The sequence below is a fragment of the Nocardioides sp. genome, from assembly GCF_036503465.1.
GTDB lineage: Bacteria > Actinomycetota > Actinomycetes > Propionibacteriales > Nocardioidaceae > Nocardioides.
Genome location: NZ_DASXWU010000060.1, coordinates 1 through 54,571, shown reverse-complemented (window position 1 = coordinate 54,571; position 54,571 = coordinate 1). Strand labels below are relative to the sequence as shown.

57 protein-coding genes and 2 tRNA genes (1 of these 59 cut by a window edge) are annotated in these 54,571 nt (G+C 71.2%); 31 read left to right on the top strand and 28 right to left on the bottom strand.

Features of this window, described 5'->3' with window-relative positions:
* Positions 1-1,077, bottom strand: the 5' portion of a protein-coding gene (locus VGK78_RS12195) for an MFS transporter (protein ID WP_331527913.1). The gene continues 228 nt to the left of window position 1, outside the view; the window shows 1,077 of its 1,305 coding nt (coding positions 1-1,077); it begins with the start codon at positions 1,075-1,077; its stop codon lies off the left edge, out of view.
* Positions 1,074-1,832 carry a helix-turn-helix domain-containing protein gene (locus tag VGK78_RS12190; protein ID WP_331527912.1) on the bottom strand — a complete coding sequence of 253 codons (759 nt, stop codon included), beginning with the start codon at positions 1,830-1,832 and terminating at the stop codon, positions 1,074-1,076. The genes VGK78_RS12195 and VGK78_RS12190 overlap by 4 nt, the downstream gene beginning before the upstream one ends.
* Positions 1,833-2,008: 176 nt before the next feature.
* Here VGK78_RS12190 and VGK78_RS12185 point away from each other — a divergent pair, with 176 nt between their 5' ends.
* The gene (locus VGK78_RS12185) at positions 2,009-4,714 is read left to right on the top strand and encodes a DEAD/DEAH box helicase (protein ID WP_331527911.1); all 2,706 of its coding nucleotides are present in this window, start codon (positions 2,009-2,011) and stop codon (positions 4,712-4,714) included.
* Positions 4,711-5,418 (top strand): hypothetical protein, encoded by a 708-nt coding sequence (locus VGK78_RS12180; RefSeq protein WP_331527910.1) that lies wholly within the window; start codon positions 4,711-4,713, stop codon positions 5,416-5,418. The genes VGK78_RS12185 and VGK78_RS12180 overlap by 4 nt, the downstream gene beginning before the upstream one ends.
* A 4-nt stretch (positions 5,419-5,422) precedes the next feature.
* On the opposite strand, the gene VGK78_RS12175 is transcribed toward VGK78_RS12180, so the two are convergent.
* From VGK78_RS12175 to VGK78_RS12165, 3 genes are all read right to left on the bottom strand, one after another.
* Positions 5,423-6,988 (bottom strand): hypothetical protein, encoded by a 1,566-nt coding sequence (locus VGK78_RS12175; RefSeq protein WP_331527909.1) that lies wholly within the window; start codon positions 6,986-6,988, stop codon positions 5,423-5,425.
* 56 nt (positions 6,989-7,044) lie between these two features.
* Positions 7,045-7,587, bottom strand: a complete 543-nt coding sequence (locus VGK78_RS12170) for a TetR/AcrR family transcriptional regulator (RefSeq protein WP_331527908.1) — start codon at positions 7,585-7,587, stop codon at positions 7,045-7,047.
* Between the two features lie 114 nt (positions 7,588-7,701).
* The gene (locus tag VGK78_RS12165; RefSeq protein WP_331527907.1) at positions 7,702-8,361 is read right to left on the bottom strand and encodes a cysteine hydrolase family protein; all 660 of its coding nucleotides are present in this window, start codon (positions 8,359-8,361) and stop codon (positions 7,702-7,704) included.
* Positions 8,362-8,456: 95 nt separating this feature from the next.
* Here VGK78_RS12165 and VGK78_RS12160 point away from each other — a divergent pair, with 95 nt between their 5' ends.
* The 3 genes from VGK78_RS12160 (at position 8,457) to VGK78_RS12150 (ending at position 11,073) form a co-directional block, all read left to right on the top strand.
* On the top strand, positions 8,457-8,966 hold the full coding sequence (locus VGK78_RS12160; protein WP_331527905.1) for a SigE family RNA polymerase sigma factor: 510 nt from the start codon (positions 8,457-8,459) through the stop codon (positions 8,964-8,966).
* A gap of 1 nt (position 8,967) precedes the next feature.
* On the top strand, positions 8,968-9,717 hold the full coding sequence (locus VGK78_RS12155; RefSeq protein ID WP_331527903.1) for a hypothetical protein: 750 nt from the start codon (positions 8,968-8,970) through the stop codon (positions 9,715-9,717).
* 351 nt (positions 9,718-10,068) lie between these two features.
* Positions 10,069-11,073 (top strand): endonuclease/exonuclease/phosphatase family protein, encoded by a 1,005-nt coding sequence (locus VGK78_RS12150; RefSeq protein WP_331527902.1) that lies wholly within the window; start codon positions 10,069-10,071, stop codon positions 11,071-11,073.
* 116 nt (positions 11,074-11,189) lie between these two features.
* On the opposite strand, the gene VGK78_RS12145 is transcribed toward VGK78_RS12150, so the two are convergent.
* Both VGK78_RS12145 and VGK78_RS12140 read right to left on the bottom strand, forming a co-directional pair.
* Positions 11,190-11,627 carry a VOC family protein gene (locus VGK78_RS12145; protein ID WP_331527901.1) on the bottom strand — a complete coding sequence of 146 codons (438 nt, stop codon included), beginning with the start codon at positions 11,625-11,627 and terminating at the stop codon, positions 11,190-11,192.
* A gap of 384 nt (positions 11,628-12,011) precedes the next feature.
* Positions 12,012-13,196 carry a hypothetical protein gene (locus VGK78_RS12140; protein WP_331527900.1) on the bottom strand — a complete coding sequence of 395 codons (1,185 nt, stop codon included), beginning with the start codon at positions 13,194-13,196 and terminating at the stop codon, positions 12,012-12,014.
* Between the two features lie 259 nt (positions 13,197-13,455).
* Between VGK78_RS12140 and VGK78_RS12135 the strand changes: the two genes are divergently transcribed.
* From VGK78_RS12135 to VGK78_RS12110, 6 genes are all read left to right on the top strand, one after another.
* Complete coding sequence (locus tag VGK78_RS12135) at positions 13,456-15,048, top strand: carboxyl transferase domain-containing protein (protein ID WP_331527899.1); 1,593 nt, start codon at positions 13,456-13,458, stop codon at positions 15,046-15,048.
* 157 nt (positions 15,049-15,205) lie between these two features.
* Positions 15,206-17,095, top strand: coding sequence for an acetyl/propionyl/methylcrotonyl-CoA carboxylase subunit alpha (locus tag VGK78_RS12130; RefSeq protein WP_331527898.1), 1,890 nt, complete (start codon positions 15,206-15,208; stop codon positions 17,093-17,095).
* Positions 17,088-18,014: a hydroxymethylglutaryl-CoA lyase gene (locus tag VGK78_RS12125; protein ID WP_331527897.1), complete on the top strand. Its 927-nt coding sequence runs from the start codon at positions 17,088-17,090 to the stop codon at positions 18,012-18,014. The genes VGK78_RS12130 and VGK78_RS12125 overlap by 8 nt, the downstream gene beginning before the upstream one ends.
* Positions 18,015-18,113: 99 nt before the next feature.
* The gene (locus VGK78_RS12120; protein ID WP_331527896.1) at positions 18,114-19,214 is read left to right on the top strand and encodes a hypothetical protein; all 1,101 of its coding nucleotides are present in this window, start codon (positions 18,114-18,116) and stop codon (positions 19,212-19,214) included.
* Positions 19,211-20,404, top strand: coding sequence for a hypothetical protein (locus VGK78_RS12115; RefSeq protein WP_331527895.1), 1,194 nt, complete (start codon positions 19,211-19,213; stop codon positions 20,402-20,404). Before VGK78_RS12120 ends, VGK78_RS12115 begins: the two co-directional genes overlap by 4 nt.
* Positions 20,405-20,406: 2 nt before the next feature.
* Positions 20,407-21,624 carry a hypothetical protein gene (locus tag VGK78_RS12110; protein WP_331527942.1) on the top strand — a complete coding sequence of 406 codons (1,218 nt, stop codon included), beginning with the start codon at positions 20,407-20,409 and terminating at the stop codon, positions 21,622-21,624.
* Here VGK78_RS12110 and VGK78_RS12105 read toward each other — a convergent pair.
* Positions 21,585-22,274 carry an EcsC family protein gene (locus VGK78_RS12105; RefSeq protein ID WP_331527894.1) on the bottom strand — a complete coding sequence of 230 codons (690 nt, stop codon included), beginning with the start codon at positions 22,272-22,274 and terminating at the stop codon, positions 21,585-21,587. The two genes, VGK78_RS12110 and VGK78_RS12105, sit on opposite strands and share 40 nt — an antisense overlap.
* Before the next feature lie 36 nt (positions 22,275-22,310).
* On the opposite strand from VGK78_RS12105, the gene aat reads away from it, so the two are divergent.
* Entirely contained in the window at positions 22,311-23,024 is a 714-nt protein-coding gene (aat, locus tag VGK78_RS12100; protein ID WP_331527893.1) for a leucyl/phenylalanyl-tRNA--protein transferase, read from the top strand.
* Here the strand turns inward: aat and VGK78_RS12095 are convergent.
* The 3 genes from VGK78_RS12095 to VGK78_RS12085 are packed head-to-tail and all read right to left on the bottom strand — an operon-like array spanning position 23,021 to position 24,476.
* On the bottom strand, positions 23,021-23,365 hold the full coding sequence (locus VGK78_RS12095; RefSeq protein ID WP_331527892.1) for a rhodanese-like domain-containing protein: 345 nt from the start codon (positions 23,363-23,365) through the stop codon (positions 23,021-23,023). The two genes, aat and VGK78_RS12095, sit on opposite strands and share 4 nt — an antisense overlap.
* A 52-nt stretch (positions 23,366-23,417) precedes the next feature.
* Positions 23,418-23,594: a hypothetical protein gene (locus tag VGK78_RS12090; RefSeq protein ID WP_331527891.1), complete on the bottom strand. Its 177-nt coding sequence runs from the start codon at positions 23,592-23,594 to the stop codon at positions 23,418-23,420.
* Between the two features lie 15 nt (positions 23,595-23,609).
* On the bottom strand, positions 23,610-24,476 hold the full coding sequence (locus VGK78_RS12085; RefSeq protein WP_331527890.1) for an Fpg/Nei family DNA glycosylase: 867 nt from the start codon (positions 24,474-24,476) through the stop codon (positions 23,610-23,612).
* Between the two features lie 74 nt (positions 24,477-24,550).
* Between VGK78_RS12085 and VGK78_RS12080 the strand changes: the two genes are divergently transcribed.
* A complete protein-coding gene (locus VGK78_RS12080; RefSeq protein ID WP_331527889.1) occupies positions 24,551-24,799 on the top strand; it encodes a hypothetical protein in 249 nt (82 codons plus the stop codon).
* On the opposite strand, the gene VGK78_RS12075 is transcribed toward VGK78_RS12080, so the two are convergent.
* Together VGK78_RS12075 and VGK78_RS12070 are read right to left on the bottom strand one after the other, a co-directional pair.
* Positions 24,796-25,254 (bottom strand): MarR family winged helix-turn-helix transcriptional regulator, encoded by a 459-nt coding sequence (locus tag VGK78_RS12075; protein ID WP_331527888.1) that lies wholly within the window; start codon positions 25,252-25,254, stop codon positions 24,796-24,798. The genes VGK78_RS12080 and VGK78_RS12075 overlap by 4 nt on opposite strands.
* Entirely contained in the window at positions 25,251-27,071 is a 1,821-nt protein-coding gene (locus VGK78_RS12070; RefSeq protein ID WP_331527887.1) for an MFS transporter, read from the bottom strand. The genes VGK78_RS12075 and VGK78_RS12070 overlap by 4 nt, the downstream gene beginning before the upstream one ends.
* 151 nt (positions 27,072-27,222) lie before the next feature.
* Between VGK78_RS12070 and VGK78_RS12065 the strand changes: the two genes are divergently transcribed.
* Together VGK78_RS12065 and VGK78_RS12060 are read left to right on the top strand one after the other, a co-directional pair.
* The gene (locus tag VGK78_RS12065) at positions 27,223-28,431 is read left to right on the top strand and encodes an ATP-binding protein (RefSeq protein WP_331527886.1); all 1,209 of its coding nucleotides are present in this window, start codon (positions 27,223-27,225) and stop codon (positions 28,429-28,431) included.
* 129 nt (positions 28,432-28,560) lie between these two features.
* Positions 28,561-29,571 carry a serine/threonine-protein kinase gene (locus VGK78_RS12060; RefSeq protein WP_331527885.1) on the top strand — a complete coding sequence of 337 codons (1,011 nt, stop codon included), beginning with the start codon at positions 28,561-28,563 and terminating at the stop codon, positions 29,569-29,571.
* A 107-nt stretch (positions 29,572-29,678) separates the two neighbouring features.
* On the opposite strand, the gene VGK78_RS12055 is transcribed toward VGK78_RS12060, so the two are convergent.
* Positions 29,679-30,266, bottom strand: coding sequence for a DinB family protein (locus VGK78_RS12055; RefSeq protein WP_331527884.1), 588 nt, complete (start codon positions 30,264-30,266; stop codon positions 29,679-29,681).
* Positions 30,263-30,559: a GNAT family N-acetyltransferase gene (locus VGK78_RS12050; RefSeq protein WP_331527883.1), complete on the bottom strand. Its 297-nt coding sequence runs from the start codon at positions 30,557-30,559 to the stop codon at positions 30,263-30,265. The genes VGK78_RS12055 and VGK78_RS12050 overlap by 4 nt, the downstream gene beginning before the upstream one ends.
* A gap of 138 nt (positions 30,560-30,697) precedes the next feature.
* On the opposite strand from VGK78_RS12050, the gene VGK78_RS12045 reads away from it, so the two are divergent.
* Entirely contained in the window at positions 30,698-31,489 is a 792-nt protein-coding gene (locus VGK78_RS12045) for a glycerophosphodiester phosphodiesterase family protein (protein ID WP_331527882.1), read from the top strand.
* 34 nt (positions 31,490-31,523) lie between these two features.
* Complete coding sequence (locus tag VGK78_RS12040; protein WP_331527881.1) at positions 31,524-32,441, top strand: DUF5926 family protein; 918 nt, start codon at positions 31,524-31,526, stop codon at positions 32,439-32,441.
* A 372-nt stretch (positions 32,442-32,813) separates the two neighbouring features.
* Here the strand turns inward: VGK78_RS12040 and VGK78_RS12035 are convergent, their stop codons facing one another.
* Positions 32,814-34,055, bottom strand: coding sequence for an arginine deiminase (locus VGK78_RS12035; protein ID WP_331527880.1), 1,242 nt, complete (start codon positions 34,053-34,055; stop codon positions 32,814-32,816).
* A gap of 34 nt (positions 34,056-34,089) precedes the next feature.
* Complete coding sequence (locus VGK78_RS12030; protein ID WP_331527879.1) at positions 34,090-34,695, bottom strand: TMEM165/GDT1 family protein; 606 nt, start codon at positions 34,693-34,695, stop codon at positions 34,090-34,092.
* 116 nt (positions 34,696-34,811) lie between these two features.
* Here VGK78_RS12030 and VGK78_RS12025 point away from each other — a divergent pair, with 116 nt between their 5' ends.
* Positions 34,812-35,600, top strand: coding sequence for a VOC family protein (locus VGK78_RS12025; protein ID WP_331527878.1), 789 nt, complete (start codon positions 34,812-34,814; stop codon positions 35,598-35,600).
* 49 nt (positions 35,601-35,649) lie between these two features.
* Positions 35,650-36,555 carry a hypothetical protein gene (locus VGK78_RS12020; protein WP_331527877.1) on the top strand — a complete coding sequence of 302 codons (906 nt, stop codon included), beginning with the start codon at positions 35,650-35,652 and terminating at the stop codon, positions 36,553-36,555.
* On the opposite strand, the gene VGK78_RS12015 is transcribed toward VGK78_RS12020, so the two are convergent.
* Positions 36,525-37,397 carry a prephenate dehydratase gene (locus tag VGK78_RS12015; protein WP_331527876.1) on the bottom strand — a complete coding sequence of 291 codons (873 nt, stop codon included), beginning with the start codon at positions 37,395-37,397 and terminating at the stop codon, positions 36,525-36,527. The two genes, VGK78_RS12020 and VGK78_RS12015, sit on opposite strands and share 31 nt — an antisense overlap.
* A 49-nt stretch (positions 37,398-37,446) precedes the next feature.
* Between VGK78_RS12015 and VGK78_RS12010 the strand changes: the two genes are divergently transcribed.
* Positions 37,447-37,842 carry a DUF4446 family protein gene (locus VGK78_RS12010; RefSeq protein WP_331527875.1) on the top strand — a complete coding sequence of 132 codons (396 nt, stop codon included), beginning with the start codon at positions 37,447-37,449 and terminating at the stop codon, positions 37,840-37,842.
* Between the two features lie 138 nt (positions 37,843-37,980).
* On the top strand, positions 37,981-38,613 hold the full coding sequence (locus tag VGK78_RS12005) for a hypothetical protein (RefSeq protein WP_331527874.1): 633 nt from the start codon (positions 37,981-37,983) through the stop codon (positions 38,611-38,613).
* 4 nt (positions 38,614-38,617) lie between these two features.
* On the opposite strand, the gene VGK78_RS12000 is transcribed toward VGK78_RS12005, so the two are convergent.
* Complete coding sequence (locus VGK78_RS12000) at positions 38,618-40,192, bottom strand: YegS/Rv2252/BmrU family lipid kinase (RefSeq protein WP_331527873.1); 1,575 nt, start codon at positions 40,190-40,192, stop codon at positions 38,618-38,620.
* Positions 40,193-40,312: 120 nt separating this feature from the next.
* Between VGK78_RS12000 and serS the strand changes: the two genes are divergently transcribed.
* The 4 genes from serS to VGK78_RS11980 are packed head-to-tail and all read left to right on the top strand — an operon-like array spanning position 40,313 to position 43,963.
* A complete protein-coding gene (gene serS, locus VGK78_RS11995; RefSeq protein ID WP_331527872.1) occupies positions 40,313-41,596 on the top strand; it encodes a serine--tRNA ligase in 1,284 nt (427 codons plus the stop codon).
* A gap of 4 nt (positions 41,597-41,600) precedes the next feature.
* Positions 41,601-42,554, top strand: coding sequence for an HAD family hydrolase (locus VGK78_RS11990; protein WP_331527871.1), 954 nt, complete (start codon positions 41,601-41,603; stop codon positions 42,552-42,554).
* The gene (locus VGK78_RS11985; RefSeq protein ID WP_331527870.1) at positions 42,551-43,345 is read left to right on the top strand and encodes an HAD-IIB family hydrolase; all 795 of its coding nucleotides are present in this window, start codon (positions 42,551-42,553) and stop codon (positions 43,343-43,345) included. Before VGK78_RS11990 ends, VGK78_RS11985 begins: the two co-directional genes overlap by 4 nt.
* Positions 43,346-43,357: 12 nt before the next feature.
* Positions 43,358-43,963, top strand: coding sequence for a hypothetical protein (locus tag VGK78_RS11980; protein ID WP_331527869.1), 606 nt, complete (start codon positions 43,358-43,360; stop codon positions 43,961-43,963).
* Between the two features lie 293 nt (positions 43,964-44,256).
* On the opposite strand, the gene VGK78_RS11975 is transcribed toward VGK78_RS11980, so the two are convergent.
* The 4 genes from VGK78_RS11975 to mobA are packed head-to-tail and all read right to left on the bottom strand — an operon-like array spanning position 44,257 to position 46,817.
* Complete coding sequence (locus VGK78_RS11975) at positions 44,257-44,856, bottom strand: bacterial proteasome activator family protein (RefSeq protein WP_331527867.1); 600 nt, start codon at positions 44,854-44,856, stop codon at positions 44,257-44,259.
* Positions 44,857-44,885: 29 nt separating this feature from the next.
* A complete protein-coding gene (locus VGK78_RS11970) occupies positions 44,886-45,872 on the bottom strand; it encodes an NAD(P)H-quinone oxidoreductase (protein ID WP_331527866.1) in 987 nt (328 codons plus the stop codon).
* The gene (locus tag VGK78_RS11965) at positions 45,869-46,192 is read right to left on the bottom strand and encodes a DUF6457 domain-containing protein (RefSeq protein ID WP_331527865.1); all 324 of its coding nucleotides are present in this window, start codon (positions 46,190-46,192) and stop codon (positions 45,869-45,871) included. The genes VGK78_RS11970 and VGK78_RS11965 overlap by 4 nt, the downstream gene beginning before the upstream one ends.
* A 31-nt stretch (positions 46,193-46,223) precedes the next feature.
* A complete protein-coding gene (mobA, locus tag VGK78_RS11960) occupies positions 46,224-46,817 on the bottom strand; it encodes a molybdenum cofactor guanylyltransferase (RefSeq protein ID WP_331527864.1) in 594 nt (197 codons plus the stop codon).
* Between the two features lie 26 nt (positions 46,818-46,843).
* Here mobA and VGK78_RS11955 point away from each other — a divergent pair, with 26 nt between their 5' ends.
* Genes VGK78_RS11955 through VGK78_RS11945 form a run of 3 tightly spaced genes read left to right on the top strand, consistent with a single transcriptional unit; the run spans position 46,844 to position 48,962 of the window.
* A complete protein-coding gene (locus VGK78_RS11955; RefSeq protein WP_331527863.1) occupies positions 46,844-47,593 on the top strand; it encodes a carbon-nitrogen hydrolase family protein in 750 nt (249 codons plus the stop codon).
* 10 nt (positions 47,594-47,603) lie between these two features.
* Positions 47,604-48,680: a hypothetical protein gene (locus VGK78_RS11950; protein ID WP_331527862.1), complete on the top strand. Its 1,077-nt coding sequence runs from the start codon at positions 47,604-47,606 to the stop codon at positions 48,678-48,680.
* Between the two features lie 45 nt (positions 48,681-48,725).
* Complete coding sequence (locus VGK78_RS11945) at positions 48,726-48,962, top strand: biotin/lipoyl-binding carrier protein (protein WP_331527861.1); 237 nt, start codon at positions 48,726-48,728, stop codon at positions 48,960-48,962.
* A gap of 27 nt (positions 48,963-48,989) precedes the next feature.
* Here VGK78_RS11945 and VGK78_RS11940 read toward each other — a convergent pair.
* Both VGK78_RS11940 and VGK78_RS11935 read right to left on the bottom strand, forming a co-directional pair.
* A tRNA-Ser gene (locus tag VGK78_RS11940) sits at positions 48,990-49,078 on the bottom strand.
* A gap of 55 nt (positions 49,079-49,133) precedes the next feature.
* Positions 49,134-49,493, bottom strand: coding sequence for a hypothetical protein (locus VGK78_RS11935; RefSeq protein ID WP_331527860.1), 360 nt, complete (start codon positions 49,491-49,493; stop codon positions 49,134-49,136).
* A 152-nt stretch (positions 49,494-49,645) separates the two neighbouring features.
* Between VGK78_RS11935 and VGK78_RS11930 the strand changes: the two genes are divergently transcribed.
* From VGK78_RS11930 to VGK78_RS11920, 3 genes are all read left to right on the top strand, one after another.
* Positions 49,646-50,128, top strand: a complete 483-nt coding sequence (locus VGK78_RS11930) for a hypothetical protein (RefSeq protein WP_331527859.1) — start codon at positions 49,646-49,648, stop codon at positions 50,126-50,128.
* Between the two features lie 44 nt (positions 50,129-50,172).
* Positions 50,173-50,262 (top strand) — tRNA-Ser (locus VGK78_RS11925).
* Between the two features lie 266 nt (positions 50,263-50,528).
* Positions 50,529-50,657 carry a hypothetical protein gene (locus tag VGK78_RS11920; protein ID WP_331527858.1) on the top strand — a complete coding sequence of 43 codons (129 nt, stop codon included), beginning with the start codon at positions 50,529-50,531 and terminating at the stop codon, positions 50,655-50,657.
* A 113-nt stretch (positions 50,658-50,770) separates the two neighbouring features.
* On the opposite strand, the gene VGK78_RS11915 is transcribed toward VGK78_RS11920, so the two are convergent.
* From VGK78_RS11915 to VGK78_RS11905, 3 genes are all read right to left on the bottom strand, one after another.
* Positions 50,771-51,763 (bottom strand): LuxR family transcriptional regulator, encoded by a 993-nt coding sequence (locus VGK78_RS11915; protein ID WP_331527857.1) that lies wholly within the window; start codon positions 51,761-51,763, stop codon positions 50,771-50,773.
* Between the two features lie 124 nt (positions 51,764-51,887).
* Positions 51,888-53,735 (bottom strand): phosphoenolpyruvate carboxykinase (GTP), encoded by a 1,848-nt coding sequence (locus VGK78_RS11910; protein ID WP_331527856.1) that lies wholly within the window; start codon positions 53,733-53,735, stop codon positions 51,888-51,890.
* A 254-nt stretch (positions 53,736-53,989) separates the two neighbouring features.
* On the bottom strand, positions 53,990-54,400 hold the full coding sequence (locus VGK78_RS11905; protein ID WP_331527855.1) for a VOC family protein: 411 nt from the start codon (positions 54,398-54,400) through the stop codon (positions 53,990-53,992).
* Positions 54,401-54,571 lie beyond the last annotated feature (171 nt).

The window sequence follows — 54,571 nt, the reverse complement described above, 5'->3', positions numbered from 1 at the left end:
CAGCGACCCGACCGCCAGCGAGATCGCCTGCGGGGCCGCCATCACGACCTCGACGGCGGCCGAGACCCGGCCCATGATCGCCTGCGGTGTGCGGCGCTGGATCAGGGTCATGAACGCCACCATCATCAGCGGCATCGCCGCCCCCATCACGACGGCCATCGCCAGCACCACCCAGAACTGCTGGGCGGCCGCCATCGCCAGGATCGAGACGGCCGCCACGAACAGTCCCACCACACAGCCGGCGACCTCGCCGATCCGGCGCACCACCGCGCTCGAGGACAGGCCGCCGCCGATCGCGCCGATGCCCTGGGCGGTCACGATCGCGGACACCCAGGTGACCGGCTTGTCGAACCCGTCGAGCAGGGCGTACACGGCCGACTCGGCGAAGCCGAACACCAGGATGCAGATCCCGAACCCGACCAGCGTGTGCTCGAGGACCCGGTCGGCGGCCAGGTGGCGCAGGCCTGCGGTCATCTGCTGCCAGAAGTGCGAGTCCTCCCGCTCCGGTGCCTGCTCCTGCACGGCGATGGTCGCGATCACGATCGCGGCCAGGAAGAACGACGCCGCGTCCAGCACGGCGACCGCCCATCCGCCCAGCCAGGTGAACAGCAGCGCTCCGATCAGCGGACCGAACAGGCGGAAGGACTCCTTCGTGGTCTGCAGCGAGGAGTTGGCGTCGACCAGCATGTCCTCGGGCATCAGCTCTTTGAGCAGGCCGTTGAGGGCGGCGGGGAGGATGACGAACGACGCGCCGTACATCATCGCGACCGCCCAGATGATCCAGACCTGTCCCTCACCGCGCACGAGGACGAGCGGGAGCACGCCGACGCCGGAGGCGACGTGGCCCCAGACCAGCAGTGGCCGACGCTTGAGCCGGTCGATCCAGATGCCGAGCAGGGGGGCGAAGAGTGCCGGGATGACCATGAAGAAGAAGGTCAGGCCGGCCATGCCGTTGGACCCGGTCACCGACTTCACCCACATCGAGAGCACCAGCAGCATCACCGAGTCGCCGAACATCGAGGTGGTGAGGCCGGCGTACAGGCGCGAGAAGCCGGGCTGGCGGAAGGCCTGCTTCATGAGGCGTCCGCCGCGTCGTCATCCGTCCGGTCCTCCGTGCCCGTCGCGTCGGCGGGAACCGCCTCGACGCCGGGCAGGAGGAGCGGTGCCCCCCACGCGACCAGCTCGCAGAGCCGTGAGCCGCCGGGGCGTTTCGACGCGTCGGTGAGTCGGTCGGCGTACCGCTCGAGCACGGCGCGGATCTCGAGGTTGAGCTCGTCGAGCTCGTCGACCGTGAGCCAGCTGGCGTACTGGGTGCTGGTGGCGGCCTCCGCCCAGTCGCGATCCCCGTCGTCGAGTAGCTGCGCACGTGCCTGCTGGAAGCGGGTGACCTGGCGCTGCAGGAGCATCTCCTCCAGCGCACGTCCCGCCCGGAGCTCCCCCGGGGTGGCGGCCACGTCGTCCCACGCCAGCCCGACGGAGCGGACCTGCCACGGGCGCTGCCGGCCGATCCCGCCTCCGGCCTCCTCGACGAACTCGTGCTCGGCGAGCTTGCGCAGGTGCCACGAGCAGTTCGCCGGGGTCTCGTCGAGCCGGTCGGCGAGCTCGGTGGCGGTGAGCGGTCCGTCCACGGTGAGCAGCTCCATGATTCCGAGCCGCACCGGGTGGGCCAGCGCGGCGAGCTCGCGCGGGTCGCTCAGTCGTCGGTACGACGTTCCCGGCGCTGCCGCGTCCCCTTCTCGTGCGGGTCCTGCGGACGGGCGCGTCGCTTCGCCCGTCGCTTCGCCTGTCCCTTGCGTCGTGTCGTCACGGCGCTCCCCCTTCGTGCTCGGCATGCCGTCGAAAGTACTCTTTCGAAAGGACTCTTGCAACCGCTTCGGCGGTGGAAGACGTGGATGAGGACCGGCAACTCCTGCGAGGCCCTTCCCATTCCCGAGCGCTCCTCGGGCACCCGTCGTCGGTGGCGCTGGCTAGGTTCATGGCGGGGCCGGCGTGACGTGAGGAGGTGCCGGTGAGCTTCGTGCCGCTGACCGGGCCGGCGACCCTGCACGCCGCCGAGTCGCCGCGGGACGCGACGGTGGAGTTCACCGACGACCGGCGGACCATCACACTCCCGATCCGGGCCGCGCTCCCGGTCCTGGCCAAGTCGCGCACCGCCGACGACGCGCATCCGTCCGTCGCCCTGCTCGCGGCCGCCTCGCTGCTCGGCATGCGCTTCGTGGCGGCCGGCAAGTTCGAGCCGGGGGACGGGGTCTGGCGGCTCGGTGCCCTCGACCCGGCCGACACCGACCGGCTGCGGCGGCTGGCCGAGTCGCGGGCCTACGACGGGGTGCCCGCCGACGCTGCCGAGATCGTCGTACGCCGCGTGGTCGACGCCGTAGTCGACGCCATGCCGCGAGGCTCACCCGAAGCCGCCGCGCGGGCGACGACTCCCGTGCCGGCCCCGCGTCCCGCGGATGGCACGTTCTCCCGGCGGCTCCAGGTGCTCGTGGCCCGTCATCGTGGCGAGCGGTCAGACCTGCCCCACCTGGTGACCCTGTCGCTCCGCGTCGAGGCGGACGAGGAGGAGCTGGTCGCGGGCGCGTGCCGGCTGGTGCTCCAGGTGCACGACGAGCGCGATCCGCTCCACGTGTGCGACGCTGCGAGCCTGTGGCAGGACCCGTCGTCGGTGCACGGGTTCGGCGACCGCGCCCGCACGCACACGAGCCTGGCGCTGCGCGACGCGGCCCGCGCCTGGCCTCCCCTCGAGCGGCTTCTCGAGCAGCGGGTGCCCGACGAGCTGACCCTCGACACCGACGATCTCGTCAGCCTGCTCGACGTCGGTGTCGCCGCCCTCCGGACGATCGGCGTCGACGTCCTGTGGCCCCGCAGCCTGGGCCGCGACCTGAGCGCCACCGCCACGCTCGACCGAGCCCCCGGCACGCGTGAGGGGCAGCTGGTCGAAGGCGTGCTGAGCGGCGACGCGCTGTTCGCCTTCAACTGGGAGGTCGCGCTGCGGGGCGACCCGCTGACCGAGCAGGAGATGGACCAGCTGGCCCGGGCGTCCTCGCCGATGCTGAAGCTCCGCGGCGGCTGGACCGTCGTCGACCCGGCGATCGCGCGCAAGGCGCGCAAGCGTCTGATCCGCACCGTGCCACCCGCGCAGGCCGTGGCGGCCGCGCTCACCGGCACGGTCGAGATCGAGGACGCCCCGGCCGAGGTCGTCGTCGGCGCCAGCCTGCTCGCGGTGCGTGAGCAGCTCCTCGGCGCCGCGACTGCTCCGCCGCTGCCGACCCCGCCCGGGCTGGCCGCAGTCCTCCGCGACTACCAGCGCCAGGGCTTCACCTGGCTCGAACACCTGACCTCCCTCGGGCTCGGGGCCTGCCTGGCCGACGACATGGGGCTCGGCAAGACGGTCACCCTGATCGCCCTCCACCTGCAGCGAGCGGCGAGCCGGCCCGGCCCGACCCTGGTGACCTGCCCTGCCTCCCTGCTGGGCAACTGGGAGGCCGAGGTGCGGAGGTTCGCGCCCGGGGTGGAGGTACGCCGCTTCCACGGCGGGCAGCGGTCGCTCGACGACCTCACCCCGACCGACGGCAGGCCCGACCCCGGCTTCGTCCTGACGACGTACGGCACCCTGCGCCGGGACCATCAGGCTCAAGGGCTCCTCGCGACCGTGCCCTGGGGGCTGGTCGTCGCAGACGAGGCTCAGCACGTGAAGAACGCCCGCTCGGCCACCGCCCGGGCGCTGCGAGCGGTCCCGTCGTCGGCCCGCGTCGCCCTGACCGGCACGCCGGTCGAGAACAACCTGACCGAGCTCTGGGCGATCCTCGACTGGGCGACCCCGGGGCTGCTCGGCAGCCGGCAGGCGTTCCGCAAGGTGTGGGCAGGTCCGATCGAGTCCGGGCGCGAGCCGACCAAGGCGCGTCAGTTCGCCGGGCTGATCGGGCCGTTCCTGCTGCGTCGTCGCAAGGCCGACCCGGGCATCGCGCCCGAGCTGCCGGAGAAGACCGAGACCGACCACCTCCTCGGTCTGACCCGCGAGCAGGTCGTGCTCTACGAGGCATTCGTCCGCGACACCATGGCACGCATCGAGCGGGCCGACGAGGAGACCCGGCGCGGCCTCGTGCTCAAGCTGCTGACCGGGCTGAAGCAGATCTGCAACCATCCGGCCCACTTCCTCAAGCAGTCCGGCGGCCGGCTCGGCGGACGCTCCGAGAAGCTCGACCTGCTCGACGAGCTGGTCGGCACCGTGCTCGCCGAGGAGACCTCGGTGCTGGTCTTCACCCAGTACGTCGCGATGGCCAGGCTGCTGGAGGACCACCTGACCCGCGGCGGCGTCCCCCACCAGTTCCTGCACGGCGGTACGCCGGTGCGGCAGCGCGACGCGATGGTCACGGCGTTCCAGGCCGGGGAGGTGCCGGTGTTCCTGCTGTCGCTCAAGGCCGGCGGCACCGGCCTCAACCTGACCCGCGCCGACCACGTCGTCCACCTCGACCGCTGGTGGAACCCCGCCGTCGAGGACCAGGCGACCGACCGCGCCCACCGGATCGGCCAGACCAGGCCGGTGCAGGTCCACCGGATGATCACCCAGGGCACGGTCGAGGAGCGGGTGGCCGAGCTGCTGCGCCGCAAGCGCTCGCTGGCCGACTCCGTGCTGGCGCGCGGCGAGACCGCGCTGACCGAGCTCTCCAACGAGGAGCTGCTCGACCTGGTCTCCCTGCGGAGGCTGCCGTGAGCACACGCGCGACCTCGGCGGTCACCTTCTCGCGCATCCCGCCTCGCCGCTCGACGTCACGAGCCGCCACCTGGTGGGGCCGGGCCTGGGTGCGCGCGGTCGAGGAGGCGTCGTACGGCGAGAGCGACCTGCACGCCGCCCGTGCGCTCTCGCGCAGCGGCGCCATCGGGGGCATCACGGTCGACCACGGCTCGGTGGTCGCGGCGTGCTCCGACCGGAGCGGGATGTGGTCGGTCCGCGCGACCGTCCCCGAGCTCGACCCGATGAGCCGACGTGCCTTCGTCGACGTGGTCGCCGGGGAGTCCGGTCACCTGGGGGCCCTGATGGCCGGCGAGCTGCCGCACCGACTCGTCGAGCAGGCCGAGGAGGCCGGCGTCGAGCTCCTGCCCTACGGCGGTGAGCTGGGCTCCGCCTGCCCCTGCGACTCGTGGATCGACCCCTGCGTGCATGCGCTGGCGGTGATGCTGCAGGTCGCCTGGCTGGTCGACGGCGACCCCTGGGTGCTGCTCCGGCTGCGCGGCCTGTCGCCCGACGGCCTCCAGTCGGAGCTCGCGACCCGGTCCGACCCGACCGACACCGAGCACGACGACGAGCCCGACGTGCCCTCCGACGACCTCGCGGTCGCCATGGACGCTGCGGTCCGCGCCGCCCGGGTCGTCGCGCTGGCCGACGACCCCGCCGCGGAGATCGCCCACCTGCTCTGACCGGTCAGCTCCCCACGGCGTACAGGACGGCGTTCTCGATGGCGTACGACGTCCCGTCGGGGCCGATCACGGTCATCGTGTAGGCCTGTCCGCGCGGCTGACCGAGCTGGATCGACTCGGTGAGCTGTCCGCTGTCGAGGTCCCACCGGTAGAGGTGCCCGTCCTCGTTGTTCGCGATCGCCGAGCCCGTGGCGGGATCGACCGCGATGGAGTTGATGCACCACTCGTAGCGGTAGTCGTCCGGCGTGTCCGGCGGATGAAGCGGCGAGAGGACGGTCCGCACCTCGCGCATCACCCGGACGGTCGAGAACCGGTCCAGCTGCGTGGCGTGCGGGTCGAGCAGCGCGATCTCGTTGCGGCCGTCGCCGTACTCGCCCACACCGCCGTAGTTGTTGTACTTGCTCACCAGGAGGTACGACGAGGTCCCGGCGTAGCTCGGGACCGACGCCGCCGGCACCACCGAAACGGTCGAGTCCCACCCGAAGGACCCCGGCCGTTCGAGGGTGGTCAGATGGCGGTCGAAGTGGAGCAGCCAACCACGGTCGTCGTGCTCGAGGAGCGGGTATCCCAGCACGCCGAAGTACACGTCCCCGTCGGGGCCGACGGTGGGGGCTGCCGTCGACGAGCCGGAGAGCACCGCCCACTCCTGGGTCTGCGGGTCCCGCAGGCGATGCTGGTACCTCGGGTGCAGCGTGGCGGCGTTGAAGGCGACCAGGCGGCCGCGCGTGCCGGTGACCACCGCGACGTACCCGGTACGGCCGCTGTTCGAGAGCGCCGGCGCGCAGTTCAGGGCCACCGCGGTGGCTCCGTGGACGCCGGCGAGCCTCCGGGCCGAGACCCAGCTGCCCTCGCCGGACGGCGAGATGCGGGCGAAGCCGCTACGGAGGCGGCCGGGTGCGTCCGCCGTCGCGGAGAACCCGAAGTAGACGGACCCGTCCGGACCCGTCGTCAGCGGCGTCGTGATCTGCACGGCTTTGCGGTAGGCGGCACGGTGCGCGCGCCACTGCTGCATGCCGTAGAAGGCGAGGCGCCGGATGCGTCCGGTGTCGTGGTCGGCCCGGGCCCGGACGAGCAGGGTCCCGCCGGCCGCCGCGACGGCCACGTGCCGGTCGTCCAGGAGACCGGCGGGGATCGGTGGCGGCCACTGGTCCTGGGCGCCGACCGGCACCGTGTAGTCGGTGGGCAGGCTCCACTTCTTCGTGCCGTCGGACCCGGCGTACGCGATCACCTCGGAGCCCTGGCTTGCACCGATCCGGGTGGGCACGACCACGGTGTTGCCGCTGGTGACCATCGGCGAGGCGTAGTGCGCGATCGGGCCACCTTCGTCCCCATACGTCGGGGGGTCGCGGTCCACCCGCACGTGCCAGCGGACGTGGGCCAGCGGTTGGGGCGAGGCCGGCGCGACGCCGGTGTGCCGGGCGTCGTTCGCGAATCCCGCCCAGGGCGGTGCCGGCGGCACCGCCGCCGGAGCGTCCACGGAGGTGGTGGCAGTCAGGGTCGCCGCGACGATCACGGAGGCCGCGCTCACCGCCGCCAGCCGTCGCAGACCCGGCGCTCGGTGTCGTGCCATGCCCCCGCCCCCTCGGGTCGTCACGGTAGGACGCGACCGGGTCTCCTGGCGAGGGGTCAGGCGAGGGCGCCCATCGCCATCCGCTCGAGCACCCCGCGCATCGCCTCGTCGGCGATCACGCCGCTGTGGGGCGTGGAGTTGATCAGCCCGAACGCCGCGTGGGCCATCGCCCGGGCGCGGTCGGTGTGGAGTCCGCGGTGCAGCCGGCGCAGCTCGCCGGCCCAGACGTCGACGTACTCCCGCTGGAGGTGGCGCACCCGCTCACGCGCGGCCGGCGGCAGCGACTGCCAGTCACGGTCCTGCACGACGATCAGCGAGCGATGCCGCAGGGCGAAGTCGGTGTGGTAGGCGACGAGCAGCTCGAGGGCGTGCCGCGGGGAGGTCGCCCTGGCGACCCTGGTGCGTCCCTCGTCGAGCAGGGTCTCGCTGATCCCGACAAGCATCGCGGCCAGCACGGCGTCCTTGGAGTCGAAGTGCTTGTACAGCGCCGGCCCGGAGATGCCGCATGCCCTGCCGATGTCGCCGACGGAGACCCCGTGGAACCCCCGCGCGGCGAACAGGTCCGCGGCCGTCTCGAGGATCTGCTCGCGCCGGTTCACAGGGTGAGGTTAGCGCTCGTTAACGTCGGGACGGCGTGACACCAGCGCGGCTACCGGTCCGGTGTCCACGCACCGCGGTGCACGTCGCGGCCTGACCGGCCGGAAGAGCGCATCTCAGAACAGCGACTCGTAGGAGGCCGTCAGGCTCTCGGCCGTGAACTGCTTCTGGTCGGGCGCGGTTGCTCTCCAAGACCGATACGGCTCACCCGAGACCTTCTTCGTCAACTCAGCAGCCGTGAGGATCTCGATGCCGTAGACCCAGTTCGCCATGATCAGGATCGCGGCCTGGTGCGACCCCAGGTTGGTGGCCGCGCACATGTCCACAACGAGGCTGACCCGATAGTCGCGGGCGTAGGCGTCGTACACGCTGGTCAGGACGCAGCAGTCGGTGGTGAAGCCACCGATGAAGAGCTCGCGTACCCCCAGGCTACGGAGGGCCATGTCGAGTGACGTGTCGTGGAACCCGCTCCATCGGTGCTTGTCGATCACCACATCCTCGGGCTGTGGCTTGATCGGACCGAGAATCGTGATCGCGTCGGTCCCGGCCCGGTAGTACACCGGAAGGCCCTCACCATCGAAGACTTCTCCGACGGATACGCCGATGCCATCGCGCCGATTCACGTGCCGGGTGTACGCCACCGGAACGCCCGCGGTCCGGCACGCCGCGATGACCATCTGTGCGTTCGCGACGGCCTCCTCGACTCCTTCGATCCCGTACCGGCTCTCCTGCTGCATGTCGATGAGAAGGAGCGCCGCCTGTGAGCTCGTGGGCATGCCTTATTAGAGCCGAAGTGGTGACGGGAGCTCGGCGTGAGGGCAACCGTTGACGTGGTCGTGGGGCTCATGCGGGGGGACACGGAAGGAGGCGGATGCGCGCCCTGGAGCGGGATGAGGAGTTCGTCCAGTACGTCGCGGCGTACCGGGGAGGTTTCATGCGGGCCGCCAGGCTGTTGACCGCCGGGGACGACGCAGGGGCAGAAGATCTGGTGCAGTCGACCCTGACGAGCTTGTACATGGCCTGGCCGCGCGTCGCGCGCGCCGACAACCCGGCCGCCTACGGCTACGCCTCTCTGACCAACACGTTCCTCAAGGAGCAACGTCGGGCTCACCGCCGTCGGGAGGTGGTCACGGACCGGGCGCTCGAGACCGTCGTGGACCGCGTCGACGTCGAGACGAATTCGCTGATCCTCGAGGCGCTCAGGCAGCTGGCTCCCCGACAGCGGGCCGTGATCGTCCTTCGCCACTTCCTCGAGTACGACGTCGCCGGGACCGCACAGCTGCTCGGGTGTTCTCAGGGCACCGTCAAGTCCCAGAACTCCAAGGCGCTGACCAGGCTCCGTGAGCTGCTCGGTGCCTACACCATCACGGAAGGAAACTGACATGCAGAGCCTGCACGACCTCCTCGACGAGGCCGCCGGACAACCGCGGCCCTTCGACGCCCACGCCGACCTGCGCCGCAGTCACCGCGCCGTGGCGCGCAAGCGCACCCGCTGGGCCGTGGGAGTCACCGGCTGCCTGGTCACGGCCGGCGCCGTCACGCTCGCATCGATGCCGCACGGGAGCGGGCGCGTCGACACGCTCGAGCCGGGCGACGGTGGATCGAGTGGTCCCGACAGGCCCGGTGGCGACTCGGGCGAGGTCCACCTGCAGTACTACGACGTCCCCCAGCCGCCGGCAGGCTGGCACATCGTAGGTGAGCGGCCTCAGTACGTGATGCTCACGCGCGACGGAAGCAGTGTCACGACGGTCAACTCCGGCTTCGTCGGGCAGCTCGTGGTCATGCTGTCGCCGGGCGACACGGCGTACGACCTCACTCTGAAACAGCAGTCCATGGAGTACGACGGACGCACCTTCTACACCAACGGACACGACGGCCCGGGAATGACCACGGCGTCGGTGCGCACCGCGGACGGCCACTGGCTCCAGGTCCAGTACCCCGCGTCCGACTTCAGCTTCGGCGAGATGGTCACTTATCTGGACGGTGTCGTCGTCAAGGCCGGCGCCGTGCCGGGAGATCCTTCGACCGGGCACGTGGACTTCCGCGTCGTTCACATCAACGGCGGCACCTACATCGTGGGAGAGGACTGGCTACGGCGCCACCCTGCCTGGCTCCGCCAGCATCCCCGGTGAGGTCCGCGGACCCGAGACTCCGAGCGAGTCGTACGCACCGACTCCCGCGTCGCGCAGACCGGCTCGGTCTACAAGACATGCTCTACGACGAGAGCGTCGGCTCTCATGTCGCCTGGGGGATGGGCTTGCCATCCGAGGATCGCGTTGCAGATCCGCGAGCTTGCACGAGGCTGTCAGCGACCCGAAGGTCACCTGCTCACCGATCTTGTGCTTGCGACCCTGGAACAGTTCGCGCACCCGCGCGGCGAACTGCGGCGCGTCGACGCCCTGCTTGCGGAAGTGACTTAGGTTTTCCAGGGGAGTCGTTTCGGCGGGGCTCGAGGCTCACCGCTCGAAGGGCACAGTGGAGCCGTGCCCGAGGACCCAGGATCGCACCACCCGTTCCGATGGCACGCTTTCTGGTTCGCAGTGGCCATCGTCGTGGTCGCCGCCGGCGTGGTTGCGGTCGCGATCCGGCTGCCTGGTGCATCACGGGGCTCGTCGGCGGTCTCGCCCTCCGCCTCGGTGATCACCGCACCGATGTCCACGGCCGCAACGCCGTCTGGCCCGTCGGTGGCACCGCGTCGCTTGACTCCCGAGCCGACGACGACCGCGATGACGCCCCGCGCAGGATGCCAGGGCGGCCGGCTGCCGGTTCTTCGGGTGCTCCAGTTCAACATCCGTGCGGGAATCAGCGACACCGGCGATCTCGACCTCCCCGAGGTCGCCGCGGAGATCGAGGCGGTCCGTCCCGACCTGGTCAGCCTCAACGAGGTCGACAGTGACACGTTGCGCACGCGCATCGACGAGCCGGCGTATCTCGCCGCGACCACCGGACTGCACGTGGTCTATGGACCCAACCTGCTCTACGACGGCGGTCGTTTCGGAAATGCCATCCTCACGCGCTACCCCGTGGGCGAGAGCCACAACCTTCGGCTGCCAGGGACCTTCGGGCTGGAGCCGCGAGGGCTTTTGACAGCGATCGTGAGGGTCGACGGGCGAAGGCTGTCGTTCTCCTCGACGCACCTCAGTGACGGGAGCGAGGGCCTGCAGAGCCGAATTCTGCAGGCGCTGTCCGTGGCACGGGCGCTGCAAGGGATGGCCGCTCCGCACATCGTGGCCGGTGACCTGAACTCGGTTCCCACCGACCTCCCCGCGCGGATCCTTCGACAGCATCTCCTCGACGCCCAGGAGCAAGGGGGCACCGGGGTCGGCAACACCATCCCCGAGGCGCACCCCAGCCACCGCTTCGACTACATCCTGTACGACCACAACTTCGCGGTGATGCCAGGGAGCACACGGGTTCGAGCCTCGGAGTCCAGCGACCATCGCGCGGTTTTCACACAACTGACCCTGCTTCCGAGGCGCAACTGCTGACCGGCCTCACATGGACATTGCGTCCACCCCGTGCGGCCGAGGCACCGTGGTGACCCGCCATGTGGTCCGTGGCCACGTTCGGCGCCGACAGGCAGCGGAGTGACGCTGCCGGCCGGTCAGGCAGTTTCGAACATGGCGGCGAGCTGCGCCTCGATCTCGTCCACCGGGACCTCTCGAAGGCGCTGGTCGAATGCCCATCGGTGGCCCGACGGGTCCAGAACCTCCCCTGTCCGCACTCCCCAGAAGGCATCCTGCACCGGTGCATGCACCGTCGCGCCCGCCGAGACCGCCCGCTCCATCGCCGCGTCAGCGTCCGGGACGGTGAGCCGATAGGCGGCTACCGATGTCCCTGTCGAGCGCGGCGTAGCCAGCAGCGTCCCCGGCATCGGCGCGGCCAGCGCCACAGGCACGCCGTCCAGCAGCAGATCAGCGGTCGCAATCGATCCGTCCGGCAGGTGCAGCTCGCGCGTCAACCGCGCGCCAAACGCCCGCTGATAGAAGTCGACAGAAGCCGAGATGTCCTCGACCACAAGGTGGAGTGCGAAGTCAGTCACGACCGAAAACCTTGAAGAGTGACCTCCACCGAGATCGAGCCATCCAACGCACTACTAGTACTCACGAAACCCACCGTCCTTCGAGTTGTGCCCGCAGCCTGACATCTCAAGCGAACTTGAAGTCAAGGCCTCAAGTGCCAGATCGAAATCACTGCGAGGGCATCGCAGACCCGTCTCCGTGCGCCCGACAGCCGGCGGATCGACGCACCCTGTCAGCGGCATGAGGGCGTATCTGCGGGGCGTGCCCGCCGCGCTCGGGCCCACGGGCATGAGCGTGTCTCACCCGAAGGGGAGACTCGACGAGCACGCCAGTGGGTTAGTACCCGTCGGCACCGGAAGGACGCACCTGTCAGCGGCATGAGCGTCGGAAGGCAGCGGGGTCGATCAGGCCGGGTCGTAGGTGAGGTCGGCGAAGTAGAGGTCCACGCCCGGAGGGGCGTCGAACATCATGGCGCCCTGCTCGGGGTCGAGGCGATGAGTGCCTCGGTGGTCCACCAGGTAGTAGCGGCCGTGGGGTGTGCGCCAGACGTAGCGGTTGCCACCGCATTGCCGACTCGTGAAGCCCGCGTGGGTCTTCCAGCGGTGATGTCGTCGGCCCAGTGGCCCGGAGTTGTGGGTGCCGGTCTGGCCGGGTGGCCCGTCGGCGTCGTAGACGTAGGGGCGGGTGCCGTGACCCTGGGCGCGCCGGTCGTTGAGATCGATCACCGGCGTCGCGCGCACGCGGCAACCGGTGAAGAGCTGCGAGTCGACGAGCAGTGGGCCGACACCTTCGACCCGGGCCACGGGCGGGGTGAGCCCGGTGAGGGTCAGGGCGGACAGGTGCACGTAGAGGTCGACCCGCGGACGGAAGCGCTCGGGTTCGGCTGTTGCCAGCGCATCCAGTAGGTCGGCGGGGAACGCGGTGGCGCGGGAGATCTCCACGTCGTTGCCCCGATCCTTGGCTTGCCCCTCGAGGGAGCAGCTGGAGAACCTCGGTGGGGCGGGCCAGCCAGCCCAGCGCGATCGAGCGCAGCTCGTCCCGGCGGGCTTCAGGTGCTGGTCGGCGATCAGGCCGGCCACGCGCTCGACCATCGCGTCGATCCAGACCGCGTCGCCGGCGTTCATCCGAGCGATCAGGTGCCGCAGGCCGTACTCGTCGGTGCGCGAGAGCCCGACATATCGCCGGCGTCGCTGCGCCTCCACTCGGCTCGCGTGTGCGGCCGGGTCGGCCTCGATCACCTTGGCCTCACAGATCTCCAGGACCCGCCCGGGCGCCTCGGCGGCGATCGCCTCCGCCACGGCGGCGTCGACGATCTCCGCCTGCTCGGCGGACAGCTTCCGTGACAGGCGCGCGACCTTGCGGGACAACCACACCGGGCACGCGAGCTCGCGGGTGAGCGCCCAGACCTTCGGGAGTCGATGGATGAGGTCCAGCACGTCGGCGAGATCTCGCTCGCACGCCGTCGCGCTCACCTCTCGAGCGACGGCCAGCTCCGGGATCGAGAACTCCCGCACCCGGGCGTGTGCCGTCGCCGCCGAGGCGCACCAGGCGATCTTCTGCCCACACCCGACGGCGGGTCTCCGGATCACGTCTCGGGTCCGACGAGTGCACACGGGCCCATGCGTCCACGATCAGGAGGTCCTCGATCTCCGCGGCGCGGCGGGCCACGACCGAGCGCTCGGCCAGCCCGAGCAGGGCATCGGGCGACAGCTCGGCCAGGTCCTGGCCGATGGTGTCGATCCGAGAGTGCCCATACTCAGATGGGATCGAACACGTGTTCGGTCTGCAAGCCTCTGTTCACAGTCCCGATTTCTGGCACGCCAGGTTAATGATCGCTAACCTGAGGTCATGGCGACGACGACCGCGAGCGACACCGGCCTGCGTGAGCTCGTGGAGGAGCTCCGCGAGCACCTGGCCGTCGTACGTCGTGGCGGAAGCGACTCGGCGCGCAAGAAGCACACCGACCGGGGCAAGCTCCTGGTGCGCGACCGCGTCGACCGACTGCTCGACCCCGGCAGCCCTTTCCTCGAGCTGAGCCCCCTGGCGGCGTTCGGGATGTACGGGGAGGGGAGCTACGCCGTGCCCAGCGCCTCGATCGTCACCGGCATCGGCCGTATCCACGGTCGCGAGTGTGTGGTCGTCGCCAACGACGCGACCGTCAAGGGCGGCACGTACTACCCGCTGACCGTGAAGAAGCACCTGCGTGCGCAGACGATCGCCCTGGAGAACAGGCTGCCGTGCATCTACCTGGTCGACTCGGGCGGCGCGTTCCTGCCGATGCAGGACGAGGTGTTCCCCGACCGCGAGCACTTCGGCCGGATCTTCTTCAACCAGGCCAACCTCTCGGCGAAGGGCATCCCGCAGATCGCGAGCGTGATGGGGTCGTGCACAGCCGGTGGCGCGTACGTCCCGGCGATGAGCGACGAAAGTGTGATCGTGCGCAACCAGGGCACGATCTTCCTGGGCGGGCCGCCGCTGGTGAAGGCCGCGACCGGCGAGGTCGTCACCGCCGAGGAGCTGGGCGGCGGCGACGTGCACGCCCGGACCTCCGGCGTGGTCGACCACCTGGCCGACGACGACGCGCACGCGCTGGCGATCGTGCGGTCGATCGTGGACACGCTGCCGCCTCCCGGTGGTCGAGCCGCGAGCGAGGCGGGCGTGTCGAGAACGGAGGACCCGCTGGAGTCGCCGGAGTCGCTGTACGACGTCGTGCCCGCCGACACCCGCACGCCGTACGACGTGCGGGAGGTGATCCGGCGGGTCGTCGACGGCAGTCGGTTCCACGAGTTCAAGAAGCTGTACGGCGACACCCTGGTCTGCGCGTTCGCACGCATCTGGGGTCACGAGGTCGGGATCGTCGCGAACAACGGGATCCTGTTCAGCGAGTCGGCGCTCAAGGGCGCGCACTTCATCGAGCTGTGCAACCAGCGCGGCATCCCGCTGGTGTTCCTGCAGAACATCACCGGCTTCATGGTCGGCCGCGAGTACGAGAACGGCGGGATCGCCAAGGACGGCGCCAAGCTGGTCACGGCCGTGGCGTGCAGCGTCGTCCCGAAGTTCACCGTCGTCATCGGCGGCTCGTTCGGCGCCGGCAACTACGGCATGTGCGGTCGCGCCTACGACCCGCGCTTCCTCTGGATGTGGCCGAACGCGCGGATCTCGGTGATGGGTGGCGACCAGGCGGCGTCGGTACTCGCGACGGTGCGGCGCGACGGGTACGAGGCACGCGGAGAGGAGTGGAGCGCCGAGGACGAGGAGGCCTTCAAGAAGCCGATCCGCGACCAGTACGAGGTGCAGGGCTCGCCGTACTACTCCACTGCCCGGCTCTGGGACGACGGCATCATCGACCCCGCCGACACCAGGCGCGTGCTCGGGATGGGGCTGGCGGCCGCCGCCCACGCCCAGGTGCCCGCGCCCTCCTACGGCGTCTTCAGGATGTGAGACTCGCAGTGACGCGCGAGGAACGAACGCGGAGCGTGGGCGAGGCCAGGTTGCCCTTCGAGACGCCTCGTCCCTCGGCCCTCAGGAACCGCAAGCCCTGCGACCGAGGGACGAGGTCGCAACGGGCGCGTCGAAACCCAGGGAGACGAGAAGGCACATGATCCACACCCTTCTGGTAGCCAACCGCGGCGAGATCGCGCTGCGCGTCTTTCGCACCTGCCAGCGGCTGGAGATCCGCACGGTGGCGATCTACACCGACGTCGACGCCCGCGCGCCGCACGTGAAAGGCGCCGAGGACGCCGTGCGCGTGCCGAGCTACCTCGACATCGACGCGGTCGTCGCGGCCGCCGTCGAGAGTGGGGCCGACGCGATCCACCCGGGCTACGGGTTCCTCTCCGAGCGAGCCGAGTTCGCCCGGGCCGTCGAGGCCGCCGGGCTCCGGCTGGTCGGTCCGAGCGCCGACGTGATGGAGGCGATGGGTCGCAAGGACCACGCCCGCGAGATCGCCACGAAGGCAGGGGTGCCGGTCGTCCCGTCGTACGACCTCGACGACGACCCGGCAACGTTCGCCTACCCCGTCCTGGTCAAGGCGGCGGCCGGTGGTGGCGGCAAGGGGATGCGCGTCGTGCGCTCCGCTGGTGAGTACGCCGACGCGCTCGCCTCCGCGAGGCGCGAGGCGGCGTCGGCGTTCGGCGACGACACGATGCTGGTCGAGAAGTTCGTGGAGTCGGGCCGCCACATCGAGGTGCAGGTGCTCGGTGACACGCACGGTGACGTGGTTCATCTCTTCGAGCGCGACTGCTCGACCCAGCGCCGGCACCAGAAGGTGCTGGAGGAAGCACCCGGCCCGACCGTGGACGCCGATCTGCGGGACCGGCTGACGTCCGCAGCCGTCGCGCTCGCGAAGGAGGTCGGCTACACCAACGCCGGCACGGTCGAGTTCCTGCTCGACAACGCCACTCGCGACTTCTACTTCCTGGAGATGAACACCCGGCTCCAGGTCGAGCACCCGGTCACCGAGGCGACCGTCCGGGTCGAGGGGCGGGAGCTCGACCTGGTCGAGGAGCAGCTGCGGGTCGCGGCCGGCGAGCCGCTCGGGTTCACCCAGGAGGCCGTGACCTCGGAAGGTTGCGCGATCGAGGCGAGGGTGTACGCCGAGGACTCGTTCGGCGGCTTCCTGCCACAGGCGGGGACGACGTCTCTGGTGCGATGGCCGACCGATGTCCGCGTGGACCATGCACTGGAGAGCAACCAGGTGGTCAGCACGTCGTACGACCCGATGCTCGGCAAGATCGTGGCCCACGGACCCGATCGCGAGACCGCGCGCCGGGCGCTCGTCGCGGCCCTCGACGAGACGGCCATCCTGGGCCTGACCACGAACGCCGGCTTCCTGCGGGCACTGGCCGCGAGCGACGAGTTCCGCGACGCCACCATCGACACCACCTGGCTGGACGACCACGAGGTTCCGGCCCCGGACGCCCGGGTCCCTCGCGCGATGGCGGCCTGGGTGTCGGCGATGCTGGCCGCGCTCGACACCGGGCATCCCTTCCAGGCCGACGGCTTCCGGCTCGGCGGCCCGCCCGCGCCGACGCTCGTCGAGCTCGACCGCGACGTGGTCGTCGACCGCGCGAGGGGGACGGTCGACGGCGTACCGGTGCGTGAGCTCTACGCCGAGAACCACACGCTCGAGCTCGAGATCGACGGTCACCGCGAGCGCGCGGTCATCAACGTCCAGCCCGACATCGTCGAGGTGAGCCACCGGGGGCAGCGGTTCGTGCTGACCGGTCCCGACCGGCTCGCCGACCACGTCGCCGCGTCCGACGGCACGATCACCGCACCGATGCCCGGCACCGTCCTCGAGGTCCGGGTCGCCGTCGGCGACCGGGTCGAGGACGGTCAGGTGCTGGGCATGATGGAGGCGATGAAGATGGAGCTGTCGCTGAGGGCGCCTTTCGCCGGGACCGTGACCCGGGTCGAGGCCGGCGCGGGCCGGCAGGTGCCACTGGGCGAGACCCTCTTCGTGGTCGAGGTGGCCGCCGATGACTGACCTGCCGATGACCGTCCCCGCCGAGGGTCTCCCCGCGCGCGTCACCATCTACGAGGTCGGTCCGCGTGACGGGCTCCAGAACGAGGCCGGCCTGATCCCCACCGAGGTGAAGGCCGAGCTGATCCGGCGCCTCCTCGCCGCCGGGCTGAGGATGGTCGAGACGACCTCGTTCGTCCATCCGACATGGGTGCCGCAGCTCGCCGACGCCGAGGACCTGATGCGCATGCTCGGTGACGAGGGTCGCGACCTACCGGTGCTCGTGCCCAACGAGCGCGGTCTCGACCGGGCGCTCGAGCTCGGCTGCCGGCACGTCGCGATCTTCGGCAGCGCGACGGAGACGTTCGCACGCAAGAACCTCAACCGCTCCCTCGACGAGCAGTTCGCGATGTTCGAGCCCGTCGTACGCCGTGCCCGCGACGCCGGGCTCGACGTCCGGGCGTACGTCTCGATGTGCTTCGGCGACCCGTGGGAGGGCGTGGTGCCGATCGAGCAGGTCGTCTCGGTCGGGCGCCGCCTGCTCGACCTCGGCGCGAGCCGGCTCAGCCTCGGCGACACCATCGGCGTCGGGACCGCCGGCCACGTGACCGCTCTGGTCGAGGCGTTCCGCGGCGCCGGCACCGACGTCGGCGATCTCGCCCTGCACTTCCACGACACCTACGGCCAGGCACTCTCCAACGTCCAGGCCGGCCTGCGATCCGGCGTCACGACGTACGACGCGAGCGCCGGCGGTCTCGGCGGGTGCCCCTACGCCAAGAGCGCGACGGGCAACCTCGCCACCGAGGACCTGGTCTGGTTCCTGAACGGCCTCGGCATCGAGCACGGGGTCGATCTCGACGCGCTGGTCGAGACCTCCACCTGGCTCGCGGGCCACCTCGGCCGCCCCAGCCCCTCGGCGGTCGTACGCGCCCTCTCGGGTTAGTACGGATCACGCGGCCGGTGGAACTGCGACATGTACCGGCCGCGTGATCCGCACTATCCACCCCGCACCTGCGCAACACGTGGGTGGGAGAATCCGGGTATGAGCCGGAGGGTCTACGTGCACGTGGGCGCACCCAAGACCGGCACGACGTACCTCCAGGACCGGCTGGCCAAGAACGCCAAGAGCCTGGCGTCCCACGACGTCCACATCCCGAGCCGGACGCCGCTGATGAGCACGGGGATGTTCCACTTCCGCGCCGCGCTGGACCTGATGGGCCAGGACTGGGGCGGTCCGCCGGGGCACGCCGAGGGTGCGTGGGACGCCATGGTCCGCCGGGTACGCCGCGCCTCCGGCACCTCCATCATCAGTCACGAGATCCTCGCGCCGGCCCAGGCCCAGCACGTGGCGAGGCTCAAGGACGACCTCGGCGGGGACGGCACCGAGATCCACATCGTCTACTCCGCCCGCGACCTGGCTCGGCAGGCCCCGGCCGGCTGGCAGGAGAGCGTCAAGCAGGGGCGGCGCTGGAAGTTCGGCCGCTACCTCTCCCGCGTCCGCAACGGCAACCCGTGGTTCGCCCGCGCCTTCGACCTGCCGGCCGTGCTCACCACCTGGGGCAACGGCCTCTCGCCGGACCACATCCACGTCGTGACCGTCCCCCAGTCCGGTGCCGTCGCCGCCGACCCCGACCTGCTCTGGCGACGTTTCTGCACGGTCTTCGGCATCGACCCCGAGTGGGCTCCCGAGGACAGCGACCGGGCCAACGCCTCGCTCGGCAGCGCCGAGACGCAGGTGCTCCGTGCGCTCAACGAGCGGATCGACCGCCGTACCCGCAACAACCCCGGGTACGACGCGCTGATCCTGGGCATGCTCGCGGACGAGACCCTCGGCGGCCACGAGTCGCCGCCGATCCTGCTGCCCCCGAAGTTCCACGACTGGGCCCGCGAGCGGGGCGACGCCTGGGTCGAGTGGCTGGAGCAGAGCGGCGTCGACGTGGTCGGCGACCCGGCCGACCTGCTGCCCGAGCCCTGGCCCGACGACCAGAGATACCGGCACCCCGACCGCGTCTCCGTCGAGGCCCAGCTCACCGCCGCCCTCGACGCCCTCGCCGCGATGACCGAGGAGGCCGCGTCGCGACCCGACCCCGACTCCTCGATGCTCGGGCGCATCCGCCGGGCCCGAGAGGCCTACCGCCGGTGAGCCGTACGACGTCCGGTCGCCGCTCCGAGCGGGCCGCCGACGGTGCGCAGCGCGACCGGGAGGCCCGCGCCTGGGGCTGGGTGGCGCATCTCCGCGACGGGGGTACCACGCCTTGGTCGGCGTGGGGCTCGGCGGCCGGCGCCGACCAGCACTTCGGGCGGTACCTGCCGGGGGCCCAGCAGCTCGAGCTGGTGCGCCGCCTCAACCAGCGGCGCCTGCCCTCGCCCGAGCTCGCCGACCGCATCCTCGCCACCAGCGCCCCCGGGCGCGGCCGCCCCGACCTCGGCCTCGTCGGCGTCCTGCCGGACTCGGCGTTCGGCCCGCCGCCGGTCGACCCCGCCGAGCTGCCGGGCGACGAGCTGGTGCGCGTCGCCACCGCGCTGATCGCCGAGGACGTCGTCGCCGCGGGAGACCCGTTCGAGACGCGGACTCCCCGGCTGCTCCGGCGCAGGTACCGGCTGCTCGGCGACCCCGAGCTGGCCACCCCCCTGCGCGCCGCCCTGGTCGCCGACGGTCGGCCGCCGGGCGGACGTCGCGCGACCGTCGTCGTGGCCGGCACCGACCTCGCGTCGATGCTCGTGCACCTGTGGACGGCGCGGTCGCTGGGCGCCGGCGTCCGGCCCTGGCGCGACTGGCTGCGACTCGAGACGGGCCGTACGGGCCTGCCCGACCGGATCGACCTCGCCGCCCGGGCCCAGGAGTGGGTGCCGCGGGTCGGCGCCGGCCATGTCCACGTCGTGCTGGACGACCCACGCCGCGTCGTCCGCATGGTGACCCGGCGCCGGATCGCAGCGGTGCGACCCCTCTCGGCCGACGCCGTCGAGCTGGCCCGGCGGACGGCTCCGGTCGTCGGCACGCTGGTCACCCCGGAGCGGCGGACGGCGCTGATGTGGCACCGGCTGCGGCCGGTGCTGTCCGCCTATCCCGGACCTCCGCTCCGGCCGCCGCCGCGCTTCCGCGACTGGCTGGTCGACGGCACGACAGACCTCCGCCGACGGCTCGCCACCGGTGACTACGCTGTCCACGGCGCGCTGCCGGACCCCGCCGGAGGACCGGCCGACCAGCCGGGCGTGTCGGCGCCGGACGACGAGCGGGTGCTCGCGCTGGCGATCCAGGTCCTGCTCGGTCCGCCGATCGGGACCCCACGGTCCGGGCGGGCCGCGGAGACACCACGGCGGGAGGCCGAGTGAGCATGGTGACCAAGAAGGTCCACCTGCACGTCGGGACGCCCAAGACCGGCACGTCGTACCTCCAGCACGTGCTCTACCACAACCGCCGGATCCTGCACCGCAACGGCATCGACTACCCGGCCGACCGCTTCGACGCCCAGTTCCTCGCCGCGCTCGACCTGATGCGGATGCCGTGGGGCGGGCTCGAGGCCCAGGCCATCGGGGCGTGGGACTGGCTCGCGTCGTCGGTACGCCGCGCCCAGGGCGACGCGATCGTCAGCCACGAGATCCTGGCCACGGCCTCACGCGCCCAGATCGGCCGGGCCCTGGAGAGCCTGGGCCACGGGCGCGGCGCCGACGTCCACCTCGTGCTCTCGGTGCGCGACCTGGTGCGCCAGATCCCGGCGGAGTGGCAGGAGAACGTCAAGCACCGGGCGGGGCTCAGCTACGGCGCATTCCTCGACCGCATCCAGGACCCGCGTCGCGAGGGCCGCATCGCGACGTGGTTCTGGGGTGTCCAGGAGATCCCGGACATCCTCGACCGCTGGGGCAGCGACCTGCCGCCGGAGCACGTGCACGTCGTCACGGTCCCGCCGGCCGGTGGGTCGCCCGACCTGCTCTGGAAGCGGTTCGTCGAGGCGTTCGGCCTCGACGGGATCGATCTCCAGCTCGACGGCGAACGAGTCAACCCCTCCCTCGGCTCGGCCGAGACCACGCTGATCCGGCGCATCAACCGGGCGGCCAACGAGGAGCTCGAGCCGGCCCAGTACCGCCCGCTGGTCCGGGAGCTCCTCGCCCACCAGACCCTCTCGCGGCGCACCCGTACTCCCCGGCTCGCGCTGCCACCCGACGTACACCCGTGGGCGACCGGGCTCGCGGAGGCCTGGATCGCCGAGATCCGCGCGCGGGGGTACGACGTGATCGGCGACCTCGACGACCTGCTGGGAGCCCCGCCCGTCGAGGAGTACGCCGACCCCGACCACCCCGACGAGGCGCTCGTCTCGGGCGCGGCCGTCGATGCGCTCAAGGCCGTGCTGCTCGACCACGCCAGACTGCAGCACCAGCTCCACCAGCGCGAGGCCGAGCTCCACGACGCCCAGCTGGCCCTCGAGAAGGCCTACCTGCGTCCGACGTACCGGTGGCGGGAGAAGCTGGTCCGGCGGCTCGAGACCGGCAACGCCGGGCGACTGCTGATGAGGGTCTACCGACGGGCGAGGGGCAGGAGCTCGCGGTCGGCGTAGCGACCGACCTTCCACGTCGCGTAGCCGTCGGCGCCCATCCCGACCAGGCCACCCACGATCGGGATGCGCCGGGCGACCGTGCCCGCGACCTTCTTGCCGGCCACCTTGGCGACCAGGTCGGAGGCGACCTCCGCGGAGATCACCCCGTCCAGCGAGGGGTCGTGTGCCGGCGCGGTCGCCAGCGCCATCGGTGGTGCCGGCAGCTTCTTCGCCTGCACCAGGTCGCGCACGGAGTCCTCGCCGAGCAGGCAGACAAGCACGGCGTTGCGCACCCGGGGGTCGTCGAGGTCGTAGCCGCGCAGGTGGGCGATGCCGGCGATCATCCGGCACTCGACCAGGGCGAGCCCGGAGATGTTGGTCGGCACCGTGAACGCCATCGTCGCGAGGCCGCCGAGGTTGGTCAGGAAGCCCTGCGCCCCGGCGTACCGCACGTGGTTCTCGATCACCTCGTGGATCGCCTTGTCGACGTCGCCCCGCTGCTCCTTCAGCTGCTTGTCGGCGGCGGCCGCAGCGGGCGGAAGGGGACCGATGCCGTGGATCGCCCGGTGCAGCGCCTCGCGGACGAACGCCGCCGTCAGGCCGGGCGCGAGCTCCGTCAGCCGGACCGGCTGACGGCCCGTGCCACTCCTGCTCGGACTCCCGGCCGCCATGCCGCGATCCTACGTTTGACGCCCTACCGTGGTCGTGTGCCGGTCGAACCACCTCCGACCATCTGGGAGTTCCCGCCGCCCACGCGATTCCATCCCGCCGACGACCTGGTGGCGACCGGTGCGGACCTCGAGCCGGGGACGATCCTGACGGCGTACCGGCTGGGCATCTTCCCGATGCCCATCGGTGGTCGGCGGGCGCCCATGGCGTGGTTCAGCCCGGTACGCCGCGGCGTGCTGCGGCCCGGCGACTTCCACGTCTCCCGCTCGCTGGCGAAGTCCGCACGGCGCTTCGAGATCCGGGTCGACACCGCATGCGCGGAGGTGATCGACCGGTGCGCGGACCCGAGGCGCCCGTCGGGCTGGATCGACGCGCAGATCCGTGCGGCGTACCTGCGCCTCCACGAGCTCGGCTGGGTGCACTCGATCGAGACCTGGCGCGACGGCCGGCTGGTCGGCGGTCTCTACGGTGTGGCCATCGGAGGGCTGTTCGCGGGGGAGTCGATGTTCCACGACGAGACGGATGCGTCGAAGGCGGCGCTGCTCGGGCTGGTCCGGCTGCTCGACGACGGCCGCGACCGGCTGGTCGACACCCAGTGGCAGACCCCTCACCTGGCGACGCTCGGAGTGGCCGAGGTCTCGCGGGATGAGTACCTCCGGCTGCTCCCCACCGTCCTGCCCACCCCGGACGCCGACTTCGCGCGCCCGTGCCCGGATGTGCACACGTCACCCGAACTCCGACGTGGCCCCTAGAGCACCGACGGAGGGCGATCGTCGTCGGTGACCAGCGGTCGTCCGGCGCGAGCCCAGGCCACGAGGCCGCCCTCGAGGTTGACGGCGTCGACGCCCTGCTGGATCAGGAACGCCGCGGCGTACGCCGAGCGGTTGCCGACCCGGCACACGACCAGTGTCTGCTCGCCGCCGAACATCTCGGCCAGCTCGGCGTACCGCTGTCCGAGCTCCATCATCGGGACGTGCTGCGATCCCTCGACGTGGCCGGCCTCCCACTCCTCGTCCTCGCGGACGTCGAGCACCAGCAACCCCTCCGGCAGTGGGTCGGGGAGGCCCGAGACCGAGGCGGTCGGGATGTCCATGGGTCCATTCCACCAGCCCGGCCCGCGCCTGCCTTCGTCGGTGCCGTCTCGATCAGGGGATCGCGGGGATGGTCTCCGTGCCCGGGGAGGCGAACGGGCCCTGGGTCGGCTCGGGGCCCTGGGGGCTGTTGCCGGCGCTCTTCAGCGTGCAGGCGACCAGCACCGGGAATGCCGAGACCAGCACGGCCAGCGCCGCGACCCTGCGCCGCGTCGAACTGCGACCCGTCATGTCGCACCTCGATTCCTACTTGAGCAGGCGAGACATCCTGCGATCCGCCAGAGGCTTGCCGCCAGTCTGGCAGGTCGCGCAGTACTGCAGGGACGAGTCGGCGAAGCTGACCTCACGTACGACGTCGCCGCAGACCGGGCACTGCTCACCGGTGCGGCCGTGCACGGCCATGTTCGTCTTCTTCTCACCCTTGAGCTCGCTCGCAGCCAGGCCGCGCGACCGCTGCACGGCGTCGCCGAGCTCGTCCTTGACGGCCGCGAACAGCTGGTCGAGCTCGTCGGCAGTCAGGCTGTTCGCGGGCTTGAACGGCGACATCCGCGCCGCATGCAGGATCTCGTCGCTGTAGGCGTTGCCGATGCCGGCGATGGTGCCCTGGTGGCGTAGGACGCCCTTGATCTGGGCGCGACCGGCGTCCTCGAGGATGTTCGCCAGGGTGTCGCGGGTGAAGGCGTCGTCGAGCGGGTCGGGACCGAGGGTGGCGATGCCGGGCACGTCCTGCGGTGAGCGCACGACGTACGCCGCCAGGCTCTTCTTCGTGCCGGCCTCGGTGACGTCGAGGCCGCTCTCGTCGTCGAGGATCACCCGGACCGCCAGGCCGGACTTGCTGTTGGGGCGCGGTGGCACGGTCGGCAGCTCGTCCTTCCAGCGGATCCAGCCGGCGCGGGCGAGGTGGAAGACCAGGTGCAGGCCGCTGGCCTCGATGTCGAGGAACTTGCCGTGCCGGGTGACGTCGTCGACCAGCGTGCCCTCGAGCGCTTGCACCGGCGGGTCGAAGGTCTTCAGGGCGCTGAAGGCCGCCAGGTGGATCTTGGCGATGGCATGGCCGTCCAGACGGCCCTTGAGGTCGAGGGCCAGCGCCTCCACCTCGGGGAGCTCCGGCATGCGTACGAGGGTAACCGTCGACCGGGACGGGAGCGGTCCGGTGACAGATCACCGGTGCGGAGGGAGAATCGACCATGGCCACCGTTCGGCCGCTGCCGGCGAGCGGGTCGATCTTCCTCGACTCGCGCGGTGGCGACCGTGCGCTCCGGGTGACCTGGCACTACGACAGCGACCTGGTCGTGCTCTCCCTGTGGCGCGAGAACGTCTGCACAGGCTCGTTCCGGCTGACCGTCGACGAGGTGCCCGACCTGATCAGGATGCTGCGCTCGGGCCTGGACACGGCGTACGCCGTCGCCCGCTCGCGACGGCACCAGGTCTGCTAGGCCTCCAGGTGCCGGTCGGCGAGCTTGCGCAGGACGGGTACGGCCGCCGCGAGCGCGGCCCGCTCGTCGTCGCTCAGCTGGGCGAGCTCCTCGCCGAGCACGGTGGCGGACTCGTCGCGCAGGGTGTCGAGCGTCTTGCGGCCGACGGGCGAGAGCGCCAGCAGGAGACAGCGCTGGTCGGCCGGATCGCGACGGCGCTCGACCCATCCGGCCTCCTCCAGGAGATCGACCAGGCGGGTCATGCTCGGCGCGGAGATGTTCATCAGCTCGGCCAGGTCACCCTGACGCACGCCGTCCGGGTAGCGCGTCAGCGCCGACAACGCGGTCAACCGCGTCGGCGTGATGCCGGATCGGGTGGCCGGCTTGCGCAGGTGGTAGGCGAGCCGGTTCACCTCGGTCCGCACCTCGCCGGCGAGCCGGGTGACCTCGCGGGAAGGCGTACGACGGGTGGTCACGACCGGGCCACCTGCTGCCCGGGCACGGGCTGACCGTCGTCGGGCACGTTGTCCTCGGGCTCGGGCGACCCCGCCTCGGGCTGGGCGAAGTCCAGCGGCGTCTCGCCCTGCGACTCCGCGGGGGACTCGTGCTGGTCGTCGGCGTGCACGAACTTCTCACCCATGAACCACGATGCCGCGGCCGCGATCACGCAGGCCGCGATCGCGAACGCGAAGGCGACGATCAGCCCGTCGTGGAAGGGGCCCGAGATCAGCGACGGGAAGAACGTGTGCCCGGTCAGGTACCGCGCGTCCGACGCGTGCAGCTGCGACAGGGTGTGGTCACCGAGCAGCGACTGCACCGGGTTGTAGCCGAGCAGCGACGCGAAGAGCACCGCCACCGGCGGGAGCCCGGCGACCGCGTGCGCCTGCTGCGCCGGTACGCCGTGTGCCGTCAGGCCGGACTGCATGGTCTCGGGCAGCGAGCCCGCGAGGCCGACGATCATCAGCGAGAAGAAGATGCCGATCGAGAGCACCATCGAGGAGTTCTGGAACGTCGTGCTCATGCCGTTGCCGACACCGCGCCGGTTGGCGGGGAGGGCGTTCATGATCGCGGCCCGGTTGGGGGAGGCGAACAGCCCCATTCCGAAGCCGTTGACGAACAGCGCCAGGGCGAACGTCCAGTAGCTGAAGTCGACCGGCAGCGCCGCGAACCAGAAGAAGCTCAGGGCCGCGATCACCATCCCGCCGGTGGCGAACGGGCGCGCTCCGTAGTGGTCGGACAGCCAGCCGGACAACGGTCCTGCGGCCAGGAAGCCCACGGTCATCGGGAGCATGAAGATGCCGGCCCACAACGGCGTGGACTCGAAGGAGTAGCCGTGCCGCGGCAGCCAGATGCCCTGCAGCCAGATGATCAGGATGAACATCAGCCCGCCGCGGCCGAGCCCCGCGAGCAGGCTCGCGAGGTTGCCGAAGGTGAAGGCGCGGATCCGGAACAGCTCGAGGTGGAACATCGGATGCTCGACCCGGGTCTCGACCAAGCAGAAGACCCCGAGCAGCACCAGACCCCCGATCATGGAGGCCAGCACCCAGGGGTCCGTCCAGCCCATGATGTGGGTGCCGTACGGCTGGATGCCGTAGGTGATCGCGACCAGCACCCCGATCAGGCCGAGGGCGAAGGTGACGTTGCCCCACCAGTCCATGACGTGGTGCCGGCGCGGGCTGAGGTCGCGCAGCTTGAGATAGCCCCACAGCGTGCCGAAGAGGCTGAACGGCACCGACACCAGGAAGACGAAACGCCAGTGGACGGGGGCCAGTACGCCGCCGATCACCAGGCCGAGGAACGAGCCGGCGATGCCGGCCACCATGTTCAGCCCGAGCGCCAGGCCGCGCTGGGTGGCCGGGAACGCGTCGGTGATGATCGCCGAGGAGTTCGCCATCAGCAGGGCGCCACCGACGCCCTGGAGCACGCGCATGATGATCAGCCAGAGCACCCCCGGCGTACCGGTCATCCAGGTGACGCTCAGCGCCACCGAGAAGACCGTGAAGATCGCGAAGCCGGCGTTGAACATCTTGACCCGGCCGTACATGTCGCCGAGGCGGCCGAAGGTCACGACCAGGACCGCCGTGACGACCAGGTAGCCCATGATCAGCCAGAGCAGGTAGCTGGAGTTCCCGGGCGCGAGCGGGTCGATCTTCAGCCCACGGAAGATGTCGGGCAGCGCGATCAGCAGGATCGAGGAGTTGATCGTGGCAATCAGCACGCCGAGCGTGGTGGTGGAGAGGGCGATCCACTTGTAACGCGGACCGAGGCTGGTCGGGGAGGCGGTCGAGTTCATTAGTTCAAGTGTACTAACTAAATCCGTGCCGCGCCCTCCGGCCCTCCAATCCGGGTCGTCCGCCTCAGGGGAAGCGGTGGGTGCCGCTCGGGCGGACGACCCGCATCGGGAAATCTAGGGAATCGGCTAGAGACGCCGATACGGTCCGAGCATGGACCCGATCCGCAACCCCTACGCCCCCGGTGCCGGCCAGCGACCGCCGGAGCTGGCCGGACGCGGCGCCCAGCTCGCGGCGTTCGACGTGGTGCTCGAGCGGGTGGCGCACGGGCGGCCCGAGCGGAGCATCGTGCTGACCGGCCTGCGCGGGGTCGGCAAGACGGTGCTGCTCAACGCGATGCGTTCGGCCGCCGTACGCCGAGGCTGGGGCACGGGCAAGCTCGAGGCCCGACCCGACCAGGGGCTGCGACGGCCGCTGTCGTCCGCGCTGCACCAGGCCGTGCGCGAGCTGGGGCGTCCCGACGAGGAGGCGGTGGCCCACGTGCTGGGCGTCGTCCGGTCGTTCGCCGAGCGCGACGCCGGCGCCGGCGCCAAGCTCCGCGACCGCTGGCATCCGGGCATCGACGTCGCGGCGGTCCGCGGTCGGGCGGACTCCGGCGACATCGAGATCGACCTGGTCGAGCTCTTCACCGACCTCGGGGGGCTGGCGGCCGACTGCGGCCGCGGGATCGCGGTCTTCGTAGACGAGATGCAGGACGTCGGTCCCGACGACGTCTCCGCGCTGTGCGCGGCCTGCCACGAGATCAGCCAGTCGGGGCTTCCGGTGATCGTGGTCGGCGCCGGGCTGCCCCATCTCCCGGCCGTGCTGTCCGCGGCCAAGTCCTACTCCGAGCGGCTGTTCGCCTACCAGAGGATCGACCGCCTCGACCGTGAGAACGCCGACCTCGCCCTCCGGGTGCCGGCCGAGGCCGAGGAGGCGGCGTACGACGCCGAGGCGCTGGCCGCGCTGTACGCCGCGACCGGTGGCTACCCGTACTTCATCCAGGCCTACGGCAAGGCCGTCTGGGACCTCGCTCCCCGCTCGCCGATCACTGCAGCGGACGTCTCCGTCGCTGCCCCGGAAGCAGAGCGGGAGCTGGCCGTCGGGTTCTTCGGCTCCCGCTACGAGCGGGCCACGCCGGGGGAGCGGGAGTACCTCCGCGCCATGGCCGACGCCGCATCGGCGCTGACCGAGGGCGGTGCGACCCTCGACGACATCGAGTCGGTCCCCACTGCCGACGTGGCCGCCGTGCTGGACAAGAAGCCCCAGTCGCTCTCGCCCGCTCGTGACGCGCTGCTGAAGAAGGGGCTGATCTACTCCGGTGAACGCGGGCGGATCGCCTTCACGGTTCCGCACTTCGGGGCGTTCCTGAGATCCCGGTGACCCTGTGACCCTGACTTCGGCACCAGGTGAGGGGTGCGTGCCCAGCCCTCCGGGTGAGGCGGCCGTCCCTGGAGGACGCGCGTAACCTGCTGGAGGGAGTTCGCCCGCACGATGGGCCAGGTCGCCCCCATGAGGCGGAAGGGACGCAGTTGTGAGGCCGACGACGTGAACCGGCTCAAGCCGGGATTCGTGCTCGGCGGTCGTTACCACCTCGATCAGCGTGTCGCCTCGGGCGGGATGGCCGACGTGTGGGCGGCCGCCGACGACGTTCTCAAGCGCAACGTCGCCGTCAAGGTGATGCGGCCCGACCCCGATCACGAAGAGGTTTTCGCCCACCGGTTCCGGGACGAGGCGCTGCACTCCGCATCGCTGAACCACACCAACATCGCCACGCTGTTCGACTACGGCGAGGACGACGGCCTGGCGTTCCTGGTGATGGAGCTGGTGGACGGCAAGCCCCTCTCGCAGCTGATCCGAGAGCAGGCTCCGCTGTCTCCGGAACAGGCCCGTTCGATCGTGGGCCAGTGCGCGCTCGCTCTCGGCGTGGCTCACGAGGCCGGGGTCGTCCACCGGGACGTGAAGCCGGCCAACATCCTGGTCCGCGAGGACGGCCTGGTGAAGCTCACCGACTTCGGGATCGCCCGGGCCGTCGACGCCTCCGGTCACACCCGCGCCGGCGACCTGCTCGGCACTCCGAGCTACATCAGTCCCGAGCAGGCCCTGGGCCGACCCGCGACCGGTGCCTCCGACCTCTACGCGCTCGGCGTGGTCGGGCACGAGATGCTCAGCGGCGCCAAGCCGTTCGACAAGCCCACCCCGATCGCCACCGCGATGAGTCACATCCACGAAACGCCACCGCCGCTGCCCGACGCCGTACCCGAGGACCTGGCCGGTGTGATCGAGGACCTCCTCGCCAAGGACCCGAAGGACCGCCCCGAGAACGCCCGAGCCGTCGCCATTCGGCTCGGCCTCGCCGACCACGAGATCATCGGCCTTTCCCTCGGCCTCGCCCAAGCCGTGTACGGCGAGTCGTCCCTCACCGAGGACGGTGCCGTCTCCTCGCCCGGGGCGGAGGCCGACGACCCCACTCCACCCGAGGCCACCCTCGCCGTCGACTGCGCTCACCTGCTGGACGAGTGAGCGCCAGAGGTCGCCCGTGTCGCCGAGCTCTCACGCACCCGTGCAGGTGCCCCCGCGCGAGCTCGCCGACCGACCCCGACACGGCCACGCAGTGCATCGGCCCGCTGTTACGACGACGCGTCCCGGAAGACGTCGGCCGCCGCCTGGACCTTCGCGACGTACGCCGTCCAGTGCTCCTCGTCGCCGATGTCGCCCTTGTCGCCACCGCCCCGGCCGTCGATCATCTCCCGCACGATGTCGCAGTGGCCAGCGTGGTGCGCGGTCTCGTCGACCACGCGCACGACCAGCTCGCCGAACGTCGTCTCGCGGTGCTCCTCCGGCCACCACGGCACGGAAGCCGGCGCGTCCAGCGACAGGGTCTCGAGGGACTCGTCGCTGTGCTGCCAGGCCCGCCGGTAGAGGCCGACCAGGTAGTCGCGCGACTGGTCGGCGGTCGCCCACATGTCGGCCGACTCCCAGACCGACCCGTCCTCCTCCCAGGGCAGTGTCACGGGTGACGGTCGGCCCACGCAGGCACCCAGGTACCCGAGCTCGATGCCGGTGAGGTGCTTGACCAGGCCGAGCAGGTTGGTGCCCGACGGCACCAGCGGCCGGCGTACGTCGTACTCCGACAGACCCTCGAGCGAGCTCATGACGCCGTCCCGCGACCGCTGCAGGTGGCGCTGGAGGTGGAAGAGGATGGGCTTCGCGCTCATCGACGGATCAGGTCCTGGTAGTCGGGGTGCTTGCGCAGCCACGTGGTGACGAAGGGGCACAGGACCGTGACCTTCAGGTCGGCGGTCTGCCGGATCTGGTCGAGCATCTGCCGCACCAACTCCGACCCCACGCCCTGGCCCTCGAACGCGTCGTCGACCTCGGTGTGCATGATCGAGATCCCCTTGTCGTTCAGCTCGTACGTCGAGAAGCCGGCCAGGCTCCCCTCGACGTACGCCTCGAACCTCCGCTCCTCGGTGTTGTCACGCACCTCGACAGCCGTCTTGGAACCCATGTCGACCACGCTAGCCCGGCGGGCACCGGCAGCCTTGCGCGGACCGGTCCGAACGGGCCCGGCGGGCTCGGCCAGGACCCGCGAGCGGCACGCCGCGACGATCGTGGTCCGAGCCGAGGGATGAGCCATCATGGAGCCATGCGGCCGCAGGTCGTCGCACACCGCGGCGCAAGCTTCGACAACGCCGAGCACACCCTGGGTGCCTACATGGGGGCGATCCGCGACGGGGCCGAGGCCTTCGAGTGCGACGTCCGGCTCACCGCCGACGGCCACCTGGTCTGCGTGCACGACCGCGACCTGCGGCGTACGGCGAGCAAACGCGGCCTGGTCTCGACGATGGAGCTCGCCGACCTCGACCAACTCGAGTTCGCGTCGTGGAAGAACCCGTGGGCGGCGTTCGACGACGAGGCGCCCGACCGCGACCCCGACCTCGACCGGGTGCTCACGCTGCGCCGGCTGATGGAGATCGTCGCCGAGGCCGACCGGCCGATCGAGCTCGCCATCGAGACCAAGCACCCCACGCGGTACGGCGGGTTGGTCGAGCGCCGCCTGGTCGAGGCGCTCGCGGAGTTCGGCTGGACCGGCGAGGACAGCCCGGTGCGGGTGATGAGCTTCTCGTACGTCGCGCTGCAGCGGATGCAGCGGCTGGCGCCACACCTCCGCCTCGTGATGTTGATCGAGAAGGCGCGGCACTGGCCGATGCTGAAGCCGATGGTCGAGGACGGCTGGATTCTGGGACCGGGGATCGACCAGCTCGTCAAGCACCAGAAGTTCGCCGAGAAGATGGGCCGCACCGGCCGGGAGCTCCACGTGTGGACGGTGAACGCCGAAGAGGAGCTCGACCTCTGCCGCTCGCTCGGCGTGCGCGCGGTGATCACCGACCGCCCACGGGCGGTGCTCGGCTGGCTGGACGCCGTCCCGACCGGCTGAGCTCGCGTCGTGCGACGGCCACTACTCTCCGGGGATGGCCAAGAAGTCCCGCACCAAGGCCCGCGACCGGGCGACCGAGGGCGGGGTCGGACCACGCGAGCCGTGCCCGTGCGGGTCGGGCAAGCGATACAAAGCCTGCCACGGCTCCACCGGCGGCGTCTTCGTCTCCCGGCCGTTCGCGGGTCTCGCCGCCGAGCGCGACCTGGTGGCGCTGCGGGAGTTCGTGCCGTCCGCGACCGCGCCGTTGACGGTCGGCGACCGCACCGTGCTGCTGGGCAGCCTGCTGCCGATGGCGGCGCCGGCGATGGTGCGAGACTCGGGTGAGGTGTGGCTGGCGATGCAGGTGCGGCACGCGTTCGGGGACCCCTCACGCGACCTAGGCGCCGTCCTCGAGAAGGCGATCGCCGCCGACGAGGCCGGCATCGTCGGACTGGTCGACCCGCCGGGCCCGGGCGCCCGGTTGCAGGACCTGGTCGCCGACGAGCCGATCGAGGTCACTGTCCACGACGGCTTCGAGTGGTGGTTGGGAGACGTCGAGGAGCGCGACCAGGCGATGGCCGATGCACTCGAGCAGGCGAACGGCGCCGTCGCGCCCACCGCCCGGCTGTCGTCGGTGGAGGCGGCGTACTGGGTCGACGCCGGGAGCAAGGAGCACCTGCGCTGGGTCCTCCCGCAGGACGAGAACGCGCTGCTGGACGCGCTGGCCCGTCTGCACGCCGCCGGTGAGGACTCGATCGCGGACGGCTCGAAGCTGGTCGGGATGTTCCGCGCGCACGGACTCCTGACCCCCGTGTGGGACCTCCCGCCCGGCACCGGCGCGGCCGTGCTCGAGGAGCCGGTGGCAGCGTTCGAGGGTCGGCTCGTCGAGGCGCTCGACGCCGGGGGCGATCTCTGCGCAGAGGAGCGCGCCGCCCGGTCGATGCTCGCGAACCATCAGGTGACCCTGCGTTGATCTTGCGTTGACGGTCGATTGACCGTGCGTTGACTCTGCTCCGACTCTGTGTCGGCTCCGCGTCGTCCCTGCGCCGACCCGGCACGGCTCCCGGCCCGACCCGCGACGCTCCGGCCGCACGAAAAGACACGCCCGGGCAAGGTTGATCCGTCCGCGGGACGTTCGCTACCGTCGCGGACGGCCCGGTCGTTGTTGCCTCCCCCGTCGACATCGACCGGGCCCTCTCATGGGCGCGCGGCGGTTTCCCCGGTACACCGGGGACCCATGACCTACCCGGGGAAAATGTCGGCCGAGAACGTCATGGACACCCCGAGAACCTCCCCGCCCGGACGGCCCAAACCCACGCCTACCGAGTCCCGGCTGATCCGGGGCTCAGCCCAGGGGGTCGCGCTCGACGGGGCAGCTCATGCAGCGCGGACCGCCGCGTCCGGAGCCGAGCTCGGAGCCGGCGATCCGGACGACCTCGATGCCGGCGTCCTCGAGCCGCGCGTTCGTCTCGTCGTTGCGTTCGTAGGCGACCGCGACCCGGGGTGCGATGGCGAGGGTGTTGTTGCCGTCGTCCCACTGCTCGCGCTCGGCGGTGACCGGGTCGAGTCCGGTGTCGATCTGATGGAGGGTGTCGATCTCCATCGCCTTGGCCGCCGTCACCAGGAAGTGCTCGGCGTCGGCGACGTGCAGCTCGAGCCCGGAGTCGTCGTCAGCGCCGGTCCCGGAGACCTGCGTGACGGCGTACGCCGTGAGGGTGTCGGCGACATTGGGGTACATCACGACCTTGTCGACGTCGACCATCGTGCAGACCGTGTCGAGGTGCATGGTCGCCCGCTCCTGCGCGATCGGCACCGCGAGCACCGTGTGCGCGAGGCCGGCCGTGAACACCTCACGCGCCAGCTGCTCCGCCCCGGCGGGCGTCGTCCGCTCGCCGACCCCGATGGCCATCACGCCGGGTGCCAGCAGGAGTACGTCGCCGCCCTCGACGTGCTCGTTGCGCCAGCCGTGGAGGCGCGGGGTCTCGGCGAACCGCGGGTGGGCGCTGTAGATCAGCTCGGTCAGCTGCGTCTCGCGCGCCCGTGCCGGCATCGCCAGCGACGTGACCGTCACCTGGTCGCGCACCCACACCGACGAGTCGCGGGTGAACAGCAGGTTGGGGAGGGGGTCGATCAGGAAGTCGTCGCGCGGCAGCAACGACGTGACCAGCCCGAACCCGCCGCGCACCTCGTCGTTGCGGACGCCCGCGGTCAGGTGTGTGGTGAGCTCCTCCGGGGAGGACTCGTGCAGCATCGGACCGAGCCACCGCCGCATGGTCTCGCCGAGGTGCAGGCTTCCGAGTGCCGTCTCGATCGCGCGGTCGCGCGCGCCGGGGTCGCCGAGGGTCTCGGTCAGCAGGTCGGTGAGGTAGAGCACCTCGACACCGCGGTCGCGCAGCGCCGCGGCGAACGCGTCGTGCTCGTCCTGGGCCCGCGCCACCCAAGGGATCCCGTCGAACAGGAGCCGGTCGTTGTTGCGGGGGGTGAGCCGCTTCAGCTCCTGCCCGGGGCGGTGGAGCATGACCGTGCGCAGACGGCCGACCTCGCTGTCGGCGCCCGACGGGCGACCGGGGGTGGGGGTGGTCGACATGACCGGAACTCTAGTGCGGGGCCGCGGCGGGCAGTCACCCCGCGACGACCTGGTACGCCGTCACCGCAGCGAGCAGGAAGCACACGCCGGAGCCGACGTAATGGATGGTCGACAGCCGCAGGTAGCGCAGCAGGAAGCGGCCGGCCACCACGGCCAGCCCCGAGACCACCAGCAGGGCCCCCCACGCCCCGATGAAGACCGACACGGCGTTGTGGTAGCGGCCGACCAGGCTGATCGTGAGGAGCTGCGAGAGGTCGCCCCACTCGGCAGCGAACAGCACCAGGAAGCTGGCGCCCACGGCGGCCAGCCCGGACTTCGGCGAGCTCGCCTTGGCGGCGTACTCCTCCTCGGTCTCGGCCTCCTCGGCGTCGGCCTTGGGTGCCTCGCGCAGCAGCAGGACGGCGCCGACCAGGAAGATCAGGCCGGCCACGATCTCCACGACCCGGTGGGGGAGCAGGGTGACCAGGCCACCGACGGTGCACGCGATCACGGTCTGGACCAGGAACGCCAGGCCGACGCCGACCCACACCGCGAGGGGGCGATAACGGGTCGAGAGCACCAGCGCCGCCACGAACGTCTTGTCCGGAAGCTCGACCACGAAGATCGCGCCGAACGCGATCGCGATGACCGCGAGATCCATCGTGCGAACCTATCGGTCCCGTTTCGGCAACGTTCACCCGCTGACCTGTTGCCACTGTCGGCGGGGAGGTGTTGAGTCTTTCCCGGGGTCGATCCACCTGACTGCAGGAGGCGACGATGGCGACGTTCGAGCACTACGAGCAGGGCACTCCGAGCTGGATCGAGCTGATGACGCCCGACCAGTCCGCGGCCCTGAAGTTCTACGGCGAGCTCTTCGGGTGGTCCTACGACGACCACGACCTGGGCGAGATGGGCCACTACTACATCCCGACGATGGACGGCGACGAGATCGGCGGGGTCAGCGGGCAGATGCCCGGGATGGAGGGCCATCCGGCCGTCTGGGGCGTCTACCTGGCGGTCGACGACGTGGACGCCGCGACGGCCAAGGTGGAGGCGGCCGGCGGGAAGGTCGAGGCCGGACCCTTCGACGTGAACACGAACGGCCGGATGTCCGCGATCCAGGACCCGACCGGCGCGCGCGTCGGTCTCTGGCAGGCCCGTGACACGATCGGCACCCAGCGCGCCAACGAGCCGGGGACGCCGACCTGGAACGAGTGCGTGACCTCCGACGTCGCGAGGGCCGCGAAGTTCTACGCCGATGTGCTGGGCATGGGCAGCGAGGCCATGGACATGGGCGAGGCCGGGACCTACACGGTCCTCACCAACGTCGCGGGACGCCAGATCGGCGGCGCGATGGACCTCGCGATGCTCCCGCCCGGGACGCCCGCACACTGGAACGTCTACTTCAACGTCGAGGACGTCGACGAGAGCGTGGCCGAGGCCGAGCGGCTCGGCGGGAAGCCGATGGTGCCGGCGATGGATGTGCCCGGCGTCGGCCGGATGGCGATGGTGTCCGACCCGCAGGGCGCGACGTTCTGGGTGATGTCCGGCGAGGCTGCGGCCTAGTCGCGGCGCCGAGCCACCGACGCAGCTCGTCTCGGGTCTGGACCACTCCGTGTTCCTGGTCCGGCCCCGAGACGCGCTGACGACCTACCGCTACCTGCGCATCGCCATCCCGATCCTGGTGGTGATGCTCGGGACGTCGGTGGCCGCCCAGGTGTTCGGACCCGATCCCGACTGCTGGCTGGGGTCGATCAGCGCCTACTACTACACGGCCGCTCGCCCGGTGTTCGTCGCGTCCCTGTGCGCGATGGGTGCGTGCATGGTGATCTACCACGGCAACACGGCCCGCGAGGACGCCGTGCTGAACGTGGCCGGCACGCTCGCGTTCGTCGTCGCGTTCGTGCCGACGCCCCTCTCGGGGCTGACCGTCACGCCGGCCGAGTCGTCGTGCGCACGCAGCAACGTGCCCACGAGTGACCAGCTGGACGCGGCCGTCGACAACAACATGCTGGCGTTGCTCGTCGCGGCGAGCCTGATGCTCGCCGTCGCCTACGGGTTCCAGGTGGCGCGTTCGAGCTCCCGCCTACCCTCGGTCGCGTGGGGCGTGCTGGCCGCGGTCGTCGTGGTCGCCTGGCTCCTGTACTTCTCGGACCGGTCGTTCATCCGTGACCACGGCCATCTCATCGCGGCCGTGACGATGTTCGGCGGGATGCTGGTGGTGGTCCTGCTCAACGCGGTCCGCAGCGCCCGGCTGGACGCCCAGGCGGTGGCGCCACCACCCGGCTACCGGAGCATCTACCGGGCGATCCTGGTCGCGATGGGGATGGCGGGTGCGGTGTTCGGCGTGCTTGCCCGGGCGGGCTCGTTCGACCACACCGTCTTCTGGCTCGAGGCCGTCCTGACCGCGTTGTTCGGCGTCTTCTGGGTGGTGCAGAGCAAGGAGCTGTGGGCGGTGGCGTCACGAACGGACGCCGCCGGCCCCGATGCTCAGGCGTTGCGGAACGGGTCGGCCGGGTAGACGCCGAGCACCTTCACCTCGGTGGTGAAGAACGCCAGCTCCTCCAGCGCCCGATGGACCGGAGGGTCGTCGGGGTGGCCGTCGACCTCCGCGAGGAACTGGGTGGCGGTGAACTCCCCGCCGACCATGTAGCTCTCCAGCTTCGTCATGTTCACGCCGTTCGTCGCGAATCCGCCCAACGCCTTGTAGAGGGCGGCCGGCAGGTTCCGCACGTTGAAGACGAAGCTGGTGACCACCGGTCCGTCGCCGTGGGGAGCCTGCTCGAGGTCCCGCGAGAGGACGACGAAGCGCGTCGTGTTGTGGTCCTCGTCCTCGACGTCGTCCAGCAGCACCTCGAGCCCGTAGATCTCACCCGCCCACGGCGGCGAGATCGCGGCCTGCGTCGGGTCTCCGGCCTCCTTCACCTCACGAGCGGCGCCGGCGGTGTCGCCGGAGATGACCGGGGTGAAGCCGTGCTCGCGGATCACGCGACGGCACTGCCCGAGCGCGTGCACGTGGCTGTGCACCGTCTTGACGCCGTCGAGGGTTGCACCCGGGACACCCAGCAGCGCGAACCTGACCCTCAGGAAGTGCTCGCCGACGATGTGCAGCGGCGAGGTCGGCAGGAAGTGGTGGATGTCCGCGACCCGCCCGGCCACCGAGTTGTCGATGGGGATCATCGCGAGGTCGGCGTCGCCGTTCTCCACTGCCGCGAAACAGTCCTCGAAGCTCGCGGCGGCGACCGGCTCCCATGCCGGGAAGCGCTGCCGGCAGGCCAGGTGCGAGTTGGAGCCCGGCTCGCCCTGGTAGACGACCCGACGACGGCCGGGTTCACCGACGGCATCATCGACAGGAGTACTCACGCGCGTCAGTGTCACATGTCGGCGACTGCCGCGATTACGCTCGCTCAGCGTGTGGATCCTCGCCGTCGTCGCGTTCGTGGTGGCCCTGGCCGCCGCGTCGCTGGCGGTCGTCGCCCTGCGCCGGCAGACGGCGTACCGCGCACCCGGCACCGACGCCCTCCCCGAGGACGTCACCGGGCTCCGGCAGGAGGTCGCCGCGCTCCGGCTCGAGGCGGGCGACGCACTGCGCCACCTCGCGGTGGTGCGGTACGACGCGTTCGGCGACATGGGTGGCCACCTGTCCTGGTCGCTGGCGCTGCTCGACGACTCCGGGAACGGCGTCGTCCTGACCTCGATCCACGGTCGCTCCGACGCCCGCACCTACGCCAAGAGCATCTCCTCCTGGACCTGCGAGCAGCAGCTGTCGCCGGAGGAGGAGGAGGCGGTCGCGCACGCCCGGCCCTGAACCGACCTGAGCTGGGGCTCGCGAGACCCTGACGGCCGGGAAGATCACGACTGGGCCACGGTCGGGACGTGCGCGCAACCTTCGTCCGACGGGGTACGTCTTCTGGGTAACGGGTACCCGGGACACACAGGGGGTGCGATGGCCACTTCGCACGGACCGCGCACGAGCCTCGAAGCAGGGGACGCGCGGAAGCACGGACGACGGTCCGCGGTGATCTTCGGTGTGGTGCTGGCCTGCGCCGCGATCGTGGTGCCGTTCGGGCTGCACGGCCTCGACCGGGACGGCGCGAGCGCCTCGGCCGCCCCACCGACCGCGCCGTCGGTGACGACCTCGGCCCGACCCCAGGTCGACGGCAGTTCTGACACCCGGGCCGCTCTCGGGTCCCAGGGGGACCTCCCGCCGCTGCTGGCCTCCGACGGCACCGGACTCCGCCACGGTCTCCAGGACGGTGCTCGGGTGCGCGTCGGAGACATCACCGAGGGCGTCGTACGTCGTACGCCGGGTGCCGGTTGGCAGGTGCTGGTGCGGTGGAACGGCCGGCTCCAGGCCCTCCCCACGCGCGGCCGGGTCTCCCTCCGCGACGCCTCGTGGGTGGCGGCCTCGGGTCTGCTCTACACGCGGGTGCCGACCGGCAAGCCCGGCCGCTTCCACGTCTACGCCTGGGACCCACAGGGCGGATCGGCCTACACCCCGCCCACCCTGTTCGCCGACGACCTCGGCCGCGTCTGCTTCAACGACGACTTCACCGCGTTCGGCAACTGCCGCGCCTAGCCGGTCAGCGCGGCACGCGGACCAGGACCCGGCCGTGGAGGCAGGTCATCCGGAGCTCCTTGCCGGCGCCGAGCGGGTCACCGTCGAGCTGGCGGGGAGTGGGTGAGGCCGCGCGGATCGTGACCGTGCGGCCGCGCATCCGGACGATGGTCTCGTCGGTCCGCGCCCGTCGGGCCAGCACCCGGAACGCCAGGGGCAGCCAGGACACGAAGTTCTTCGGGTAGAGGAGGACGACGTCGAGCAGGCCGTCGTCGATCGCGGCATCGGGGAGCAGGGGCATCCCGGCCTGAAGGAAGCCGACGTTCCCGACCACGACGGTCCGGGCCCGGTGGGTGGTGATCTCTGCGCCGTCGACCGAGATCTCCATCCGCAGCACCGGTGACATCAGGGCCTTGAGCGCCGAGAACACGTAGGCGACCCAGCCGACCCTCGCCTTCAGCTGCTCGTTGACACCCTCGATCATCGCGGCGTCGAGGCCCATCCCGGCCATCACCATGAAGTGGGTGTCCTCCATCGCGTCACCGGACACCTCGACCAGGTCGATGGCCTGGTCCTGCCCGGTGAGGGCGACATCTATGGCGGCGCGCAGGTAGAGGGGGATCGCCAGGTTGCGGGCGAGGAGGTTGCCGGTGCCGGCGGGGATGATCCCGACCGGAATGCCGGTCCCGGCCAGCTCCGCACAGACCTCGCGGACGGTGCCGTCGCCGCCGCAGACCAGCACGAGGTCGGCGCCACCGACCGAGGCCTCCTCGGCCATGCCGGTGCCGGGGTCCTCGATCGTCGTGTAGTGCCAGGTCGGGCGCGACCAGCCCGCCTCCTCTGCCATCGAGGTGACGATCGAGCGGAACTGTCCGACGTCCTCGAGCTTGGACGGGTTCACGACGACGGCGAGCCTGCGCTCGGAGGGGACCGACTCGGTGAGAGGCGGCGCCGACACGGCGTGGCTGCGGGGGCGCGGGCTGTAGATCGCCAGCCAGACGAGCGTGACGCAGGTGCCGAGGAGCCAGCCGGCGAGGACGTCGGTCGGGTAGTGCCGGCCGAGCAGCACGCGGTCGGCACCGACCACGAGCACGATCGCCACGGCCACGGCCCAGATCACCCGGCGCAGGTCGGAGCGGCGTACCAGCATCAGGGCGAGCACCATCACGACCCCGGCGAGCGCCGCCGTGCTCGCGGCGTGCCCCGACGGGAACGACCGGGACGTGAGGTGTCCGAGCGGGTCCTGCCAGGTGGGTCTGGCGCGACCCTCCAGGGCCTTGATCCAGGTGTAGAGCAGCGCCGTGGTCGCGACGACGAGGACGGCGTAGATCGCGGCCCTGCGGTAGCTTCGCAGCCACAGCCCAGCGCCGAGGATCACGGTGAGCACGAGGATCCCGGGGCCGGCGAACCCGGCCTCGATCCAGCGCAGCACGTCGACCACCCCGGCGCGGTTGCGGGCCCAGTGCTCGGCCGTCCGGCCGAGGTCGTCGAACCCGGCGAGGGGGGCCCGGGTCAGGTGGACCAGGTAGGCGAGCACCGCGAACAGCACCGCGCACACCGCGGCCCAGGCGAGCATCCAGAGGCGCGGGCGGTCGAGCACGCGCGCCAGTATGCCGGGCGGAACTCGTGTGCCCGCCCGCGCCGGCCGCGGATAGCCTTTCCATGTGACCTCACCCCACGAAGCAGCTCGCTGCGCTCGCCGCTCCGCAGGGACCCCGAGATGATCGACCCGAAGGTGCTGCGAGAGGACCCCGACCGCGTGCGAGCCGCCCAGGCCAAACGCGGGCTGTCCGACGACGTCGTCGACCGTGCCCTGGCCGCCGACTCCGCCCGGCGCAGTGCGATCGCGTCCTTCGAGGCCAAGCGCGCCGAGCAGAAGCAGCTCGGCAAGCAGATCCCGCGGGCCCAGGGCGAGGAGAAGGCTGCGCTGCTGGAGCGCACCAAGGAGCTCTCGGCCGAGGTCAAGGCGGCCGAGGCGGCGCAGACCGAGGCCGAGGAGGCCTGGCGTGCGGCGCTGATGGACATCCCGAACCTCGCAGCCGATGAGACCCCGGCCGGCGGGGAGGAGGACTTCGTGGTCCTCGAGACCGTTGGGACGCCACCGGAGTTCGACTTCGATCCGCGCGACCACGTCGAGCTCGGCCGGATGCTCGGCGCGATCGACATCGAACGCGGCGCCAAGGTGTCCGGCTCGCGGTTCTACTTCCTGACCGGGATCGGGGCGCAGCTCGAGTTCGCGCTGTTGAACATGGCGATGGACCAGGCGCGAGCCACCGGCTTCATCCAGGTCGTGCCGCCGTCGCTGGTCAAGCCGCGGGCGATGGAGGGCACCGGGTTCCTCGGCCAGGCGGCCGACGACGTGTACCGGATCGAGGGACAGGACCTCTACCTCGTCGGTACGTCCGAGGTGCCGATGGCGGCGTACCACTCCGACGAGATCCTCGACGCCTCGACCCTGCCCCTGCGGTACGCCGCGTTCAGCCCGTGCTTCCGCAAGGAGGCCGGCTCGCACGGCAAGGACACCCGAGGGATCTTCCGGGTGCACTGGTTCGACAAGGTCGAGATGTTCGTCTACACGACGCTGGAGGAGTCCTACGCCGAGCACAAGCGGCTGCTGGACTGGGAGAAGGAGTTCCTCGACAAGCTCGAGCTCTGCTACCGCGTGATCGACGTCGCCGCCGGCGACCTCGGCCTGTCGGCGCAGCGCAAGTACGACTGCGAGGCCTGGATCGCCAGCCAGGGCCGCTACCGGGAGCTCACCTCGACCTCCAACTGCACCGACTTCCAGACCCGTCGGCTCGACACCCGTGGTCGGTTCCCCGCCGACGGCAAGGAGGGACAGATCCGTCCGATCGCGACCCTCAACGGCACGCTCTGCTCCACCAACCGACCGATCATCGCCCTGCTCGAGACCCACCAGCAGGCGGACGGTTCGGTGCGGGTGCCGGAGGCGCTGCGGCCCTACCTCGGCGGGCTCGAGGTGCTCAAGCCCATCAGCGCCTGAGCCCGTGGCAACCACAGACCCGGCCGACGGGGCCGACCCGGCCGACGCGACCCACCTGACCGACGCATCGTGGCGGCCGAAGCTGGTCGCCCTCGACATCGACGGCACCCTGCTCAAGTGGCTCGAGGGCGTCGGTACCACGTACGAGGAGGTCAGCCCGCCGGTGGACGCCGCCGTCCACCGTGCCCTGGACGCGGGGGCCCACGTGGTGCTCGCCAGCGGTCGGTCACCGCACGGCATGACGCGGGTTGCCGACCTGCTCGACCTGCACAGCTCTCCAGACGGGGCAGACGGGGCCGACGGGAGCGGCGAGCGGCTGTGGGTGGTGGCCAGCAACGGGGCGGTGATCTTCCGCTACCCTCCGCTGGAGGTGATCCACGAGGAGACCTTCGACGCCGCGCCCGCCGTCGCCGCGGTGCTCGAGGAGCACCCGACCGCACTGGTCGCGGTGGAGGAGCGTGGCGTCGGGTACCGCGTGAACCGTCCCTTTCCCGAGGGCGAGCTCACCGGCGAGTTCACCATCGCCGACGTCGAGGACCTGGTCGCCGTGCCCGTCAGCCGGGTGATCATCCGTGACCCCGACGCCACGGCCGACGACTTCGTCGCGCTCGGCGAGCGGCTCGGTCTCCAGGGCACCGACTACGTGGTCGGCTGGACCGCGTGGCTCGACCTGGCGCCGGTGGGGGTCAGCAAGGCCTCGGGCCTGGAGTACGTCGCGCGCGAGCTCGGCATCGCAGCGGTGGACGTCCTCGCGATCGGAGACGGTCGCAACGACATCGAGATGCTGCGCTGGGCGGGGCGCGGCGTCGCGATGGGGCAGGCCGTCGAGGAGGTCAAGGAGGCCGCCGACGAGGTCACGCTCACCGTCTACGACGAGGGTGCAGCCGTGGAGCTCGACCGCTGGTTCCCGGACGGTCGCACGGCGGACTCCGCGAGCCGACCCCGGCCGCCCGCATGAGCCGCCCTCGCCTGGTGGCCACCGACCTCGACGGGACCCTGCTCGACGACGAGGGCGGACTCAGCGAGCGCACCCAGGACGTGCTGCGCCGGGTGCAGGAGATCGGCGTCCGCGTCGTGATCGTCACCGCCCGGCCGCTGCGCTGGATGGACGAGCTGTGGGCGACCGTCGGTGGCGGCCGCGGCGTCGGCATCGTCTCCAACGGCGCGATCACCTACGACGTCGGCAGCCGGGAGGTGCTCGACCTGCACGGCATCCCGGCCGAGGTCGGCCTGCCGATGGTCGAGGCGATCCGTGAGGCGGCACCCGGCACGGCGATCGCGCTGGAGTGCCTCGGCGGCTACCGCCACGAGCCGGCGTACGTCGACCTGCACCCGACACCGCCCGACATGAGGGTCGCCGACCTCGAGGGACTCTGGGACGAGCCGGCCGTGAAGGTGCTCGCCCAGCACCTCACCCTCGACCCGGACGACTTCCGCGCCCGCGTCGTCGACGCGGTCGGCGAGACGGCCACCCCGACCTGGACCATCGACCACCTGATGGAGATCAGCGCGGCCGGCGTGACCAAGGGCGGCGCCCTGGCCGCGCTCTGCGAGCGGCTCGGCGTGACGCCGGAGGAGGTCGTGGCGTTCGGCGACATGCCCAACGACCTTGCGATGCTGAGCTGGGCCGGCACGTCGTACGCCGTTGCCAACGGGCACGAGTCGGTGCTCGCCGCCGCCGACCACGTGGCGCCGCGCAACAGCGAGGACGGCGTCGCGGTGACCCTCGCCGGGCTTTTCGGGCTGTGATGTGATGGTCCGGTGACTCAGACCGGATGGGTACGCCGCGCCCTCGGCGTGGCGGTCATCGCCGCGCTGGTCGGCAGTGCCCTGCTGGTCGGGGGGTCCGCCCAGGCGCGCGCGGCGGCGCCGTGTCCGCGGCTGAGCCTGACCAAGCAGATCAGGCAGGCCGACGTGGTCTTCCGCGGCGTGGTCGACAAGGTGCGACCGGTGCGCGGCAAGGGTGACCACCGCCTGCGCAACTACAAGGTGAAGGCCGATCGGGTCTACCGCTCGTCGCTGGTCGCCGACGCGGTCGTCGTGACGGCCCAGGTCGGGGCGAAGTGCCCGCCGCCCACCCTCGCGAAGGGCAAGCGCTACATCTTCTTCGTCACCGAGCAGGGGTCCCGCCTGGTGTCGACGTCCGCGACGGCCCGAGCCAGCAAGAAGCTCACCGACCAGGTGGTCGCCAAGCTGGGCAACGGCGTCCAGCCGCACCCGGCGCCTCCGGCCAGTGCGACGTTCAGCAAGGTTGCCGACGCCTCCCCGCCCAGCCTGTCCCGTCTCCTGTCGCCCGGCGCGGCCCTGCTGATCGTGAGCATCCTCGGCCTGCTGGTCGCGGGCCGTCTGGGTCGGCGAACGACCTGACCTCGCGACCGCTGCGTCCGTGGGGTCACGTGCCCTCAAGACGTCGTGCCGAGCGGCATCATCGGGAGTGCCCGGCGATGGGTCGATGAGCTCGCGGGCTCGTTCAGCCAGGCGCCTGGCCGGGACCCACCTCCTGCGGCGGGACGACCGGCGACGCCGACACCCACCGCGATGCGCAGGGTGACACCTTGTACGTCGTCGTCGAGGGGCGGCCGCTCGAGCTGACCGTCCGGACCTCGCCTGGGACGCGGCTGTGGGTCAGGTTCGGGCCGTTGACACGCTGACCCGCTGAGTCAGAGGTACATCCCGTTCTGCGAGCTGCCGTCGTCGTTGCCTGGCGTCTGCTGCTGCGGCACCCCGGGTCGCTGACCGAGGCCGGACTGACCGGGTGTCATCTGTCCCCCCGGCAGCGCCCGCCGCATCTGCTCGAACTGGGCCCGCGCCGACACCTGCTGGGCGTAGATGGCCGTCTGGATGCCGTGGAAGAGGCCTTCCAGCCAGCCCACCAGCTGGGCCTGGGCGATCCGGAGCTCGGCATCGGAGGGAGTGCCGTCCTCGGTGAACGGGAGCGAGAGGCGCTCCAGCTCGTCGACCAGCTCCGGCGCGAGGCCGCTCTCGAGCTCCTTGATCGAGGAGCGGTGGATCTCCTTGAGCCGGTTGCGGCTGGCGTCGTCCAGCGGCGCCGACTTCACCTCCTCCAGGAGCTGGCGGATCATGCTGCCGATCCGCATCACCTTCGCCGGCTGCTCGACCAGGTCGGTGAGGTCGCGCAGGTCGTCGCCGTCCTCGCCGTCCACACCCGTTTCGGTGACGGCCTCCGCGGGTACGGCGACGGGCTGGCCGTCCGGGCCGACCACGATGACGTGCTGCTGTCCGGACTGGTCCTCGCTCATGCCTCCAGCCTACAAACGCACCTGGGGGCTCAGACGACCAGCAGGATCTTGCCGGTGCTCCCGCCGCTCTCCATGAGCCGATGTGCCTCGGCGGCCTCGGCCAGGGGCATGGTGTGGCCGATCATCGGCCGGACCGTCCCATCGGCGACCAGGGGCCAGACGTGCTCCGCGACGGCCCCGCAGATGGTGGTCTTCTCACTCACCGGTCGGCTGCGCAGGCCGGTGGAGATCACGGCGGCACGCTTGCGGAACAGCGTGCGCAGGTCCAGCTCGGCCGTGGAGCCGCCCTGGAAGCCGATCACGACCAGCCTTCCCTCGGTCGCCAACGTGTCGACGTTGCGGGCGAGGTACGACGCACCCATGTTGTCGAGGATCACGTCGGCCCCGTGACCATCAGTGACCTCGGCGACGACCTCGACGAAGTCCTGCTCGCGGTAGTCGATCGCCACGTCGGCGCCGAGCTCCCGGCAGAGATCCAGCTTCTCCGGGCTGCCGGCCGTCGTGAGGACCCGCGCCCCGAGGGCCCGGGCCAGCTGGATGGCGAACGTGCCGATCCCGCCGGCACCGCCGTGCACCAGGAAGGTGTCGCCGGCCCGCAGCCCGGCCACCATCATCACGTTCGACCAGACGGTCGCGGCAACCTCGGGCAGCGCGGCCGCGGTGACCAGGTCGACCCCGTCCGGGATCGGCATCAGCTGACCGGCAGGCACCGCGACCTTGGTCGCGTAGCCGCCTCCCGCCAGCAGCGCGCAGACCTCCCGGCCGATCCCGACGTACTCGGAATCTTCGACGCCCTCACCCAGCGCATGGACCGTGCCGCTGCACTCGAGGCCGAGGATCTCCGACGCACCCTCGGGCGGTGGGTAGTGGCCCGCACGCTGCACCAGATCGGCGCGGTTGACGGCCGTCGCGGCCACGTCCACCACGACCTCGCCAGGGCCCGGCTCCGGGTCGGGGACGTCGACGTACTCCAGGACCTCCGGCCCGCCCGGCTGCTTCGGGACGACCGCCTTCACTCGTCGTACCGATCGGCGCTGTGGTCGACACCGGTGTCGTCGGGGACGGCGTCTTCGACGTCGTCCGGGTCGGCGGCGCCGGAGGGCCTGTCCCAGCCCTCGGCCAGAGCCTGCGCCCTGGCTGCGAGCCGCTCGATCCCGTCCTCGTCGGCCTGCGCCACGCCGGCGGCGTACCCGACGAGGAACGTCGTGACCGGCGCGGCCATCCGCACCACGTTGTCCGCCGCCACCTTCGCCAGGTCGAGGATGAGCGCCTCGTCGACCTCGGCGTCGATGTCGAGGGCGTCACACAGCTCGTCGATCCAGTCGTGCAGGTTCACGAGGCCAATCTTGCGAAACGGCGCCGCTCCTTCAAGTCTGATCCGGCCGCGCCACGCCGTGGGCATCGCGCCCGAGGATGCGGGCGACGTCCTCCCACGTGTCGACGTCCTCGGCCTCGTGCTCGATGGCCGGTACGTCGCGCACGGTGCCGGCCGACATCAGGAGTCGCGCCGGGGCGCCGGAGGCGTCTCCCGGGCTGGGGACGAGGCTCGGACGCACGGCGCCGGCGAGCTGTCGTCGGCCGTCCCGATCGGTCAGCCAGGCACCGTCGACGCCCTCGGCGGCGTCCAGCAGCCGGGCCACGGTGCCGGCCGTCACGTGCGGCATGTCCACGGCCAGCACGACCACCCGGTCGGGATCCGACGAGAGGGCGGCGACGCCGGCCGCCACCCCGGCCAGCGGTCCGCCCCCGGACGGCTCCTCCCGCGTGAAACGCACCGGGCGAGACGTGGGCAACTCGGGGCCGACGACCACCACCTCCCCCGCGCCCGCGACCGCGGCCAGGGCGTGCGCGAGCAGCGACTTGCCGGCGTGCTCGAGCGCCGCCTTGTCCGCGCCGCCGAGCCGGGACGCCGTACCACCGGTCAGGACCACCGCCGCCCAGCTCCCGTGTGTCCTGCTCACGGGTGCATGGTGGCAGGCTGGTCCCCATGCACGTCGTGCTGCTCCAGGAGGCATCTTCGCTCGACCCCGCACAGAACCGCGGCCGGCTGGCCTCGCTGGTTCCGGAGGGGGCCGACCTGGTGGTCCTGCCGGAAGCGTTCGCCCGCGACTTCGGGGAGCCCGGCTCCGACCTGGCGCCCCACGCCGAGCCGCTTGACGGGCCGTTCGTGTCCGAGGTCGAGCGGGTGGCGGCCGAGCGTGGCACCACGGTCGTCGCCGGCCTGTTCGAGACGACCGGCGCGGCGCCGTACAACACCGTGGTGGTGCGCGGCGGTGCGCATGTCGACTACCGCAAGATCCACCTCTACGACTCGTTCGGCTACCGGGAGTCCGACGTGCTCGCGGCCGGCCCGATCGAGCCGGCCACGTTCCAGCTCGACGGCGCGACCGTCGGGGTGATGACCTGCTACGACCTGCGGTTCCCCGAGCTGGCGCGCCGGCTCGTGGACGCCGGCGCCGAGGTCGTCGTCGTGCCGTCCGCGTGGGTCGCCGGTCCCCGCAAGGTCGAGCACTGGACCACGCTGCTGCGGGCCCGGGCAATCGAGAACACCGTGTACGTCGTCGGGGTCGGGCAGCCGGGACCGCGCTACACCGGCCACTCGACGGTCGTCGGTCCGCTCGGCGACGTGATCGTCGAGGGCGGTGACGGCGAGGAGATCCTCACTGCGGAGCTCGACCTCTCCGCCGTCGGGGAGGCCCGTCGCACCAACCCGTCCCTGGCCAACCGTCGCCTGTAGCCTCGCCGCCGTGTCGAGAGCCGTGTCCCGCGCTGCTCCTCGCCGGCGGGCGGAACCCCGTCGCCGGCGGGTCGCGGACCGACCCTCGAGCAAGTCGTGGCGGCGCCGGGCGCTCCACGGTCTCGGCCTCGGCACGTGGCTGCTGGTCCTGCTCGCGTCGGCCGCCGCCCTGGTCGCAGCGCTGCTCGGGTACGTCGCGGACTGGGTCGGCGAGGTGGGTGCGGTCGCCACCGGCACGGCGTACGCGTGGGGGCTGGCGGGCCGCACGGGAGGCCGGCCGGTGGTCTTCTCGCTCCTCGCGCTGGTCATGGGGGGTGCCGTGATCGCTCTCGACGAGAACGCCTTCCGGAGCGGCGCCGCCGTCCTGACCGCCGTCCTCACCGCGGTCTTCGCGGTGATGGTGACGGTGCCCGCCGGGGGCTTCCTCAAAGCCGTCCGCGAGACCGTGGTCGCGCTGCTCGTCGCGGCCGTCGGGTCGATGGCCACCCTCGCCTGGTCACCGGCCGTCGACCTGCACCGCTTCGAGTACACCGTTCTCGGGCTCTCCGTCGTCGCGTCGTTCGTCACCGTCTACCGGCTCGGAGCGGGCTTCCACGGACTCGGGTCGCGTGGGGTCGTGATCGTGGCCGCCGGCAGCCTGATGCTGGCGCTCACCGTGGGGTACGCCGAGCTCCTCCAGCGCTACGGCACCCACGACCTGGTCCAGCACCTCGACGACGCCGTGCGCTGGAGCCACCATCACCTGGGCGCCTTCCCGCGGCCGATCATCGCGCTGCTCGGGGTGCCCGCGATCGCCTGGGGCACCCACATGCGCGCGCGGCGACGGCAGGGCTGGTGGGTCTGCGCGTTCGGGGTCGCTCTCACCGCACCGGTCGCCTACGCCCTGGTCGACCCCGGCCGAAGCGTCAAGGAGGTCGCCCTCGCCACGGCGTACGGCGTGGTCATCGGGCTCGTGATCGGCTTCGTGCTGATCCGGCTCGACCTCCGACTCACATCGCCACGCGGCACCCGCGGCCGCCGGCAGGCCGAGCTCGAGGAGCCCGCGGAGATCCTCGCGGAGCCCGGCCGCACCCATGCCCTGTGGTGATCGGCTGGTGCCGGGCTACCCGGAGGTATCCACTAGGTTCGGGTCGTGGCTCGCGAGCAGACGTTCCGGATTCTGGCGGAGATGGTCGCCAACGTCATCGTGGTCGAGGTCGCCGTCGACGACGAGGTGTCACCGGGCGACCCGGTCTGCCTGCTCGAGTCGATGAAGATGGAGATCCCCGTGCTCTCCGAGCACACCGGCGTTGTCACGGCGATCAAGGTCACCCCCGGCGACGTCGTCCAGGAAGGCGACGTCCTCGTGGAGCTCACCGCCGCGCGCTGAACCTCGGAAGCCCCGCTGGATCCACGGCAGAGGGGGCGGGATTCGAACCCGCGGCTGACATCTCTGCCAGCGACCGCTTTCAAGGCGGTTCCGATCGGCCACTCCGGCACCCCTCCGAGCGCGACCCGGCACGGGTCGGCACAGGGCAGGAGTCTAGGTCGTCCGGATCGGCTACTCGGATCCGCCGATCTCCAGCTCGACGTCGTCGTAGGCCAGGTCGTGCACCCGCTGGTGGTGGTGCGCGATGTCGACGAGCAGGCGGCTGAGCCGATCGGCGAGCTCGTCGACGTCGACAGCCACCAACACCTGCGACGCCAGGGTGTTGAGGCGCGCGAGCAGGTCGTCGCGCTCACGGAGGGTCCGCGAGGCGCGGGCGGACAGCCACGCCTCACGACGGTCGGGATGGTCACGGAGCAGCCGATCGCGGACCGGCACCAGCTGGCGGCGGACCGACCAGCGCCAGGCGCCGAGGTTCTCGCGGACGTACTCGGGCCGCAGGAGTTCGTCGAGGGTGGCTGTCATCGCCGTCATGAGGACCTCCCGAGTGCCGGCACGCGTCGAGGGGAAGGGGTCGTGGGGGTGTGACGGTGTTGCGATCCACTGTGGACCCTTCCGGCGGTGGCGACAAGGGCGGGAACCGTCCCGATTCGCCCGTCGCGCGACGGTTTCAGTTGAATGAGGCCGTGCCCGACCCCGTCACGACATACCGACTGGCCCCCGCGCTCGGTCTGCGGCTGGTCGGACGCAGCCTCGTCACACTGGCCGCCGTCGTGGTGCTCGCGACGCTCGTGGGCGTGCTGACCGGGGCCGGCTGGGTCCTCGCCGGAACGGTCACGGTGGTGGGGCTGGTCCTGGTCGCGGGCTGGGCGTGGTACCTGCTGTGCCGGGCGTGGGCGGTCCGGCTGTCCGACCGCCGGTACGACGTCCGGCTGCTCGGTGGTGTGGGTGCCCCCCACGCCGCCTGGTCGCAGGTCGAGGAGGTCGTGGCGGCCACGCTCGGCGGCAGCCCGTGCCTGGTGCTGCGGCTGCGGGACGGCCGGATGACGCGGCTGCCGATGACGGCGGTCGCCGGGGACGCCGACGCCTTCGCGCACGACGTACGCCGCCGGGTGCGGGACGCGCACACGCCGGGCGATCCGACGGTTGCGGAACGCCCGGACCACTGATTCGGTCGGCGCCCGCCACTCCTTGTAGCCTGTGCGGGCTGACGGGAGGCGTCGCCTAGTCCGGTCTATGGCGCCCGCCTGCTAAGCGGGTTGAGGGTAACCCCCTCTCGCGGGTTCAAATCCCGCCGCCTCCGCGCACGCGAGAAGACCCTGTTCGGGCTCTGTCCGGGCAGGGTCCTTCGCTGCTCCGCGGCCCGTCGTCCCTCGATTCCTCTCGTCGGGGTCGTCTAGGGTGGTCGGTGTTCGGTGCTCGAACGGTTGCCCAGGGCCCGCTTGCAGGAATGTGCATTGCAACGAAATGAGCCACCGCCGACATGTCGTGTGGTTCGGGCCTCCCTGACAATGGGTACTTGGGTGACCAAGTGGCTCAGACCCCGGGAGGATGTGCAGACTCATGAACATGATGCGGAAGGTGGCTCTGGCGCTCGGCGCGGCGGTGCTCGGCGTCGGCGCGATCGGCATCGCGGCTCCAGCTCAGGCCATGGACACGAACTGGCCGTGCCAGGGCTGCTTCATGGCAGGTCACTGACCCAGTCACCACGGGGTCGCGAGGCGGCGGCGCCCCCCACATCAGCCGCCCCTCGCACCCGTTGTCCCCACGACGGCCCGGGAGCTTCGGCTCCCGGGCCGCTCCACAGGTTGTCACTCCTCCTCGCGGCCCGAGACGCCGAGCTGCCCCATCGTGTACCCGAGCTGGAACCTGGTCTCCGCGTCGTACTCCGCCTTGAGGTCGGCCACGTAGCCGGCGAACGTCCGCGCGCTGACCCCGAGGCGCTTGGCGCTGACCGGGTCGGAGTGGCCCTCGATCAGCATCCGGATCGTCATCGCCCGCTGCTCGCGGGCGATGTCGTTCATCATCGAGCGCTCGGTGCTGGTGAACGGCCGGGCACGCTCCCACGCCCGTTCGAAGACGTCGACGAGGTAGGCGACCAGTGCCGGCTCCTGCACCGCGATGCCGACCTCGGTGCCGCCCGGCCCGGGGATGACCGCCAGTCGCCGGTCGACCACGATCATCCGGTTGAAGAACTCGTCGAGGGTGCGCACCTCGGCCCCGTGCGCGCTGACCTCGGAGACGTACTCACGGGTCAGCGCGTGCCGGCGGGCGCTGTGCTGGTAGAGCGTGCGCATCTTGACCCCGCGGTCGATCGCGCTCTTGTCCCGCTCTGCGGCGGACTTCAGGCTCGCGCGCTCGCGTCCGGTCTGGGGCTGCGCGGTCAGCAGCTCCTCCTCCGCCTCCGCGACGGCACCGTTGATGAAGGTCTGGATAGCCCGGCCGTGGAACTCGGTGATCGGCCCGCGGACCGCGGTGGGCGAACGGCGCCAGGCCTGGGAGAGCCCGGAGAAGGCGCGCGCCCACTCCGAGGACTCGCCGAGCAGCTCCGCACCACGCTGGCTCATCGGGCCGACCACGTGAGACTGCACCGTGGACGGGTCCACCGGGATGTAGACGTGGTTGGCACGGTCGTGGACCAAGAGGTTGAGCGCGACCAGGAGGCTCAGCGCCTCGTGCAGCGGACCGCCGGGCTGGATGCGCGGATCCGAGTCCTTCAGCCCACCGCTGACGGCTGTTTCCTCGTACAGCGGCGTCGCCAAGGACTCGAAGATCTCCCGTTCGTCAGGACCGAGCTCGGCCACGGGTCACACTCTCACCTTGCCCCACGCACGCATCGTCGCACATCGGAGCACGACCCATCACAGTCCTGGCCCACCGGGCCATGACTGTGACGGGCCGATGCGGAGCCCCTGGGTCAGATTCCGGTCAGATCCCGAGGCGTGTCTTGAGACCGTCGAGCTCGGTCCAGAGCACGGCGGGCAACTCGTCGCCGAACTTCTCGAACCACTCCTGGATCTGCGGGATCTCGGCCTTCCACTCCTCCGGGTCGACCGCGAGGGCCTGTGCGAGCTCGTCGTCGGTCATCTCCAACCCGTCGGTGTCGAGCGACTCCGGCGTGGGGACGTGCCCGATCGGGGTCTCGACCGCGGCCGCCTGGCCCTCGATCCGGTCGATGACCCACTTCAGGACCCGGCTGTTCTCGCCGAAGCCGGGCCACAGGAAGCCGCCCTCGTCGTCGCGGCGGAACCAGTTGACGTAGAAGATCCGGGGCAGCTTCGCCGCGTCGTTCTCCTTGCCGACCGTGATCCAGTGGTTGAAGTAGTCGCCGGCGTTGTAGCCGATGAACGGCAGCATCGCCATCGGGTCACGGCGTACGACGCCGACCTGACCGACCGCCGCGGCGGTCGTCTCGGAGCTGAGCGTGGCGCCCATGAACGTGCCGTGGGCCCAGTCGCGTGCCTCGGTCACCAGCGGGATGGTGGTCTTGCGGCGGCCGCCGAACAGGATGGCGTCGATCGGGACACCGCGCGGGTCGTCGTACTCCGGGGCGAGGATCGGGCACTGCTTGATCGGCGTGCAGTAGCGGCTGTTCGGGTGGCTGGACAGCTCCTCCGAGTCGGGCGTCCACGGCTCGCCCTTCCAGCTGGTGGCGTGGGCCGGGGTGTTCTCCATGCCCTCCCACCACACGTCGCCGTCCTCGGTGAGCGCGACGTTGGTGAACACCGAGTTGCCGCGGTCGAGCGTCTTCACGGCGTTGGGGTTGGTGTGCTGGTTGGTGCCGGGCGCCACGCCGAAGAAGCCGTACTCCGGGTTGACCGCCCACAGCCGGCCGTCCTCACCGATGCGCATCCAGGCGATGTCGTCACCCAGCGACTCGACCTTCCAGCCGGGGATGGTCGGCTCGAGCATCGCCAGGTTGGTCTTGCCGCAGGCGCTCGGGAACGCGGCCGCGACGTACTTGGTGACGCCCTCCGGCGAGGTGAGCTTGAGGATCAGCATGTGCTCGGCGAGCCAGCCCTCGTCGCGGGCCATCACGCTGGCGATGCGCAGGGCGTAGCACTTCTTGCCGAGCAGCGAGTTGCCGCCGTACCCCGACCCGTAGGACCAGATCGCGCGCTCCTCGGGGAACTGCACGATGTACTTGGTGTCGTTGCACGGCCACGGGACGTCCTCCTGGCCGTCCGCGAGCGGCATCCCGACCGAGTGCAGGGCCGGCACGAACGGCGCGTCGAGCTCCTCCATCCGGCGCAGCACGTTGGTGCCCATGCGCGCCATCACCCGCATCGAGACCACGACGTACGCCGAGTCGGTGATCTCCACGCCGAACATCGGGTGCTCGGCCTCGAGGTGGCCCATCACGAAGGGAATCACGTACATCGTGCGGCCGGTCATGCAGCCGGCGTACAGCCCCCGCATGACGGTCTTCATCTCCTCGGGGTCCATCCAGTTGTTGGTGGGCCCCGCGTCCTTCTCCTCGCGGGAGCAGATGAAGGTGCGACCCTCGACGCGCGCGACGTCGGTGGGGTCGGTGCGAGCCCAGAACGAGTTCGGCTTCTTGTCGGGGTTCAGACGGGTGAACGTGCCGCTGGCGACGAGGGCGTCGGTCAGCTCGGTCCACTCCTCGTCGGAGCCGGTGCACCAGTGGACGCGGTCCGGGGTCGTCATCGCGGCGACCTCGCCTACGAAGTCGAGGATGCCCCGGTGTGTCGTCGGGGCGGCTGAGTCGTCCCGGTCGCCGTGCGCCGTGGGTCGGGTCTGGGTGTCGGCAGTCATGTGCTGTTGTGTCCTTCCGTACGTCGCGGCGGCCACCTGCTTCGCATGGTCGACATGTCTGCCGGCCCCGAGAAGGGCCACCGGTCCGTCTGTGCGACGGGGTGAACGTGAAGTTGTCGTGCGGATCGGCCGGCGTCGTTGTCGCCCGACTTGTGTCGCGGAGGTTACCCGTGTCAGGACTCCTGACATATTGGATCGATCAAGGGTCTGTGGCCCCCGTCACACCCCGTTGCGGCTACCCGCTGCCGGGTGGCTCAACCCCCGGTCGCACGCCCAGCGTCGCGCTCGGCCTGCGAGCGCAGGATGCAGAACTCGTTGCCCTCCGGGTCGGCCAGCACCACCCACCCGGTGCCGGGCCCCCACTGGTCGCGCAGGTCCGCTACCTCGACCGCGCCGTGCTCCCGGAGCCGGGCCAGCTCCTCGTCGCGGGTGCCCTGCCGCGGCATCAGGTCGAAGTGGATGCGGTTCTTGACCGACTTGGTCTCCGGGACCTCGATGAACAGCACCCGGTGCCCAGTCTCGGGATCGCGGATCAGGCACTCCTCGTGGCCGGGCTCGTTGGGGTCGTCCTCGAGGTCGACGTACCCGAGGACGGGCTTCCACCACTCGGAGAGCGCGTAGGCGTCGGCGCAGTCCACGGACGTGTGGGAGATGAAGGAGGTCATGGGTCACTGTGCCCACGACCTCGCACCCGCTGGCAACGGGATTCCGTGACGCCCGATGGGCCGACGGCACCGATTCGGCCCGCCCTACCCGTTCGGCTATCCTCGTGCAGTCCTCGCCGCGGCTTCGCGCAGAAGCCGGGTGGCCGGGACTCAGCGCCCGTAGCTCAACGG

What these genes read in the sequence shown, in the direction of transcription:
- VGK78_RS12190 (WP_331527912.1), bottom strand. Translation starts at nt 1,832, where the DNA reads ATGCCGAGCACGAAGGGGGAGCGCCGTGACGACACGACGCAAGGGACA.
- VGK78_RS12175 (WP_331527909.1), bottom strand. Translation starts at nt 6,988, where the DNA reads ATGGCACGACACCGAGCGCCGGGTCTGCGACGGCTGGCGGCGGTGAGC.
- VGK78_RS12165 (WP_331527907.1), bottom strand. Translation starts at nt 8,361, where the DNA reads ATGCCCACGAGCTCACAGGCGGCGCTCCTTCTCATCGACATGCAGCAG.
- VGK78_RS12160 (WP_331527905.1), top strand. Translation starts at nt 8,457, where the DNA reads ATGCGCGCCCTGGAGCGGGATGAGGAGTTCGTCCAGTACGTCGCGGCG.
- VGK78_RS12155 (WP_331527903.1), top strand. Translation starts at nt 8,968, where the DNA reads ATGCAGAGCCTGCACGACCTCCTCGACGAGGCCGCCGGACAACCGCGG.
- VGK78_RS12135 (WP_331527899.1), top strand. Translation starts at nt 13,456, where the DNA reads ATGGCGACGACGACCGCGAGCGACACCGGCCTGCGTGAGCTCGTGGAG.
- VGK78_RS12130 (WP_331527898.1), top strand. Translation starts at nt 15,206, where the DNA reads ATGATCCACACCCTTCTGGTAGCCAACCGCGGCGAGATCGCGCTGCGC.
- VGK78_RS12125 (WP_331527897.1), top strand. Translation starts at nt 17,088, where the DNA reads ATGACTGACCTGCCGATGACCGTCCCCGCCGAGGGTCTCCCCGCGCGC.
- VGK78_RS12120 (WP_331527896.1), top strand. Translation starts at nt 18,114, where the DNA reads ATGAGCCGGAGGGTCTACGTGCACGTGGGCGCACCCAAGACCGGCACG.
- VGK78_RS12110 (WP_331527942.1), top strand. Translation starts at nt 20,407, where the DNA reads ATGGTGACCAAGAAGGTCCACCTGCACGTCGGGACGCCCAAGACCGGC.
- VGK78_RS12105 (WP_331527894.1), bottom strand. Translation starts at nt 22,274, where the DNA reads ATGGCGGCCGGGAGTCCGAGCAGGAGTGGCACGGGCCGTCAGCCGGTC.
- VGK78_RS12095 (WP_331527892.1), bottom strand. Translation starts at nt 23,365, where the DNA reads ATGGACATCCCGACCGCCTCGGTCTCGGGCCTCCCCGACCCACTGCCG.
- VGK78_RS12090 (WP_331527891.1), bottom strand. Translation starts at nt 23,594, where the DNA reads ATGACGGGTCGCAGTTCGACGCGGCGCAGGGTCGCGGCGCTGGCCGTG.
- VGK78_RS12085 (WP_331527890.1), bottom strand. Translation starts at nt 24,476, where the DNA reads ATGCCGGAGCTCCCCGAGGTGGAGGCGCTGGCCCTCGACCTCAAGGGC.
- VGK78_RS12080 (WP_331527889.1), top strand. Translation starts at nt 24,551, where the DNA reads ATGGCCACCGTTCGGCCGCTGCCGGCGAGCGGGTCGATCTTCCTCGAC.
- VGK78_RS12070 (WP_331527887.1), bottom strand. Translation starts at nt 27,071, where the DNA reads ATGAACTCGACCGCCTCCCCGACCAGCCTCGGTCCGCGTTACAAGTGG.
- VGK78_RS12065 (WP_331527886.1), top strand. Translation starts at nt 27,223, where the DNA reads ATGGACCCGATCCGCAACCCCTACGCCCCCGGTGCCGGCCAGCGACCG.
- VGK78_RS12060 (WP_331527885.1), top strand. Translation starts at nt 28,561, where the DNA reads ATGAGGCGGAAGGGACGCAGTTGTGAGGCCGACGACGTGAACCGGCTC.
- VGK78_RS12055 (WP_331527884.1), bottom strand. Translation starts at nt 30,266, where the DNA reads ATGAGCGCGAAGCCCATCCTCTTCCACCTCCAGCGCCACCTGCAGCGG.
- VGK78_RS12050 (WP_331527883.1), bottom strand. Translation starts at nt 30,559, where the DNA reads ATGGGTTCCAAGACGGCTGTCGAGGTGCGTGACAACACCGAGGAGCGG.
- VGK78_RS12045 (WP_331527882.1), top strand. Translation starts at nt 30,698, where the DNA reads ATGCGGCCGCAGGTCGTCGCACACCGCGGCGCAAGCTTCGACAACGCC.
- VGK78_RS12040 (WP_331527881.1), top strand. Translation starts at nt 31,524, where the DNA reads ATGGCCAAGAAGTCCCGCACCAAGGCCCGCGACCGGGCGACCGAGGGC.
- VGK78_RS12035 (WP_331527880.1), bottom strand. Translation starts at nt 34,055, where the DNA reads ATGTCGACCACCCCCACCCCCGGTCGCCCGTCGGGCGCCGACAGCGAG.
- VGK78_RS12030 (WP_331527879.1), bottom strand. Translation starts at nt 34,695, where the DNA reads ATGGATCTCGCGGTCATCGCGATCGCGTTCGGCGCGATCTTCGTGGTC.
- VGK78_RS12025 (WP_331527878.1), top strand. Translation starts at nt 34,812, where the DNA reads ATGGCGACGTTCGAGCACTACGAGCAGGGCACTCCGAGCTGGATCGAG.
- VGK78_RS12005 (WP_331527874.1), top strand. Translation starts at nt 37,981, where the DNA reads ATGGCCACTTCGCACGGACCGCGCACGAGCCTCGAAGCAGGGGACGCG.
- serS (WP_331527872.1), top strand. Translation starts at nt 40,313, where the DNA reads ATGATCGACCCGAAGGTGCTGCGAGAGGACCCCGACCGCGTGCGAGCC.
- VGK78_RS11985 (WP_331527870.1), top strand. Translation starts at nt 42,551, where the DNA reads ATGAGCCGCCCTCGCCTGGTGGCCACCGACCTCGACGGGACCCTGCTC.
- VGK78_RS11975 (WP_331527867.1), bottom strand. Translation starts at nt 44,856, where the DNA reads ATGAGCGAGGACCAGTCCGGACAGCAGCACGTCATCGTGGTCGGCCCG.
- VGK78_RS11955 (WP_331527863.1), top strand. Translation starts at nt 46,844, where the DNA reads ATGCACGTCGTGCTGCTCCAGGAGGCATCTTCGCTCGACCCCGCACAG.
- VGK78_RS11935 (WP_331527860.1), bottom strand. Translation starts at nt 49,493, where the DNA reads ATGACGGCGATGACAGCCACCCTCGACGAACTCCTGCGGCCCGAGTAC.
- VGK78_RS11920 (WP_331527858.1), top strand. Translation starts at nt 50,529, where the DNA reads ATGATGCGGAAGGTGGCTCTGGCGCTCGGCGCGGCGGTGCTCGGCGTC.
- VGK78_RS11910 (WP_331527856.1), bottom strand. Translation starts at nt 53,735, where the DNA reads ATGACTGCCGACACCCAGACCCGACCCACGGCGCACGGCGACCGGGAC.
- VGK78_RS11905 (WP_331527855.1), bottom strand. Translation starts at nt 54,400, where the DNA reads ATGACCTCCTTCATCTCCCACACGTCCGTGGACTGCGCCGACGCCTAC.